The sequence below is a fragment of the Comamonas aquatilis genome (genome assembly GCF_965139575.1).
Lineage (GTDB): Bacteria > Pseudomonadota > Gammaproteobacteria > Burkholderiales > Burkholderiaceae_C > Comamonas > Comamonas aquatilis.
Genome location: NZ_CBCSIW010000001.1, coordinates 229,466 through 285,600, shown reverse-complemented (window position 1 = coordinate 285,600; position 56,135 = coordinate 229,466). Strand labels below are relative to the sequence as shown.

Below are 56,135 nucleotides of genomic sequence, written 5' to 3'. Positions count from 1 at the left end.
TCCGCTCACCCAAATTACCCACAGCGGCAAAGTTGCCGCTGCAGTCTCTATTCGCCGCGGAAAATATGACCGCATCTTCAGCTTTATCGAGCAATTCGACAGCCAGTCGATTGCCAACAAATATGCCCTGACAGAAGGGCGTAGCATGGTTCTGTGCAACCAGCTCAACTGATCACATCACACTTACCAACCTTATTCGAAGGGAGCCCCATTGGCCAAAGAAGAACTGATTGAAATGCAAGGCAGAGTGGATGAAGTGCTGCCCGATGCCCGCTTTCGCGTCACCCTGGAAAACGGTCATCAACTGATCGCCTATTCGGGCGGCAAGATGCGCAAGCACCGTATTCGCGTACTGGCTGGCGACAAGGTCACTCTGGAGATGTCTCCTTACGACCTGAACAAAGGTCGTCTGACTTTCCGTCACATCGAACGTTCGGGCTCCGCCCCTACAGGTGCACCTCAGCACCGCCGCCACTAAGACGGCAACCATGGCACATGGCGTGCCAAAGTAAAAAGGAGCGCTTCAAGCGCTCCTTTTTTATGCCTCAAGCCTCGCTGCTCACGAGCGAGCTTGCCAGCCCTTGCAGGCCAAGGGCCAGAAGCCCATGGCCACACCCAGAACACCCATGGCCGCCACATAGTGGGCCGGGGCCATCACATCCACCTGCTGCCATACCGATACCAGCATGGGCGTCAGTCCGCCGAACACGGCATAGGCCATGTTGTAGGAGAAGGAAAGACCGGTAAAGCGTACTTCGGCCGGGAAGGCACGCACGCCCACCACGGGCAGCAGAGAAATGGCACCCACAAAAAAGCCCACGGTGGCATAGGTGCAGATCAGCGAAGCCTCGGTACCCGGCAGGTTCATATAGAACAGATAGGTGGTGGCCGTCATGCCGCCCCAGCCCAGAACCATGGCCGCGCGTGTGCCCAGCTTGTCGGACAGCCAGCCCCAGAACACGCAGCCTATGGTCAGCGTCACGGTCGCCACGGCATTGGCCTTGAGCGCCATGGCCGGTGCGATATGAAAGACTTTTTGCAGATAAGCTGGGGTGAACAGAATCACCACCACGATGGCCGTGGACAGCACCCAGGTCATCAGCGCCACCACCACGCAGGCCTGGCGGTGCTCGCGCAAGATAGTCTTGATGGGCAGCTCGCGGTCAACCGCCTTGCGGGCCTGCAGCTCCTGAAAGATGGGCGTCTCGTGCAGAAACTTGCGCAGGTACACCGACACCAGACCAAACACGCCGCCCAAAATAAAGGGCAGGCGCCAGGCCCAGTCATGAATCTCGGCTTGGCTGTACACGCTGTTGAGCCAGACACCGAAGATGGAGCCCAGGAAAATGCCGCCGGTAATGCCGGAAGTCAGCGTGCCAATGGCCAGGCCGTAGTTCTTGACCGGCGAATGCTCGGCCACAAAAACCCAGGCACCGGGCATTTCGCCGCCAATCGCAGCGCCTTGCAGCACGCGCATGGCCAGCAGCAGCAGCGGTGCAGCGATGCCAATGGCTTCATAAGTGGGCAGCAGGCCGATGACCAGAGTAGGCACGGCCATCAGAAAAATGGACAGGCTGAACATCTTCTTGCGACCGATCTTGTCACCATAGTGGGCAATGATGATGCCCCCCAGAGGCCGGGCCAGATAGCCGGCCGCAAAAATACCCAGCGTCTGCAGCTGGCGCATCCAATCAGGCAGATCGGCCGGGAAGAACAGCGAGCCAATCACATTGGCGAAAAAGACGAACACCACGAAGTCGTAAAACTCCAGCGTTCCGCCCAGAGCCGATAAGCCCAGGGTCTTGTAATCCTCTCGGTTCAGAGGACGATTAGACGCAACAGCCGGCGTGGTGGCCGGCTGCGCGAGATCAAGCGTAGTCATGGTGTTTCCCAAATCAAACAACAGGACAGCGCGGATAAGCCAGCTGCAACGGGTCAACGTGCAGCGGCAGACCGGGTTTTGCAAGGCCAAGCTGTAGGGCCTTGAACAACTGATGGCACAAGCCGGGTGAGCCCGTACCTCAGAAAACGGCGGCATAAGCGCAGTCGATAAACCATTCTAGGGTTTGCACTCATTACTGAATGGCGCGCAAAACTTTAGATGCCAGCATTCCTATGCCTTGCCGGCCTGCAGCCGCCGCCGGTTTGCGCTAAGTAAAGCCACCCTGGCAAGCAAGTGCTGCAGACGCGCCAGCGCCCATGCCTCACAATGCGGGCTTGTCTCTCACCTTCTTCATACGCATTACATGAAACGCACCTGGTTGCTGTTTTCTCAGGTAGTCACCGCTCTGGTCGCTATCTATTTCGTAGTGGCAACCCTACAGCCTAGTTGGCTTGGGAGCCGAAACATTCGCAGCAATGCCGGCATCTCGCTGCTGCAGGCACCGCCTACGCCTGCCGGTGAAGTGGCCCCGGGCAGCTTTGCCCCGGCCGCACGCAAAGCCGCGCCTGCCGTGGTCAGCATCAACACCAGCAAGGAGGTACGCCACCCGCGCGCCAACGATCCCTGGTTCCAGTTCTTCTTTGGCGAGCAAGGTCCACAAGAGCAATCTGGTTTGGGTAGCGGCGTCATCATCAGCCAAGATGGCTACATACTCACCAACAACCATGTGGTCGAGGGTGCAGACGATATCGAAGTTACGCTGACCGACAGCCGCCAGGCCAAGGCCAAGGTGATCGGCACGGACCCGGAGACCGATCTGGCCATTTTGAAGATCGAACTGGAAAAGCTGCCCGTCATCGTGCTGGGCAATTCCGACCAGGTCGCCGTGGGCGACCGCGTGCTGGCCATTGGCAACCCCTTCGGCGTAGGCCAGACGGTGACCAGCGGCATCATCAGCGCCCTGGGCCGCAGCCAGCTGGGCATCAACACCTTCGAAAACTTCATCCAGACCGATGCAGCCATCAATCCCGGCAACTCCGGCGGCGCACTGGTGGATGCCGAAGGCAATCTGCTGGGCATCAACACCGCCATCTACTCGCGCTCCGGCGGCAGCATGGGCATTGGCTTTGCCATTCCGGTCTCCACCGCCAAGATGGTGCTGGACGGCATCGTCAAGGACGGCAAGGTCACCCGCGGCTGGATTGGCGTGGAGCCCAACGAACTCTCGCCCGAGCTGGCCGAGACCTTTGGCGTAAAGGCCAGCGCTGGCGTCATCATCACCGGTGTGCTGCAGGCCGGCCCTGCCGCCCAGGCCGGCATGCGCCCCGGTGATGTGATCGTTAAGGTGGGCGAGTTGCCCACGCGCAATGTCTCCGAACTGCTCACCGCCGTGGCCTCGCTCAAGCCTGGCGAAGTCTCCAAGTTCGATGTGCGCCGAGGCGATAGCGAAGTCATGCTCGACATCACCCCCGGCATACGCCCGCCGGCCAACCGGCAAACGCAAGGCCCGCGCCGCTGAGCGCCACAACGCCGCCCCCGAATCAGCCAGTGCCACGTCACTGGCTTTTTTACGGCAGCACTGCCTCAAAGCTATCAAATTTCATAGCCATAAGCGCATGCATTCAATCCATTTCAGATCACTATTGATTTGAAAGCCATTCAGGAAAAGCACAAACAGCTATCAAAACAAAAGCCCCAGGATTGCTCCTGGGGCTTGGCGTGAAAGTGAAGCGCTGGATCAGCTGCCGTCTGCAGGCTTGTCCGCAGGTTTATCCATTGCCGCGTCTGACGCTTCCGCCTCGTCTGGCGCTTTGGAGATGCGGCTGAACCAGCCTGCGCCCAGAATACCCACTTCGTACAGCAGGCACATGGGAATGGCCAGCGCCAGCTGCGAGATCACATCCGGAGGCGTGATCACGGCCGCAATGACAAAGGCCAGCACCACAAAGTAACCGCGGAAGGACTTAAGTTTATCGATCTCCACCAGGCCAAAACGCACCAGCAGCATCACCACAATCGGCACCTGGAATGCGGCGGCAAAAGCGATGTAGAGCGACAAAATCGCCTCCACATACGAGGCGATGTCGGGCGTCGCCGCCACGCTCGAGGGCGTGAAGTGCTGGATGAACTTGAACATATTGCCAAGCACAAAAAATTGCACAAAAGCAATGCCGGCATAGGCCAGCAGGCTGCCGAACAGGATCAGCGGCAGCGCAAACTTCTTTTCATGGCTGTACAGACCCGGCGCCACAAAAGCCCATACCTGGTACATCAGCCAAGGCAGGGCCAGCAGCACCGCCACCATCATCAGCACCTTGAGCGGCACGAAGAAAGGCGAGAAAACGCCCACCGCAATCAGCTTGGCACCGGGCGGCATGTGCTCTTTGATCGGCATCGCGATGAAGTCGATCAAGCCGTCCGGACCGGGCCAGAACATCAGCACGGCAATACCTACGCCAATACCGTAAATGCAGTACAGCAAGCGGTCGCGCAGCTCCATCAGGTGCTGCACAAACGGCTGCTCGGTGCCGGCAAGTTCGTCGTCTTTAGGAGAGGATTCGGACATGGTGCAAAACAGCGCCGGAGCCGCTGCGGCTCTGTACGCTTGAAACAGAAAGCAAAACGCCCGTAGTCACGGGCACTGAGGCATGAAGATGCCTGAACGTGGCAGCATGCGCTGCCCTACTCACAGCCACATGGCTGCGCATCTTCATGTCTAACGCAACTTTTGCGGGCGAAAACGCGCCACGCGCGCCGCACCTGACTGAACCCTGGCGCGCACGCCCGAGCGCGCCTTGTACCACTGGGGCACGGCAGCACGCTTCACGCGCCAGTTCTTGCGCGGGTGATGGTAGGTGGGCACCACCGCACTGTGCGTATCGGAACCGTAGCCGTAATCGGCACCGGAATCAAAAGACGATGCCGAGGTCATGGGCGCATCGTCGCGCAAATCCCGGGTCGCATCGCTCAAGCCTTTTTCAAGGTCGGACGTGTGGCTGTGAATGCTTTGTTCCACATCGCGGGCCGCGCCCTCCACCGAGTCCTTCATCTTGCGAAGCTCGTCGAGCTCCATGGAACGATTGACCTCGGCCTTGACATCGGACACATAGCGCTGCGCCCTTCCAAGCATCGTGCCCACCATGCGGGCAACGCGCGGCAGCTTCTCGGGGCCGATGACCACCAGGGCCACGGCTCCTATGAGCGCCATTTTGGACAGGCCAATATCAAACATGTATCAGCGTGCCAGATCAGCTTTTTTGCTTGGCTTGAACGTCAATGGTGTTCTTGTCGGCAGCAGCCTGGTTGGCCACCTGACCCGCAGCCGCGTCGGTATTCTCAGGCGCGCCGCCTTCCTTGATACCGTCCTTGAAACCCTTGACGGCACCGCCCAGGTCGCTACCGATGTTCTTGAGCTTCTTGGTGCCAAACACCAGAACCACGATGGCCAGCACGATCAGCCAGTGCCAGATAGAAAAAGAGCCCATGAGAATCTCCTAAGAAATGCAAACCATTTTAGACGTGGCTTATGTCAGACAGACGGCAATAGCCCAAAAAGCCTGCTGCGCACGGCTTTATGCAGGCTTGTCAGACATCCGCGCGAGTGTGGGCTGGGGCTCAGCCTTTGAGCCAGGGGCGGGGGCCGCCCATGACGTGCAGATGCAGGTGATGCACTTCCTGCCCGCCTTCCGTGCCGGTGTTGACCACCACGCGGTAACCCCCTTCGGGGTAAGGGTTGCAGCCCTGCTCCAGCGCCAGCTTGGGGGCCAGAGCCAGCATGCGACCCAGCAAAGGGGCGTCCTCGGCTGAAACCTGAGCCAGCGAGGCCACGTGCTTCTTGGGAATCATCAAGAAATGCACGGGTGCGCCGGGATGGATATCGTGAAAGGCAAAGACCTCTTCGTCTTCATAAACCTTGCGGGAAGGAATCTCACCCTTGGCAATACGGCAAAACAGGCAGTTGGGATCGTGCATAGCCTCAAGAATACAAAAGTTCTACCCGGCATTGTCGTTGAAACTCAGTGTCTGCCTGACGCCTATATGCTGACGGTTGTCATGCAGCCAGCGTTCGCCCTGCTCCCGTCCCAGGGCAAACATCTCGCGCACCATGCCCATGTCGGCGCGGATCTTGCTCGAAGCACCAAAGCGTTTGAGCACGGCCCCGCCATCAATGCTGTGCATCAGCATATGTTTGTAGAGTGCGGGATCCAGGCGTTTTTGCTCCAGCATGCGCACCACGAACTCGATGGCCCGCAACTCGGCCAGCAAGCTGGCGTTGAAAGTAACCTCGTTCATGCGATCCATGATGTCGCTGGCCGTGGCCGGCAGCTCGTCCGAGTTCCTGGGGTTGATCTGCACCAGCAGAATGTCCCGGGTCTCGGTGCCGTAAATCAGCGGGTACAGGGCCGGGTTGCCTGAAAAACCACCGTCCCAATAGTGCTCGCCCTCGATCTCCACCGCCTTGAACAGCTGGGGCAGGCAGGCCGAAGCCATGATGGCATCGGCCGTCACCTGCTCGCCCGAGAAAATCTTGCCGCGCCCCGTGCGTACATTGGTGGCGCAGATGAACAGCTTGGGCACCACGGCCTGGTTGGCCGGATGCGTGAGCTGCTCGAAATCCACCACCCGCATCAGCAACTGGCGCAGCGGGTTGATATTGAGCGGATTGGTCTGGTAAGGCGACAGGAACTGGTTGAGCACGCCGCCTATCATTTGCACGCCGGGCAAAGGCACGCCCCAGAGCAGGCTGCCCATGCTGCCCACTCCCTCCCACAGCTCAGCCAGCGCCTGGCGCGCCAGAACACGCCCCAAGCGACGCGCATCTTCCACACGGCTTTCCTGTGCTGCCGCCTGGGCAAAGCCATGGGCCAGCACCACGGCATTCATGGCGCCGGCACTGGTGCCGCTGATGCCGTCCAGCACCAGCTCGTCGTCCTCGAGCAAAGCATCCAGCACGCCCCAGGTCAGGGCGCCGTGAGAGCCTCCGCCTTGCAAGGCGAGATTGAGGACGGTTTGCGAAGACGCTGATGCCATGGTGGTTTCCTCTGCACAAAGCTGTAACCCAACGGCACAAGCATGGCACAGCTGGCGGCGGCATGTGCGACTGCAGCAGTCGAGGGTTGCTGCGCTGCAACCAAAACAAAAAAGCCTTTGCGTCAAAACGCAAAGGCTTTGTCAGAAACGCGGGGTGCAGTTCAGGACACGATGGCGCGATTCTTGTTCATGGCCACCATGCCGCGCACGATGCGGTAGAGGAACCAGATGGAGATCAGCACCCATGCAGGGTTGAACAGGAACAACCCCAGCAGGAAGAAGGGGAAGGTCACCACATACAGCACCACCGCCCAGATCACGCTGCGGATACGCCACGAGAAATGGCTTTCCTGCCAGGTACCGCGCGCATCGTCACGCTTGACCAGATCGATGACCAGCGCAACCACCAGCAACAACACGCTGACCTGCGCACCCGGCAGCACGGCGGCCACGGCCACGATCAGATGCAGAACGTAACTCACCCAACCCCAGGCTTTCAGACCTTCGATCTCGGTCGATGTGCTGCTGTTCACATCCACGACGTCACGGTCATTCATCAGCTGCTTCCTTTCTCCTGCTCGGCACGATCCACTGCCTTGCGCAGGGCTTTTTCTTCCAGGCCACTGAGACCTTCGCGGCGCTCCAGCTCGGCAATCACCTGGGCCGGCGTCAGTCCGAAGTGGGACAGTGCAATCATGGAGTGAAACCACAAATCCGCAACTTCATAGAGGATTTTGCTGGCATCGCCGCCATGCTCTGCATCCTTGGCCGCCATGACGACCTCGGTTGCCTCTTCGCCCACCTTCTTGAGGAAAGCGTCAGGGCCTTTGTGCAGCAGACGGGCCACATAGCTTTTTTCCGGGTCGCCGCCGTTGGCAGGCTTGCGGCTTTCGATCACCGCAGCCAGACGGGCCAGGGAGTCTTGCGATGTGGGGCGGTTGTTATCAGATTGCATGATGCTTATTTATAGATGGAGTCCGGATCTTTCAAGACCGGCTCGACAGAAGTCCATTGGCCATCGCGCAGCACGCTGTAAAAGCAGCTGTGGCGGCCGGTGTGGCAGGCAATGCCGGGCTCGTGGCCGGTCTGCGTGACCTTCAGAAGAATGACATCGTTGTCGCAGTCGATGCGCAGCTCGTGCACGGTCTGGACATGGCCCGACTCTTCGCCCTTGAACCACAGCTTGCCGCGCGAACGCGAAAAATACACGGCGCGGCCCAGCTCGACGGTTTTTTCCAGCGCCTCGCGGTTCATCCAGGCGAACATCAGCACATCGCCGCTGGCTTTTTCCTGCGCGATGACGGGAACCAGCCCCTTGTCATCCCATTTGACCTGATCGAGCCAATTCATGAGCACATCCTGATTTCAGAGCTGCCTGCGCTTTCATCCATTGGATTTCAGGCCTAAAGAGCCTTGAAGTCCAAGAAACGCATGCGCATTCAGCTATGGTTTTAAAAATATCAAAGCCGCACCGGAATGCCGCGCGCGCGCATGCACTCCTTGGCCTGCTGCACCGTGTATTCACCGTAGTGAAAAATGCTGGCCGCCAGCACGGCATCGGCGCCGCCCAGCGTCACGCCGTCGGCCAGATCTTCCAGATTGCCCACGCCACCCGAGGCGATCACGGGCACGGCCACGGCATCGGCCACGGCACGGGTGAGCTTCAGATCGAACCCGCTCTTGGTGCCGTCGCGATCCATGCTGGTCAGCAGGATTTCGCCAGCGCCGCGACGCGCCATCTCGGCGGCCCACTGCACCACATCCAGCCCGGTGTTCTTGCGCCCGCCGTGGCTGTACACATCCCAGCCCTCGCCCACGGGCTGGCCGTTGGCACCCACGCGCAGCAGATCGTCGCCCTTGCGGCGCTTGGCGTCTATGGCCACCACAATGCATTGCGCGCCGTACTTGTCGCTGGCGGCGTTGATCACCTCGGGGTTGGCAATGGCCGCAGAGTTGAAGCTGGTCTTGTCCGCACCGGCGTTGAGCAGGCGGCGCACATCTTCCACCGTGCGCACGCCACCGCCCACGGTCAGCGGAATGAAGACTTGCGAGGCCACGGCTTCGATGATGGGCAAGATGAGATCGCGGCCGTCGCTGGTGGCGGTGATGTCCAGAAAGGTCAGCTCGTCTGCCCCCTGGGCGTTGTAGCGCGCGGCGATTTCCACCGGATCGCCCGCATCGCGCAACTCTAAAAAGTTAACGCCTTTGACGACACGACCTCCGGTGACGTCAAGACAGGGAATGATGCGTTTGGCAAGCATGAACAGACTCTCGGCGTAGCTAAAAGGCAAAGGCCAAAAGATACCACGCCCTCGCAGACCCACATTTCAAGTAACAGGTTCAAGCGATATGAGGCACAACGCAGGTCACGCAGGCTAGCCTGTTCAAGGGAGGCTGCCGACTCCTAGACGAAGACTCTGATGGCAAGCAGGCCTTCGCATGTGCAGACCTTTTTGAAAAGATTCCGACCAAGATCGAGCGGATGCGTGGGCAAAAAACTTCACCGCATTCGGCATGCCGATGTAGCCGCTATGCGATTATGCAGCAGTTCCTTGAAGTTTTTTCCTGATTGACCAGGACTCCCCTCATGACCCGCACAGCAATGCGACCTACATCTTCATGTCAAAAAACATGACGAAACAAATAACAAAACTATCACCAAATTGTAATGTTCGATTTTAAGAAAATAGCTAGGATGAAACAATAAAAGTACTCGATAGATTAACCCTATCAAGGAGGATGCTCTGTGAAAGCCTTGCTGCGAAGCTGCCTGATCTGCTGCGCCTTACTCGCCGCCATGTGGGCTCAAGCGGCCACACCTTCGGTAGCGGTTTACTACGGCAAGGACGCCACCATGAGCGAACTGGCCTTGTACGACATCGCCGTGGTCGAGCCAGAGCATGGCTACGACCCCGTCAAATTCAAGCAGACTTGGCCCAACAGCGAGCTGTATGCTTATGCATCGGTCGCAGAAGCAGGTGATGATCGCGCCTATCTTTCCAAGATTCCTGCCGCCTGGAAGATGGCGCGAAATGGTGTCTGGCAGTCGACCGTCATCGACCAGACTCCCGAGCAATGGCCTGCATTCTTTGCAGACGAAGTCATTGGTCCACTGTGGCAGAAAGGCTTTCGCGGCTTCTTTCTGGACACCATGGATTCTTACCGTTTGGCCGAAAAGTTTGACGAAGCCGCCCAGCAAGACGGTCTGGTACGTGTCATCAAGACGCTCAATGAGCGCTTTCCCGGCATCAAGCTGATTCTCAACCGTGGCTTCGAAATCGTTCCACGCGTCAAAGGTCTGATCCAGATGGTGGCCGCAGAGTCGCTGTTTCGCGGCTGGGATGCCAACCTCAAGCGCTATATCGATGTTCCCGCCAAAGACCGCGAGTGGCTGCTGTCACAGCTGCAAACCATCCGTGAGCGGGATAAGCTGCCTGTTCTGGCCATTGACTATGTGCCACCCCATGACCGCGATGCCACGCGTGCAACCGCCAAAAAAATTGCCGAACTGGGCATCATCCCCTGGGTTGCCGACTCAGTCTTGTACACACTGGGCATTGGTACGGTAGAGGCGCAGGCGCGCCATGTTCTGATTCTCTATAACAGTTCCGACTACCCAACTTTGAATGAGACAGCGGCACATCGTTTTGCGGAGATGCCACTCAATTACATGGGCTACATCGCCGATTACGCCGATGTGCGGAAAGCACTGCCCCAGAACATTACACGCGATCGATACGCCGGCATCATTACCTGGTTTGGCGGCTCTATTCCTGATCAGCGTGTCAAGGATGTACGCCAATGGCTGGCAAACCAGTCACAACAGAAAATGCCGATCCTGGTGTTGAACACTCCTGGTTTTGCTGTTGATCGCACCCTGCCCTTTGGGGTTCGCAGCTCAGAAGGAGCAGCCACGCAGCCGCTCAAGAAAGCAGCGCAAGCCAGCATCTATGGCTTTGAAATGCAGCCGTTGCCGCCGTCCTTCGACTACGAAGGTTGGACACTGGCTCCAGAGACTTTGCAAAAAAGCCAGCAATTACTGTCTTTTGATGATGCCAAGGGCAAGCGTTTTGTCTCTGCTGCCATCACCCCCTGGGGCGGCTTTGTGTTGATGCCTTACCTGATTGAGGAAGTACCAGGCACCAACCAGTCACGCTGGGTCGTCAATCCTTTTGCCTTGCTACAGCAGACACTGCGTCTGGCTGATTTCCCTATACCCGATGTGACCACGGAGAATGGCCGCCGTTTGTTGCTCGCACACGTGGATGGGGACTCTTTTCCCTCCAAGGCAGAAGTGCCCGGCTCGCCTTTTGCTGGCGAAATGCTGCGCCGTGAAATCCTGGAGCTCTATCGCATTCCCCACACTATCTCCGTCATTGAAGCGGAGATCTCACCTCAAGGACTGTATCCCCAGTGGAGCAAGCAGCTGGAGAGCATAGCCCAGCGCATTTTCGCCATGCCGCACGTCGAAATTGCCAGTCACTCCTACTCTCACCCCTTTTTGTGGGATCACGCTCCTCCCAGAGTTGGGAAAGAAGACAAAGAAGTTAATTTGAACCTCCACATCCCTGGCTACGTCATGGATTTGCATCGCGAAATCAAGGGTTCTGTTGACTACATCCAGAAAAACCTGGCGCCTCCGGGCAAACCTGTTGGGGTTTTTCTTTGGTCGGGTGACACCGCTCCCAGCGCCGAGGCTCTGGCTATTTCGGATGCAGCAGGACTTCTCAACCTCAATGGCGGCGACACATCAATCACCCGCAACAAGCCCTCGCTGACCGAAGTCATGAGCTGGGGCATCCGCAAAGGCGGGCACTTGCAGGTTTACGCTCCCATCACCAACGAGAACATCTACACCAATCTCTGGCATGGCCCGTTCTACGGGTTTGAAAAAGTCACCGAAACCTTTGAGATGACCGACTCGCCTCGTCGCCTCAAGGCCATCGATATTTACTACCACTTCTACTCTGTCAGCAAAGTCGCCAGCATCAAGGCCCTGCATTCTGCTTACAAGTGGGCTCTGAGCCGTGCTGTCAATCCGGTATTCGCTTCTGAGTACATACGCAAAGTACAGGACTTTTATGAGTTCTCCGTGGGCAAGGATGAGCACGGCTGGCGCATGCGTGGCCCCGGCCAATTGCGTACGGTGCGCCTGCCAGACTCGCTAGGCACTCCCGTCATGAAGGGCAGCATCAATGTTGCCGGTTATCAAAAAGGCCCCGATGGCTACTACGCACACCTGACTTCAAGCTCTGCACAAATGCAGACCCAGACCGTGGTAACGCCGCCCAAGCAAGCTTACCTCGTAGATGCAAATGCACGACTCAGCTCTTGGCAACCTCAAGCCGATGGCAGCGTCAGCTTCTCACTTCAAGGACATGTCCCCCTGGAATGGCGCATGTATCTCCCTCAGGGGTGCAGCTTGACCACGGCCCAGAACGCAGCGCCTAGCAGCGCCTCAAGCGATAGCCTCTTCATCCGCTCTTTCAGAAGTACTCAAACCAGTGCAAAACTCAAAGTCCAATGTCGTGCGCTCTGATCGCCCAACGACTGTCCTTCTGTGGTTGATCGCATTGCTTGCGGTGCTGATCGGCGGCGCACTCTGGTTGCTTTTCCCCAAAGCAGACCTGGAGCGTCAGCTCGCCAATACACAAGATGACTCTGAGCTGTCACTGAACTATCTGACGAACTTGCTGGAAAGCGACCCTGACAATGAACACCTCCTGTCATTGCTCAAAGCCAAACAACGGCGCCAGATAGAAATCAAGCGTGCGGCGGAAGTAGCCAGCACACAGTTGCTGCCCGACGCCTCTGCAGCGGCATGGAGCCACTGGGGAGGTCTTTATTCCCGCTACCAGGAGGTGGAAAAATACAGCTCCAAATCCACGCGTCAAATTGAGCAGCTTCGCCTTGAAGTGCTGGGGGCGATCCGCGCCATTCCGAGACAAGGCCTGAGCAAAGAGCAAACGTTTTATCTCGCCTCATCATCCTTGGCATTGCGTGATATTCCATTGGCCATGTCGCTGTATCAAGAGCTGGCCAGCATCAGTCCCGATACAGAGCAAAAGTCCAAGGTGTACGCCGACGCCTCTCGTCAGTTACTGGGTTTTTCACGGTACGAAGAAGCCTCACAACTGCTGCAAAGCGCCAGCAAGGCGACACAAGACCCCAGACAAGCCCGCAGCTATCTGCTTGAAGCCATGCGAGTGCTGCAATCCGCCAACCGAGCCAAAGATGCCATGGCTTTGGCTGAATCCAATGCCGAGACGCTGGGCAACGATCCAGAAACGCTGCGCACACTGATTGATCTGGCCCGCGCTGCCGGCAAGCCCGCTGCAGCCGAAAAGTACGTCAAGCAATTGCTCAAAATCACGCTTTTGCAGCAGTGGAATGCTCAGCAAACCATTGCCATAGCTCAGAACGATAACTCCCGACAGGTGTTTGATGATGGTGCTTGGTCCCTGCAATCAGCCATGTGGCAGGGTGCAGGGTGGAGCATGCAACACACAGCTGCGACAAGCAGTATCAAGTCCCCTCCCGGTACACCTGCTTTGCCTTTCGACGACAAGACATATCAGCTGGGTTATGACGTTTTCCTGGAAAACAGAAATCTGGAAAACGCGTGGCACGTTGCCCAAGCAGCTGTCAAACAAGCACCTCAAGATATTGCTTGGCGGGAGCGCCTGGCCAAAGTTTCTGAGTGGCTGGGGCGCCCCCAGGTCGCTCTGGACAATTGGCTGTTTATTGCCCAGACAACTCAACGCGAAGATGCTTGGCAAGCGGTCATGCGTTTGGCTCCTGGCTTGTTTGATGATCGCGCATTGATAGCAGGCATCAAACATCAGCTTTCACAACGCCCCAACGACCACGCCCTGCTGCGGTCTCTCATTCAGACTTATGAGCGACAAGGCAATCCTCAGCTGGCCATTGACTATCTGCAACACCATGCTCCCTCACCACAGACGCTGGAAGCGTTAGCACAATTGGCACAACGGGCAGGCCAGAACAAGCTCGCCCTGGCCACCTGGAAACGCTTGCTGCAAGATCCTGAACAGCGCATCCCTGCCAATGTCATGCCCGCAGCGGCCATTGCCCTGCTTGAAGGAGAGCCTGATCTGGGTCTCAAATGGTTGGAGGATGCCCAGTCGCGCGTACCCAAAAAAATGATTGATGAGGCCGATTACTGGCGCTTCATGGGCAGTCTTGCGCTGCAACAACGTGATGAGCGAGTCGCAACGCAGGCTTATCGCAAACTGTTGAGCGCCCAAAATGCAGACGTCAGTGACTATGACGCGCTGATCAATGTCATGCTGCGCAACAACCGGGATGAAGCTGCTCAGCTATCTCTGCGAGCATGGGAAAAATTTCATGACCTGCGGCACCTGACCCAAGCCTTCTATCTGTTGGAAGACAAGGAGGACTGGTCCCAGCTTGGCAAGCAATTGGAACAGGCGCTTGCCACTCCTGAAATTGCCGAACGCCTGCAAAAGCAAGCTGCGTTCTTCCATGTACTGGGTATGTACTACGAACGAACCAACCGTGCGGTTCAGGCACGTGATGCTTTCTTAAGCGGCTTGGCCCTGACGCCAGACTCTGTGCAGTTGCGACAAGCGCTGCTGTGGCTGCTCATTGATACCCGAGACGCCACCTCGCTGAAATCATTGCTGGCACGTGTCGAGTCATCTTGGGCCCAAGACTCCAGCATGCACAACGCACTGGCCGCCGCCAATCAAAGCCTGTCCAGGCCCACGGTGGCATTGCAACGTTATCTGCAACCACATCGTGCCGACAACAGCGACGATTTCCTGTGGATGATGAGTTACGCAGATGCACTGGAACAGGACCAGCAAGCCGATCTGGCCTGGCGACTGCGCCGTGAACTCTGGCTTCAGCAGCTGCAAAGAACACCTGCACCCAAGGGTAAAAATCCAACGCGTGAGTGGCTAACTCCTGAAGGCCTCAGCAAAGTACAGCAACAAGCCCGCAGCCGACTGCTGCTGAACCAGTCTCACGGCGATGACGAATTGACTCTCATGCGGGAACTTCTGCGTCAAGACCTTGTGTCTTCAAACCGCAAGGAATACTCAGCTGCAGCCACGGAACTGGCTATCGCCTGGTTACAAGACAGGGGCGAATACGCCGCAGAGCGAGGCTACCTGTGGCAACAATATGCACGTAGCCGCAGCAAGCAGGCCAACGCACCACTGTGGGCCCAGATCACAACGGCTCTGGCGGAAAAAGACACGGCTGAAGTAGGCGCACTGCTGGAACGCCATGGCGAAAACCTGCCTCGTAATGAATACATGAATGCCGCCGTAATGGTGGGAGACCTGCGTTTGGCCCAATCTGCAGGCTTTGAAGTCCTGGTAGATCAGCCCAACTCGGATGAAGCACATACCAGCCTGACCGAACAGTTGCTGGCGGTCAGCCACTTTGCCGAATATGGCATCACCCAGCGCCACCTTAATGGCATCAATGAGACGGCACAGTCATTGCGCTGGCATCAGCCCATCAACTCACGCTGGGCGCTGGAAGTGGAAGGCGATCATGTCCGGCGTTCCGTCAACAACAGCGACTTCGTGCAACGCCCCTCCTCTGAGCGAGGGGTCGGCCTGCAATTGCGCCGTGTCACGCAGTTTGCCAGCACCGATTTTCTGCTGGGTGAGCGCCGTAGCCTAGCCACCTACCACCCTCTGCAAGTCACGCATAGCCAGTCCTTTGGCAATCGCTGGACGATTCAGGGATCACTTGGCAAGAATCTGTCCATGCAAGACACGCTGGCCATGCGCATGGGAGGCATGAAGGACAGGGTGTCTACAGGCGCAACGTATCAATTCTCACGCCAGGATCGTGTGGGTCTGGAGTTTGCCGCTGAGCGCTACTTTGTTCAAGGCGGTGCGCGTGTTGGCTCAGGTCAGCACACCACGTTGCAATACACCCATACCTATCGCAGCGAAGCCCCAACCATTGAGTTCGGCGCCTTCACCTCATGGCACAGCTACAGCCGCACAGACCCCGCCACACTCACCGGTCGCGACTCCAATATTCTTCGTTACCTGCCAATTGGAAGCACAGCAGGCATGGATTACTTGCTGCCCAACAACTTCCGCTTTTCGGGCATTCAAGTTTCCACCAACATGCGTTACTCACAAGAGTACACACGTGCGCTACGTCCTTTTGCCAGCCTGGCTTTGACGAATCACAGCGTCAGCGGCTCCGGCTATGAAGTGCGCCTGGGCTTTGCAGGCAGCGTCCTGGGTGCGGATCACCTCATGGTCGGCCTCAACCTTTCCAAATCCGGCCTCAACAATACCGGTACCACCCGTGAACTGCAGCTCATCTACCGACTTCACTATTGAGATTTCAAGGAGCCAATCATGAACTTCACCCCTGCCATCGCATCTCGTATCCGCATGCTCGCTGGCATCAGTCTCCTGAGCCTCCTCGCAGCCTGCTCCACCATTGACCGCGGCAATTCACCCAATCTGGTCAAGGATGCCTCCTGGGCAGTTCTGCCCTTTGAAAATCACACTGAAACACCTATGGCAGGCAGCCGTGCCGAAAGTATTGCAACGGCCTTGCTGCAAGCGCGCGGCGTCAATTCTGTCAAACGTTACACGGGCAATGCCCAACAGGAAACGCTGTTTGACGCTCAGAACAGCAAGCGCCGCGAAGATGCCCTGGCCTGGGCCCGCAGTGAAGGTGTTCGCTATGCGCTGCTGGGTTCCGTGGAGGAGTGGCGTTACAAGGTAGGCGTTGATGGTGAGCCGGCCGTTGGCGTGGCTTTGGAAATTGTGGATACCAACGAAGGCAAGACCATCTGGAGCGGTACAGGTGGCAAGAGCGGCTGGAGTCGCGAAGCTTTGGCAGCTGTCGGTCAAAAATTGATCCGCGACCTGCTCGGCACCGGTATCGCTAACGCACGTTAAGCAACAGAATCCATCAGGACAGCAAGCTATGCCTTCCCAAGAACTGCCCATGCTCTCTTACGCACCGAACCCGGTGCAACGCGATGGCGTCTCCGGAGAGCTCAAAAGCTCTCCGCTTGGCAAACTCACGGTGACTAGCGAACGGCCTTGGATCATTGCTGCAGAAACCGTCCTGATTCCCGCCCTGGCCATACTGATTGGTTACTTTAGCAATCGCGCCGATCCTCTGTGGGTGCTTGCCGAATTTCCCTGGGCCTGGCTTGCTCCCATGGTGATCGCCTTGCGCTATGGTCCTATCGCCGGCGTTTGTGCTGCAGGCGTTTTACTCGCCGGCTGGGCTGGATTCAATCAACAAGACCTCGGCAACTTTCCTCAGCAGTACTTTCTCGGCGGCCTGATCATGGTCATGACCGTCGGTGAAGTCTCCAGTATCTGGCGCGCCCAGTTGCGCAGAGAAAAGACCACGCAGTACTACCACGACCAACGCATGGAGCAGCTGGTTCGTCAGCACTATTTGCTTCGTCTTTCACATGAACAGTTGGAGCAACAGCTGATAGGCCAGCCAGTTTCCATGCGCGATGCGCTACACCAGTTGCGTGACCTGAAGGGGGCCACCGGAGACGCTCAAACTCTGTTGAACCTGCTCTCTCAGTTCTGCCAGATCAGTGTTGCCAGCATTGTTCCAGTCAGGAACCTCCACATTGAAAATAAAGCCGTGGCGCAAATTGGCGGCGCCAGTGAATTGACACTAGGTGATGCGCTGGTGCAGCAAGCACTATCCACCCATGCGCTGTGCCACATATCACAGAGCCTGAGAGAAGCCCAAAACACTCGTTATGTGGTCGCGGCGCCCCTGCTAGATCTGGCAGGCGAGATGTACGGCATGTTGATCGTGGAAGAAATGCCGTTCTTCGCCCTGCAAGAGGAGACGTTGCAGATCATCAACCTCCTGCTTGGCTATTACACCGACAGCATCGCAGCCAACGACCTATCCCAACCATTGATCCAAGCTCATCCGCAATGCCCGCCGGCTTTTGCATTTGAGCTGCAACGCATGGGACATATGTATCAGTCCAGCCAACTATCCAGCATAGTTATGGCTCTGGAATTCACGCCCGGCGCCATCTCATCGCAAATGCCGCAGTTCCTCATGCGCCTGGAGCGCATGCTGGACCAATCGTGGTTGATTGAAGGTCCGAAAAAGCAGGTACTGGCTATTTTGATGCCACTGGGAACACAAGCGACCAGCGAAGGCTTTCTGCATCGAATCGAAGCGAGCTTGCAGCAGCGCGATATCAAATCGCTTAACGATGCAGGCATTTTCCCTCACACCCTCGCCATCCAGGGGCGCTCGTCCATGAGCATCCTTGACGAGCTTGCAAAAATCGCCCATGGCTAATATCAAGCTCGCCATTTCAGCGCTGCTGACTGAAATTGCCGCGTGGAGCAGTTTGCGAATGCTCCACGAGCATGCGGACAACGCGTTGCTGACCTATCTCGTGGCACATGCCCTGGCCAGCACCCTGTTTGCCTTTTGCCTGATGCCTTTGATCTCCGTACCTCGTGGTTTATCTCAACAGCGGCTGACTTTGGTAGCCCTCATCGCCCTGGTGTCGTTCGCGATTCCTATCGTCGGAATGCTTGGCTGCGTCGCGGCCCTCCTCGCCCTGCGCCGTTCTCACGGCAGGGACATGGGCCGCAAGTTTCCGTCCATGCAGCTTCCGGAGTTCGACCAGCACCAACTTAACAGCAACAGCCGCAGACAAACCGGCCTGAGAACCTTTTTATCCAACCCTGCGGCGCCAGTGGCATCACGCATGCGAGCCATGGTGGCCTTGAACAATGTGTCAGGACGCATTGCGTCTCCCATGCTGCGCACTGCACTCACCGATTCCAGCGATGACCTGCGCCTGCTTGCCTACAGCATGCTTGACAGCAAAGAGCAGCAGATCAGCCAGACCATTCACAGCGAACAACAAGCGCTTCAGCAAGCCATCGAAGCTGAAGGCCCGTCGCCACTGGGCCCTCGCGGCGTACAGGCTGCTTGGGCTTTGTCGGATCTTTACTGGGAAATGATCTACCAAGGTATCGCGCAAAGCGACGTGCGGGAACACGCCATCTTCCAATCACTGCACTACTGCCTCATGGCTTTGGAACAGCGCCCAAAAAACGCCTTGCTTCATTTGCGCAAAGGTCGCCTGATGCAGCTGACTCAAGACTATACGCAAGCCCAGAATGCTTACGAAATGGCCTTGGCGCTGGGTCTAGCTCCCACCCGCGTGATCCCCTATCAAGCCGAAATTCATTTCCTGCAGCACAACTATTCACAAGTCCAAAAACTCATGCACACGCTTGACGCCACGCAAGCACAGCCACGACTACGGCCTAGTATTCAATACTGGAGTGCAGCATGAGCGATACCCATCCCAAAGCCGAGCGGGCCGATATCGCGCTGCTGCTGGAAGGCACATACCCATATATCAGCGGAGGTGTCTCCAGCTGGGTGCATCAAATCCTCGCGGCCTATCCGCAGCACACATTTGCCATTGTGTTCCTGGGCAGTCGCCGCGAAGACTATGGCAATTTCCGCTACACCCTACCCGACAACGTAGTGCATTTCGAAGAGCACTACCTCTACGACAGCCTCAATAGCAAGCAGCAGCCTGAACCCACCAAAGGCAGCGCAAAGGACTTTGAGAAAGTCAAAGAACTTCTGCAGTCCTTTGAAACCTTTAACGACAGCAAGGAAGCACGACAGAAAATTTTGGCTGAAATCCAAGCCATCACACAGGAAATTCGCCCGCAGGGCGGCCTGCCCCTGAATGACTTCATGCACAGTGAGCAAGCATGGAATCTGATCCGCGACAGCTACCATCGCTACTGCACTGACCCGTCCTTCGTAGACTTTTTCTGGACGGTGCGCATCATGTTCAAGCCTCTGTGGCTGCTCTCGGAGATAGCCGAGAATCTGATCCCGGTGCGCGTGCTGCACACCGTCTCCACCGGTTACGCAGGCTTCCTGGGAGGTTTGTTGCACCACCAGCGCCAGTTGCCGCTGATTCTTTCCGAACATGGCATCTATACCAAAGAGCGCCAGATCGACCTGCTCAAAAGCTCATGGATTCGGGACAACCGCAACCTCTTTCAGCGCGATCCCATGGAGGTCTCGTTCTTCAGGCAGTTGTGGATTCATTTTTTTGAATGGATGGGTCGGTTTTGCTACGACGCCGCCAACCCCATCATTGCGCTTTATGAAACCAATCGCCTGCGACAGATCAGCGATGGTGCAGACCCCGAACGCACGCGCAACATACCCAACGGCATACGTATTGAGCGCTTTGCCCCGCTGCGCAGCATGCGCCCGCCGAACATTCCGCCCGTGTTGTGCTTGATCGGTCGTGTCGTGCCCATCAAGGACATCAAGACCTTTATCCGCTCCATGCGTCGCGTGGTAAACAGATTGCCTCGGGCGCAGGCATGGATTGCTGGCCCCATGGAAGAAGATCCGGCCTATGTGCAGGAGTGCCGCAACCTGGTATCGAGCCTGGATTTGCAGGAGCAGGTCAAATTTCTGGGCATGCAGCGTCTCGAAGAGCTCATGCCGCAAATTGGCCTGGTGGTTCTGTCCTCGGTAAGCGAGGCTCTACCCCTGGTCATTCTGGAAGCCCAGGCTGCGGGTGTTCCCATCGTCAGCACCGACGTAGGATCTTGCCGTCAATTGATCAACGGCCTCGACCTTGCAGACCAGGCACTTGGCAGCTGCGGCCGGATTGTAGGTATTGCCAACCCCGAAGCCCTGGCCGATGCATCACTGGAGCTACTAAGCAATCCGCATCAATGGCAGCAGGCCAGCGCTGCCGGTATTGCTCGTGTGGAGCGTTACTACACCGACACCTTGCTGTTTGAGCGCTATCGTCAAATTTACGATAACGCTCTTGAGCACTCCAGGGAGCCACGCTAATGGCAGGCATTGGATTTGAGCTGCGGCACATGCTGCGGAAAAACACGCTGACCAGCGTTTTTCAGGCCTACGCCTATGCCGGCGTCATTGGCTCCGGCCCCTGGGTTTTCTCCATCATCGGCATCTTGCTGGTAGGTGTTTTCAGCATAGGCGTGGTAGAGCCACCATTGCTGATCACGCAATTCCAGACATCCATCACCTATCTGGTTGCCTTCAGCCTGATTTTGACGGGTACCGCCCAGTTGACCTTCACACGCTTTGTCTCGGACCGCATCTTCCTCAAGCAGGACGAAGCCATACTACCCAACCTCCACGGCTTGCTGTTGATCGTGGTGGCTTTGGCATCCGTGCTCGGGTGCATCGCCCTGTTCTTCATACTGCCCGGTCAAAGCCTGATCTACCGCATCCTGATGCTGGCAGGTTTTGCACTCATGTGTATTGTTTGGATCATGGCCGTGCTGCTGTCCGGCCTCAAGCAGTACCGCGCCATCACCGCGCTGTTTGGCATCAGCTATGCCTTGATCGTGATTCTGGCCCTGCCGCTGCGTCACTGGGGTCTGGAAGGTCTGCTGGCCAGCTTTGTGACCGGGCACATCCTTCTGGTTGCAGGCATGTGGTCGTTGGTACTGAACAGCTTTCCTCTGGGTAAACGCTGGATCGCTTTTGACTTCACCAAACGCTCCATGATCTTCTCTTCGCTGATTGTTGTAGGCCTGTTCTACAACATGGCGATCTGGGCCGACAAGATCATGTTCTGGTACTTCCCGCCCACCTCCCAGCAAATCATTGGCGGCTTGCGTGCCTCGCTGATTTACGACATCCCGGTGTTCCTTTCCTACCTGTCGATCATTCCGGGAATGGCCGTATTTCTGGTGCGTATCGAAACCGACTTTGTCGAGTACTACGAAAAATTCTTCAATGCCGTGCGTGGAGGCGGCTCCCTGGAATACATAGAATCCATGCGCGACGAAATGGTCTATGCCATCCAAGCAGGCCTGGGCGAAATTGCCAAGGTGCAGACCATTGCCATCCTGATCACCTTTGTCGCCGGACCTTGGGTGTTGCAACTGCTGGGTATTTCTCAGCTGTATCTGCCGCTGCTGCATGTGCAAGTGGTTGGAGCAGGTCTGCAAGTGGCCGTGATGGCGGTGCTCAACATCTTCTTCTACCTCAATGAACGCCGCATCGTGCTCATGCTGTGCACCTTGATGCTGGTGCTCAACATCACCTTTACCGCCCTATCTCTGGCACTTGGCGCTGCCTTCTATGGCTACGGTTTCTGTATCGCCATGCTGATTACTCTGTGCGTGGGTCTGGTGTGCCTGACACGCTCCATGGACCGGCTGGAATACAAGACCTTCATGCTGCAATAATCCCAGCCGATTCATATCGACTTGCACAAACAACAAAGCACCAGAAATGGTGCTTTGTTGTTATGGATAAGAGCGTCAAAGGCATCTAAGTGTCTGCGCAGACTGCCAGCGCTGGCCGGGCGCCAGCACCACGGGCGTATCAATGGCTGCAGCCTCCACGCACAGCATTTGCCGGTAACCCTCGGGCTCCATATCGGCCAGCTGGGCACACAAGGTGGGGCCAGGGTTCCAGACCACGGTTTCGCTCCAGTCAGCATCCTGGGCAATCTCCAGCCAAGGCGTACCCGTCGTGCTCTGCAATTGCAGAGCCTGTGGCGGGCGTGGATAGACGCGGTCGGTTTCCACGCCAAAACTCAGCGGGCCTTGCTGCACAGGATGGGTGTCTGCCACCGCATCCCAAAACTGCAGTCCATCCAGTCCTTGCAGCTGCATCTGCTCCACCGGCAACGGCATTTGCAGATAGCTGTGCAAGGCGGCCGTGAACGGCAACGCCTGCCGGCCCAGGTTGTGCACCCTCAGCCGCACCGCCAATGCACCAGGGCGCAGTTGCACGCACAGTTGCGCTTCAAACTCGCGGGGCCAGACGGCACGGGTGGCCTCGCTGTCCTGCAGCGTCAGCACTAGCTCCAGAGCGCCATCGGCCAGCACCTTGACGTTCTGCGCCTCGGCGCTCCAGGCCATGCTGCGCGCAAAGCCATGCTTGACCAGCGGGCCGCGCTGGTTGAATTGGGGAAAGCAGACCGGAATGCCGCCGCGAATCGGCGTGTGCCCATCGTGTGCAGCCCTGGGGCTGAGAAACAGGCGCTGCTGTCCACCCGCATGCCAGGACAGCACTTGCGCGCCCTGCAGCGCAATCAATGCACTGTCGCCACCCGGCAATTGCAGCGCAATCGCGGGCAGCCCCTGCCAAGTGGTAGCTGTAGCAGTGGCGGCAGCCATTGCCACCGCCTGAGCAGCCGAATCAGACACCGGAGAGCTCGTCCGCGCGCTCCTGGCCTGTCGCAAAGTCCAGATCGCCGGTATAGATGGCACGACCGCAGATCACGCCTTCAACGCCTTCGTCTTCCACCTTGCAAAGGGCTTCGATGTCGGCGATACCGGCCAGACCGCCCGAGGCAATGACGGGAATCTTCAGCGCCTGGGCCAGCTTGACGGTAGCGTCCACATTGATGCCGGTCAGCATGCCGTCGCGGCCGATGTCGGTATAGATGATGGATTCCACGCCCCAGCCTTCAAAACGCTTGGCGGTTTCGATCACGTCCTGGCCGGTGAGCTTGCTCCAGCCGTCGATAGCAACCTTGCCGTCCTTGGCGTCCAGGCCCACGATGATGTGGCCGGGAAAGGCGGTGCAGGCATCCTGCAGAAAGCCGGGATTCTTCACCGCCGCCGTACCGATGATCAGGTATTCGATACCCAGATCGATGTAGCGCTCGATAGTGTCCAGATCACGGATTCCGCCACCCAGTTGCACGGGGATTTCACCGTTCACTTCCTTGAGGATGCTCTTGATGGCGCCCAGATTCTTGGGCTGACCCGCAAAAGCGCCGTTGAGATCCACCAGATGCAGTCGGCGTGCACCGGCATCCAGCCACTTGGCGGCCATGGCTGCGGGGTCTTCCCCGAAAGTGGTGGACTGATCCATATCACCCTGGATGAGGCGTACGCAGTGGCCGTCCTTGAGGTCGATGGCGGGAATAAGCAACATGATGGTGATGGGCTAGCAAAAAAGGCCTGGATAAACGGCCCGTGCACTGAGAAAAAACTTCAGGGCTTCCAGCCCAGGAAGTTGCGGAACAACGCCAGTCCCTGGTCCGAGCTTTTCTCGGGGTGGAACTGAGTTGCGAAAATATTATCGCGTGCGACTGCACATGCAAAGAGGCCGCCGTAGTCAGTCTGCGCCGCGCAATGCTGTGGCTGTTGCACCTGCGCATAAAAGCTGTGCACGAAATAGTAGAAGCTGTTGTCAGGAATCCCGCTCCACAGTGCATGGGGCTTGCCGCCCTGCGGCGTCTGCAGCACCTGATTCCAGCCCATTTGCGGCACTTTGAAGCGGCTGCCGTCGGCCTGGATGCGACCTTGCAGATCGAATTTGCGCACCCGGCCAGGGATCAAACCCAGGCCCGGCACATCGCCTTCGTCGCTGTGATCGAGCAGCATCTGCATGCCCACGCAGACGCCGAACAGCGGCTTGTTGGCCGCCGCATCCAGCACCGCTTCTTGCAGGCCGGATTCGCGCAGCTCTCGCATGCAATCGGGCATGGCACCCTGACCCGGCAGCACCACGCGATTGGCGGCGAACACGACTTCGGGATCGGCGGTGACCACCACCTCCCAGCCCGACGCGGCAGCGGCCGTGCGCACGGCCTGGGAGACTGAACGCAGATTGCCCATGCCGTAATCGACCACGGCCACGGTGTTGTTCTTCAAACTCATAGCAGCTACCGCTTATGGATGTTGGACTTGAAGGCTAAAACACTCAAAAATCAAAGCGCACCCTTGGTGGAGGGAATCACGCCGGCCATGCGCTCGTCACGCTCCAGCGCAAAGCGCAGAGCACGGGCAAAAGCCTTGAAGATGGTCTCGCACTGGTGATGAGCGTTGAAGCCTTTGAGATTATCGATATGCAGCGTGACGCCCGCATGGTTCGAAAAGCCCTGGAAGAACTCGTACACCAGTTGCGTGTCGAGCTGGCCCAAGCGGCCCGAAGTGAACTTCACATCCATGTGCAGACCGGGGCGGCCCGAGAAATCGATGACGACGCGGCTCAGCGCCTCGTCCAGCGGCACATAGGCGTGGCCGTAGCGGCGTATGCCTTTTTTGTCACCTACGGCCTTGGCAAAAGCCTGGCCCAGGGTGATGCCTATGTCTTCCACCGTGTGGTGGCCGTCGATGTGCAGATCGCCTGCACATTCGATGTCCATGTCGATCAGGCCATGGCGGGCAATCTGGTCGAGCATGTGATCCAGAAAGCCAATGCCCGAGTTCAGCTGCGCCTTGCCACTGCCGTCAAGGTTGATGCGCACGGCCACGCGGGTTTCGGCCGTGTTGCGCGTCACTTCAGCGGTGCGCGGCAAGTCATGCGGGATCGAGGGGACGATGTTGTTCATAGGGATTCCTTCAACGCCGCCAGCATCTGGGCGTTTTCTTCGCGAGTGCCCACGGTCAGGCGCAGGCAGTTGACCAGCAGCGGATGCATGGCCGAGACATTCTTCACCAGCACCCCACGCGCCTTCATGGCGATCTGGGCCTGGCCTGCATCTTTGACGCGCAGCAACACCATATTGGCTTCGGAGGGCCAGACTTTTTCCACACCGTTGATGGCCTTCAAGGCATCCACCAGAGGCTGGCGCTCGGCACGGATGGCGGCCGCCTGCTCGGCATAGAGCGACTCGTGCTCGAGCGCAAAAATCGCCGTCTCGCAGTTGAGCACGCTGATGTTGTAAGGCGGGCGCACCTTGTCGATTTCGTTGACGATGGCTGCCGGGCCGATCAGATAGCCCAGGCGGGCACCGGCCAGACCGAATTTGCTCAGGGTGCGCATCAGCAGCACATGGGCGTTGCGCGCCGGCTCGGCCTGCATGCGGGTGATCCAGCTGCGGCTGGCAAAAGGCTGGTAAGCCTCATCCATCACCACCAGACCGCCCACATCAGCTACGGCGTCAATGATGGCCTGCACCTTGTCCTCGGCCCACAGCGTAGCCGTGGGATTGTTGGGATAGGCGATATAGGTGATGGCCGGCTTTTGCGCGGCGATGGCGGCTTTCATGGCCGGCACGTCGAGGTCGAAGTCGGCCGTCAGATTGACGCCCACAAAGTCCAGTCCCTGCAGCTTGGCGCTCAAGGGATACATCACAAAGCCCGGCATGGGCGCCAGCATCTTGGCGCGGCCGCCTTCGGAGGGCTGAGCCGTGGCCAGCGCCAGCAAGGTGATGATTTCGTCCGAGCCATTGCCCAGCAGCACGGCCGTGCCCGCCGGTGCGCCGGCATAGTCGGCCAGCATCTGCTTAAGCACTTCCAGCCGTTCGCCCGGATAGCGGTTGATCTCCAGACCGCCCAGATGCGCCCCCAGTTTTTGCTGCAGCGCTACAGGCAGACGGTAGGGGTTCTCCATGGTGTCCATCTTGAGCAGGCCTTGAGAAGCTTGCACATGGTAGGCCTGCATGGCGCGCACATCGGCGCGAATGCGTTGCAGGGCCTTGGATTGGGGGTCTTGAGAAGTCATGGGTTTCACTCTTTCACGCGGGGCAGGAGTTGGCCTTTGTCGGTCACTCAGGTCTCATTGTCTGCGGGAGCTGCCTGCTGCAGCGGATGCACCATCGTCACGCCGCCAAACTCGGCCCCATGGGGCAGGTGCAGACTCAGCATATGGCTGCAGCCGCTGTGCTGGGCACAGGCCACCGCCAGGCAATCGCCAAAAGCCAGCTGGTGGCGGGCCTGCACGGCCCAGGCGGTCTCCAGCGTGGCGGCATCGGTCTTCCACGGCGTCCAGGTCTGGTAACGGCGGATGGCAGCGCGCGCATCGCCCTGAGGCATGGGGGCGGCGGCGGTGGTCACCTGGTCGTAGAACTCCACCAGCGCCTGATTGCCGGTGCGGCCGCTACGCGTGCGCCACAGCGCATCCAGCCAGCCCAGGCTGGCCTCATACAGCGCACCTGCGGCCACGTCCTCGGCGGCTATCAGCACCGAGGTATCGACAAACACCATGCTCATGGCCGTCATGCCGACACTCCAGACTTTGGCTGTTTGGGGTCTGCAGCCCTTTGAACACTTGCGCTACGCGCTACGGAACTGGAAGCAGCAGCCGATGCTGCCGACGCCTTCCAGCTGCGCTCATCCGTGCGCCAGGCCAGATAGGCGCGCTCGTAGGAATCCTCGCGGCGCTGCATCTCGGCCATAAAGTCACCCAGCATGCGCGAAACACTGGTGCCGCGCCGCGCCGCTTCGACCCGCGCCCACTCGAGCACGCTGTCTTCCACAGTGATGGTGACGTTTTTCATGCTTTGCATAGTACACGAAATTCGTGCAACACGAAATTCGTGTTGATTGATAAATCACCACGGCCAGCGTCTGATTTCAGACTTTGTAGCCTAAAAGCCATGCAAAAAGGCCCGGATGCTCCGGGCCTTGGCTCCAACCATCTTGCGCCTTTAGCGGCGGTACTGCGGCGCTGGCGCAAAAGGACCTGGATCGGCCGGAAAAGCCCGCGGATCGCGCGGCTCCACCTCGGGTGCACGGCGACGCGGCGGCAGATCGGGGTCTCGCTCGTCCAGGCGCACCTCGAACAGCGCCGTGCCGATCACCCCCACATTGCGGGCATCGCCGGCCGGCGTGTTGTTGGCATAGGCCCGGCCCTTGGCCGAGAAACGAAAGGCCGCCACTTCCCTGTCGTTCTTGCGAAAACCGTCGATCACCAGTCTCTCGCCGGGGCGCAGCAGATAGCCGTCATTTTTCACGCTACCCGGCTTGCCGGAGAGCACATCCAGGCCGTCAACCGTGGCCACCACCTCGTAATAGCGCGTGCTGCGGTTGTGATAAACCAGCTCATAGCGCTCGCCGCTGCGCCCTGCCACCTGGTAGTTGCTGCCGCCGCGCGTGCTGAAAATCGGCAGGGCCGGACCACTGCCGCTGGAAACCATCCACTCCACATCACCATCGACCAGCAGCACATTGGTCTGGCGATCGGCTGCACGCCCCAGTGCCCGGCGGATGCTGTCCTCGTCGCTGTAGCGCATCTGGGCCACGGCCCGCGCATGATCGGGTGTGAGCCGCGATGCCTGCACAACCTTGGTGGCGGATTCACGCCCCTCACCCCATTGGGTACCCAATGTGGACTCGGCCTTGGCCGCGCGCGGAGCCGCCATGCTGGCAGTTGCACTGGCGGAACCCAGGGCCGGTGCCGGAGCACTGGCTTCCTGAGCCACCGTCACGGCCATGGGCGGCTGCGTGGTGCAGGCGGCCAGACCGGCCGCCACCAGCAAGCCCAGCAAAAAAGACCCGTAACGCGTGCGCCAGGATGCAGCCGCAGAATTCATGGATTGACTCCTCAAAACAGGGGATGGCTGCCAGTGTGACGAAAAACATGCGGACGCACGAGCACAAAAAACATCTTGAAAGCATTCTTTGCAGTCACGCCCGGCAAGACAAGAAAAAAGCCGCGCTTGAATGGCGCGGCTTTTTTGGGGGGCGAGGTGAGAAAAGTGCTTTTACGGCTTTACTTCAAACGCATCTCTGCCGCACGGGCATGGCCCTGCAGGCCTTCGCCATGGGCCAGCACCGAGGCGATCTGCCCCAGGGTCTGGGCACCGGCTTCGCTGACTTCGATCAGGCTGGAGCGCTTCTGGAAGTCATAGACACCCAGCGGCGAGGAAAAGCGCGCCGTGCCGCTGGTGGGCAGCACGTGGTTGGGGCCGGCGCAGTAGTCGCCCAGGCTTTCCGATGTGTACGCACCCAGGAAGATGGCGCCAGCGTGCTTGAGCAGCGGCTCCCAGCGGTGCGGGTCGCGGCTGGAGACTTCCAGGTGCTCGGGCGCAATGCGGTTGCTGATGGCGCAGGCCTCTTCCATATCCTTGGTCAGAATCAGCGCACCGCGGTCGCTCAGGCTTTTGGCAATGATGGCCTTGCGCGGCATCTCGGGCAGCAGGCGGTCGATTTCGCGCTGCACGGCGGCGATGTAGTCGGCATCGGGACACAGCAAGATGGACTGGGCCAGTTCGTCGTGCTCGGCCTGGCTGAACAGGTCCATGGCCACCCAATCGGGCGGCGTCGTGCCGTCGGCCAGCACCAGAATTTCGCTGGGGCCGGCAATCATGTCGATACCCACCAAGCCAAACACGCGCTTTTTGGCGCTGGCCACATAGGCATTGCCGGGGCCGGTGATCTTGTCCACCTTCGGAATCGTCGCCGTGCCATAGGCCAGAGCTGCCACGGCCTGGGCGCCGCCAATGGTGAAGGCGCGTGTCACGCCTGCAACATAGGCTGCGGCCAGCACCAGCGCGTTTTTCTCACCCTTGGGGGTGGGCACGACCATGATGATTTCGGGCACGCCGGCCACATGGGCGGGAATGGCGTTCATCAGCACGCTGCTGGGATAGGCGGCCTTGCCGCCGGGCACGTAAATGCCCACGCGATCCAGCGGCGTGACCTTCTGGCCCAGCAAGCTGCCGTCTTCGTCGCGGTAGCTCCAGCTTTCGCCATTGGCCTTCTTCTGGGCCTCGTGGTAGCTCTTGACGCGGCGGGCCGCCGATTCCAGCGCCTGGCGCTGTTCGTCGGGCAGGCCGTCGAAAGCGGCTTTGAGCTCGGCCTGGGTCAGCTCCAGCGCCGCCATGCTCTCGGCGCTCAAGCCGTCAAAACGGGCCGTGTACTCGAGCACTGCCGCATCGCCACGCGCCTGCACATCGGCCAGGATGTCGGCCACGCGCTGCTCGATGGCGGCGTCCGTGTCGGCCGACCAATGCAGACGCTGCGCAAAATCATGCTCGAAAGTGGCATCAGCGGTTGACAGACGGGCGGGAGCAGCTACGAATTCCATAGTAATTACCGGCAGAGAGATCAGAGGGTTTAACTTTGATTCTTGGCGGCAACAGCCGCCGCAAACGAGTCAATGATGTGGCGCAGCGGCTCTTGCTTGAGCTTGAGCGAAGCCTGGTTGACGACCAGTCGCGAGCTGATGTCCATGATGGGCTCGACCTCGACCAGATCATTGGCCTTGAGCGTGTTGCCCGTGGAGACCAGATCGACGATGGCGTCGGCCATGCCGGTCAGCGGCGCCAGCTCCATGGAACCGTAGAGCTTGACCATGTCCACGTGCACGCCTTTGCGCGCGAAGAAATCGCGGGCAATTTCAGGGTACTTGGTGGCAATGCGCAGACGCGCGCCCTGCTTGACCGCATGCGCATAGTCAAAGCCGTTGCGCACGGCCACGCTGACGCGGCACTTGGCGATCTGCAGATCCAGCGGCTGGTACAGGCCCTGGCCGCCATGCTCGATCAGCGAATCCAGACCGGATACGCCCAGATCGGCGCCGCCGTACTGCACATACACCGGCACATCGGAGGCGCGTACCAGCACCACGCGCACATGGCTTTGGGTGGTTTCGAAAATCAGCTTGCGCGATTTTTCTATATCTTCCGTCACCTCGATGCCGGCTGCGGCCAGCAGGGGCACGGTTTCTTCGTAGATACGGCCCTTGGAGAGGGCGATAGTGATGCTCATGCCGAAACTCTCTCAATATCTGCACCCAGGGTGCGCAGCTTCTCTTCCATGCGGTCGTAGCCACGGTCCAGGTGATAAATGCGATCCACCAGGGTTTCGCCTTCGGCCACCAGACCGGCGATGACCAGACTGGCCGAAGCGCGCAGATCGGTGGCCATCACGGTAGCGCCCGTCAGGCGCTTGCCGCCCTCGATGCTGGCCACGCGGCCGTCGGTGGTGATGGCCGCGCCCAAACGCAGCATCTCGTTGACGTGCATGAAGCGGTTTTCAAAAATCGTCTCGGTCACCACGCTGGTGCCTTCGGCCACCAGATTCAGCGCCATGAACTGGGCCTGCATATCGGTCGGGAAACCGGGGTACTCGGTGGTTCTGAAGCTTTGGGCTTTGAGCTTGCCAGCCGAGCGCACACGGATGCCGCCGGCCGAGCTTTCGCACTCCACGCCCGCGTCCTTGAGTTTGTCCAGCACGGCGCCCAGATGCTCGGCACGCGCATGGTGCAACATGGCCTCGCCGCCAGCAGCTGCCACGGCACACAAAAAGGTGCCGGCTTCGATACGGTCGGCCACCACCTGGTGTTCGCAGCCGTGCAGCTTGTCCACACCCTGGATCACGATGCGGCTGGTGCCGTGACCGCTGATCTTGGCGCCCATCTTGATCAGCATTTCGGCCAGATCGGGAATCTCGGGCTCCATGGCGGCGTTTTCCAGCACGGTCTCGCCGTCCGCCAGGGCCGCAGCCATGAGGAAGTTCTCGGTGCCGGTCACCGTCACCATGTCGGTGGTGATGTGGGCTCCCTTCAGGCGCGTCCAGCCTTCGGGCAGGCTGGCATGCATATAACCGTTTTCCACGGTGATGATGGCACCCATGGCCTGCAGGCCCTTGATGTGCTGATCCACCGGGCGCGAGCCAATCGCACAGCCGCCGGGCAGAGAGACCTTGGCGCGGCCGAAGCGTGCCAGCAGCGGGCCCAGGGCCAGCACCGAGGCGCGCATGGTCTTGACCAGCTCGTAAGGCGCTTCGGGCGTCAGGCTGTCGGGGGCGACAAAGCTGATGCCGCCGCGCTCGCCATGGCTTTCGGTGACGACACCCATGTTGTCCAGCAGACGGCGCATGGTGGCCACATCGTGCAGACGGGGCATGTTGTACAGATGCACAGGCTCATTGGTGAGCAGGGCGGCGCACATCTCGGGCAAAGCGGCATTTTTGGCGCCGGAGATGATCACTTCGCCATGCAGGCTGCGTCCACCGCGAATCAGGAGTTTGTCCATGGCATCAAGCCTTGAATCCGTTATATAGATAAAACCGGCCGCCAGCCCTTTTACATAAAGCGCTGGCAGCTATGAAATTTGCTGCGAGCAGACCCTCAGGCCTGCGCGGCTGCCCATTCTGCTGGCGTATAGGTTTTCATGGACAGCGCATGGACTTCATCGGTGGCCATGCGGTTGCCCAGCGTGGCATACACCAGACGCTGGCGACCCAGCAGGCGCTGGCCGTCGAACTGGGCCGACACAATGGTGGCATACCAGTGCCGGCCATCGCCTTCCAGCGCAATGTGCTCGCACGGCAGGCCGGCGGTGATCAGGTCTTTGAGTTGGTCTGCAGTCATGGGTCGAAAAGCCTAAAACGCAAAAGCTTGCGAAACCGTCCATTGTCTCGCAAGCCGTGGTGTATGAGTATTGAAATCAGTTACGGATCTTGTAGCCGGTGCGCAGCAGGTGCACGGCCAGCGCACTGACCAGCAACCACGCCAGACCCACGATGCCCAGGCTTACCCAGGGGGACACATCGCTTTGGCCGAAGAATCCATAGCGGAAACCGTCAATCATGTAGAAAAACGGGTTGATATGGCTGACAGCTTGCCAAAAAGAGGGCAAGGAGTTCACGGAATAGAACACGCCGGAGAGAAAGGTCAGCGGCATGATCAAAAAGTTCTGAAATGCCGCCATCTGGTCGAACTTCTCGGCCCACAGCCCCGCAATCACTCCCAGCGTGCCCATCAGGGCGCAGCCCAGGAAGGCAAACACCACAATCCACAGCGGTGCGGAGAAATCAGGCACGGCAAAGAACAAGGTAACGACGAACACTCCCGCGCCCACCAGCAGGCCGCGCAGCACCGAAGCTCCGACATAGGCCGTGAACCAGGCCCAGTGCGACAACGGTGTGAGCAGCACAAAAATCATATTGCCCATGATCTTGCTCTGCACCAGGCTGGAGGAGCTGTTGGCAAAAGCGTTCTGCAACATGCTCATCATCACCAGACCAGGAATCAGAAACGCGGTATAGGGAATGCTGTCATAGACCTTGACCCGGCCTTCGAGCACGTGGCCGAACACCAGCAGATAGAGCACGGCCGTGAGCACGGGTGCGGCAATGGTCTGAAAGCTCACCTTCCAGAAGCGCAGCACTTCCTTCTTGAGCAGGGTTTGCCAGCCGTTCATGCCGCACCTCCTGCGCCTTGGGCTTGATTCATGACGCTGATGAACACATCTTCCAGATCGGCACGGCGGATCTCCACGTCCTCGGGTGTCACGCCGCCTTCGCGCAGCGTGGCCAGCAGTTGTTCCACATCGGTGGCGTTCTGGGCGGGAATCTGCACGATTCGGCCGGTAATACGGGCCCGCTCAGCCACAGACAAGGGCAAGGTGCTATCTGTTTTGAACTGCAGCACATTGCTGGAAGCGGATTTGAGCAGCTCGCTCATGGACGAGAGCTTGATGATCTCGCCGTGCTTGAGCATGGCCACGCGGCTGCACAAAGCCTCGGCCTCTTCCAGGTAGTGGGTGGTCAGCAAGACGGTATGGCCTTGCTTGTTGAGCTTGGCGATGAAATGCCACAGCGTCTGGCGCAGCTCCACATCCACACCGGCGGTGGGTTCGTCGAGCACGATGATGGGCGGCTTGTGCACCAAAGCCTGGGCCACCAGCACGCGGCGCTTCATGCCGCCCGAGAGCTGGCGCATATTGTGGTGGGCCTTGTCGCTCAGGCCCAGGCTCTCCAGCAGCTCGTCGATCCAGTCGTCGTTGTTCTTGACACCGAAATAGCCCGATTGAAAGCGCAGCGCTTCGCGCACATTGAAGAAGGGATCGAACACCAGTTCCTGGGGCACGATGCCCAGCTTGCGGCGTGCGTCGGCATAGTTGGCCTGCACATCGCTGCCCTGCACCAGCACGCGGCCGCTGCTCGCCTTGGACAGGCCGGCCAGAATGCTGATGAGCGTGGTCTTGCCCGCGCCATTGGGGCCGAGCAAACCAAAGAATTCGCCTTCCTCAATATCCAGGCTGACCGATTGAAGGGCCTGAAACTCCCCCTTGGGGGTGCGGTAGGTCTTGGAGACGGATTGGAATGAGACTGCTGACATGCGAGGCAGATTCTAGGCCCAAGGCGCCAAACTTGCTGTAGACCCGGGAACTGCACGGCCGCAGCCGCTCAGACAGGGACAGAATCCGCCTTGGCCGGCCTCAAGCGGCCTTAGTCCGCATTGCTGCTGCGCTTGAGCTCACTGTCGCCATCCTCTGCCGGCAGCAGCAACTCCTGAACGCCATAGAGTGCGGCCATGGAGCGCAAACCCTTGGGCAGACCCGTGATCTGCAGCTGCTTGCCCGCTGCCAGTGCGGCGCGGCGGCAGGCCAGCAGCACGGCCAGCGCCGAAGAATCGAACACCTTGACCGCGCTGGCATCCACAGGCACCTGCTGGCCGGCGTACTCGACCACCAGCGGGCGCAAGCTCAGCAGGCACTCGCGCGCCTGACGGTAGGTCAGCTCCCGAGGCAGCTGCAGTGTGGATGACTTGGCTTTTGGCATGACAGGCGCGCCCGGGGTTTACTGCGCCTTGGCAGGCATGGAGCTGCGCGAAGCCAGGGTCTTGATCAGACCGTCAATGCCGTTGGCATTGATTTCCTGAGCAAACTGGTTGCGGTAGGTCTCCACCAGCCACACGCCCAGCACGTTGAAGTTGTAGAGCTTCCAGCCATCGGCCTGCTTTTCCAGGCGGAAATCCAGTTGCACGGGCTCGCCGCGGCCGTTGACCTGGGTGCGCACCAGCACATCGGTATCGCCCGCAGCCATGCGCACCGGCTTGACGGAAATGGTCTGATCGCCCACTTGCGACAGAGCGCCCGCATAGGTGCGAATCAACAAGGATTTGAACTCGTCTTGCAGACGCTGACGCTGCTCGGGCGTGGCCTTGCGCCAGGCCGGACCGACGGCCGCCGAGGTCATGCGGCGAAAGTCCACATAAGGCATGACCTTGTCGTTGACCAGTGCGTTGAGTCTGGAGGTGTCGCCTGTGCGCAGCGTGGCGTCTTTCTTGATGGTTTCCAGCACGTCCGTGGATACGCGCTTGACCAGAAGATCCGGACCCTCGTCAGCGGCATGCACGGCGGCAGGCAAGCCCAGATTCAAAGCCAGCAAGGCGCCAGCTGCCATGCTCCACATTCTACGATTCATCATAAATTTCTCCATTCACCGGCCGGTATCGGGTCGCGGCCTTGCTGATTGACGGTTGGCGGCTACGGCTTATTTGCCGTCATCGGGCGGCAGCTTACCAGCGTCGTCGTCATCATAGTTTTCCAACTTGCCATCCCCGCCGGACACCGCGCCACCGATGCGTGAGCGCAGATACACATCGCGCGTCAGGCTGTACTTGTCCAGAGCCACGGAATCGAGCAACTCCCCGGCCTGCAGATAGTTGGCACGGGTGTTGACCATGCGCAGCCCGAACAGGCTATTGCGCAGGGATACATCGTCAATCGTGTTGGGCGGATAGCCATAGGCATCCACCACCAAGCCTGCAGCATCACGCACCGTGGAAGGGCCCCATAAAGGGATCATCACGTAAGGACCGGTGGGCACGCCCCAGCGCCCCAGGGTCTGGCCGAAATCCTGCTTGTAGCGCTCGATGCCGGCTTCACTGGCCACATCGAACAGGCCGCCAATGCCCAACACGCTGTTGACGGTAAAGCGCACCATGGAGTTGTAAGCCCCCTGGCCCTGACCCTGCAGCACATTGTTCACAAATGACCAGACGTCGCCCAGGTTGTCAAAGACATTGGTCACGCCCTGGCGCGCCACACGCGGGGTCACGTTCTGGTAGGCAGTGGCCACGGGCTTGAAGACGGCGTCGTCCACGCTTTCGTTGAAAGAGTAAATGCTGCGGTTCAGGGACTCCAGCGGATCGGCCGGATTGGCCGCGCCTGTCGTGGTCGCGCAGCCCGTGAGCAAGGCCGCTACCGAAATGCTAGCTACCAGTGCAATACGCTGAATGGCTTGGGCTTTGTTTTGCTTGATTTCTTGCATTACTACAGTCTGTGGGCGTATCGTCATCATTGCTTGCCTCCGCCATTTTCCGCGCCATCGCTGCTGCCGCCTTGTTCGGCCTTGCTGTAGAGGAACTGACCAATCAGGTTCTCCAGCACCACGGCAGACTGGGTGGCCGTCACGCGATCACCGGCCTTGAGGTTGTCCTCGCTGGCGCCCGCTTCAATCCCAATGTACTGGTCGCCCAGCAGGCCGCTTGTCAGAATTTTGAGTGAGCTGTCCTTGGGAAAGGCATAGCGGGTATCCATGCTCAGGGCCACATCGGCCTGGAAGGTCTGGTCGTTGAAACCAATGGACTCCACACGCCCGACGACCACACCTGCGCTCTTGACGGCCGCCTTGGGCTTGAGTCCGCCAATATTGTCAAACCGGGCCGTTACTGCATAGGTCTTGTTGAAATTGAGACTCAGCAGATTGGCGGACTGCAAGGCCAGAAACACCAGAGCCAGCGCGCCGATCAGCACAAACAGACCTACCCAGACATCACTTTTGTTTTGCTGCATGATTTTTTCCTCTTGTACTTCTCTGGGCTCAGATGCTGAACATGGTTGCCGTCAGCAGGAAATCCAGCCCCAGCACGGTGAGCGAAGCCACCACCACGGTACGTGTCGTGGCACGCGAAACCCCTTCGGGCGTGGGTTTGGCCGTATAGCCTTCCAGCAGGGCAATGAAGGTGACGGCAATGCCGAACACCATGCTTTTCAGCACGCCATTACCCAGGTCATTGAGCCAGTCCACGCCTTGCTGCATCTGGCCCCAGAAGGCACCGCCATCCACCCCGATCATCACCACACCCACCAGCCAGCCGCCCATCACGCCCACGGCGCTGAACACGGCGGTCAGCAGCGGCAGCGTAATCAGACCGGCCCAGAAACGCGGCACCAGAATGCGTTTGACGGGGTCAACCGCCATCATTTCCATGGCCGACAACTGTTCACCAGCCTTCATCAGCCCGATTTCTGCCGTCAAAGCCGTACCGGCACGGCCGGCAAACAGCAAGGCCGTGACCACGGGGCCGAGTTCGCGCAGCAGGCTCAGGGCCACCATCAGGCCCACGGCCTCGGCCGAGCCATAGCGCTGCAAGATGTAATAACCCTGCAGTCCCAGGACGAAGCCCACAAAAAGCCCGGAGACACCAATGATGGCCAGCGAGTAATTGCCCAGAAAGTGAATCTGATCGCCAATCAGGCGCGGGCGCTTGAGCGCCGGCCCCATCAGGGCCAGCAGGCGCAAGAACAGCCGCACGCCCATGCCGATATTGCTCAACTGCTTGCGCAGGGCCGCGCCTATGCACGCGGGATGCAGGGGATTCATGCGCGGCGGCGGCTTTCTGATGCTGCGCCAAAATCTTCTTGGGCGCTGACACCGGGATAGTGAAACGGCACGGGGCCTGTAGGTCGGGCATTGATGAACTGCTGCACCAGCGGATCGCTGCTGGCACGCACCTCTTCGGGCGTACCCTGGGCGGCCACACCGCCGCTGCCCAGGATCACCACATGATCGGCAACGCGAAAGGTTTCCTCCAGATCGTGGGAAACCAGAATCGACGTCAGCCCCATGGCGTCATTGAGCTGACGAATCAGCTGGGCCGAGGTACCCAGGGAAATCGGGTCCAGGCCGGCGAAAGGTTCGTCATACATGATGAGCTCGGGGTCCAGCACAATGGCCCGCGCCAATGCCACACGCCGGGCCATGCCGCCGGAAATCTCGCTGGGCATGAGCTTGCGCGCACCGCGCAGGCCCACGGCATGCAGCTTCATGAGCACGATGTCGCGAATCAGCTCTTCGGGCAGATCGGTGTGCTCGCGCAAAGGAAAAGCCACGTTGTCGAAGACGTTCATGTCGGTGAACAAGGCTCCGAACTGGAACAGCATGCCCATGCGACGACGCGCAGCGTACAGATCGGCAGCGCCCATCTGGGTCACATCCTGTCCGTCAAACAGCACCTGGCCGGTTTGCGCATGGTTTTGCCCGCCGATCAGGCGCAGCACCGTGGTCTTGCCGCCGCCAGAAGCGCCCATCAGCGCCGTGACTTTGCCACGCGGCACCTGCAAAGACAGGTCGCGCAGGATGATGCGTTCACCATAGGCAAAGGTGACGTTGCGCAATTCCACAAAAGAGGCGTTGGATGACATGCGTTGAAAGCGGTACGGAAAACAGGCCGAAGGCGTATTGTGCCGAGAAGATCCCCGGAAAGCTCGGGTTCACCCTAGATATACATACACGAATGTATGCTTCTATGGTTTTTCCTATTGTAGACAAGGCCAGAACTCCTGCTTCAGGAGCGGCAAACTCATGCGCAGTCTGGGGATGCTGCAGATTATCTTCAAAGCAAGCAAATCTGCAGCACCTGCTTTTTTACAACATATTGTGCAAGAACGCCTTGGTGCGTTCATGTCGGGGGGCGGCAAAAAACACTTCGGACGGGCCCTGCTCCACCACATGGCCACCATCCATGAAGATCACGCGGCCGGCGACTTCGCGCGCAAAACCCATCTCATGGGTCACCACCAGCATGGTCATATGCTCTTCGGCCAGCTCGCGCATGGTGCGCAGCACTTCGCCTGTCAACTCGGGATCCAGCGCCGAAGTCGGCTCGTCAAACAGCAGGATGTCCGGCTCCATGGCCAGGGCACGGGCAATGGCCACGCGCTGCTTTTGCCCGCCCGACAGATGGTTGGGGTAGGCATCGCGCTTGGCAGACAGGCCTACCTTGGCCAGCAGCACCTCGGCCTTGGGGACAATGTCCGAGCGCTTCAGGCCCTTGACGATCATGGGCGCCTCAATGATGTTCTCCAGCACCGTGAGGTGGGGGAACAGATTGAAGGACTGGAACACCATGCCCATCTTGCGGCCGATCTTGCGGATTTCGGCATCGCCCACGTACTGGGCCTTGGCCTCGCCCTCGGAACGCGCCAGCACCTCACCTTCGATGACGATGGTGCCCCGGTCAATGGTCTCCAGGTGATTGAGACAGCGCAAAAACGTGCTCTTACCCGAGCCAGAGGGGCCGATGATGGCCACCACCTCGCCGCGCGCCAGCTCCAGCGACACGCCACGCAACACGGACACGCTGCCAAAGCTCTTATGGATGCCTTGCGCGGAAATCATTACTTCAGTTGCAACGCTCATCTCAACTCTCCATCACGCTGCAAGTCATACACAGCCGATCAAATAGGCACTGTCCCATCCGCGAGACACCAAGCAAGGGCTGCCCCGCAGCGACGGTGTCGTCCCCCTTCCAAGGGGAAGGCGCGAAGCGACTCAGGGGGTCACGCGTCATACTTCGCATGGCGGTTTTCAAGGTATTGGAAGATCCAGGTCAGCACCAGCGTCATCACCAGATAGAAGCAGCCGGCCACGATGAACGGGGTGAAGGTGAAATCACGCTGCACCACGCCACGCGCCACGCGCAGCAAATCATTCAAAGCCAGCACATAGATCAGGGAGGTGTCCTTGACCAGGGTGATGGTCTCGTTGCTGACGGGCGGCAAGATGCGCGCCCACATCTGGGGCAGCACGATACGGCGCATGGTCTGGCCGTAGCTCATGCCCAGCACCTTGGCACCTTCGTACTGGCCGCGGTCTATGGACTTGATGCCGGCACGGAAGATTTCCGCAAAATAGGCTGCGTAATTGAGCGCAAAAGCCACCACGGCGGCCGGAAAGTCCGGCAGACGCACGCCAATCACCGGCACAAACGGCAGGGCGAAATATACGAACAGCAGCTGCAGCATCAGCGGTGTGCCGCGCATCAGCCAGATATAGGCGCCTACCGCAGAGCTCAGCGCCTTGATGCGGGAGATGCGCATCAGCGCCAGCGCCAGCCCCAGGGGGATGGACAGCGCCAACGTGATGAAAAACAGCTTGAGAGTGACAAGAGCCCCAGCTGACATGGGCCCCAAGAGCGAGATTACATATTCCATCGAATGGCCTTCAGTGTGGCACCACGGCTTTCAAAAGCCCGCCACAGGCTCGGGCGCGCAAAAGTGGGAAGTGTTTGCCAGCTTCCACCAGCACGCATTGTCGTTGCAAAGCAAAAAAAACCGGCAATGCCAGGCATTGCCGGTCAGCACTCATCCAGAAGATCAGTGCTTGATGACGTCGGCGCCAAACCACTTGTTGGCGATTTCCGCAGCCTTGCCGTCCTTCTTCATTTCGGCCAGCACGTCGTTGACCTTGTTGCGGGTGGCTTCGTCATCCTTGCGGAAGCCCACGCCATAGTCTTCAGTGCCGAAATCGTCCGCCAGCACGGTGTAGTTCTCGGGCTTCTTGTTCACGTAGTAACGGCCCACCACTTCGTCGACCACCACGGTGTCCAGACGGCCGGCTTCCAGGTCCATCAGCGCGGCGATGTTGTCACCATAGAGCTTGGTGGCCTTGAACTTGGCATGCAGCTCGGCGTCCTTTTCCATGGCCGTCACGGCGCTGGAGCCTTCCTGGGCGCCCACGATCTTGCCGGCCATGTCAGCCTTGGACTTGATGTCCGAACCGGCCTTCACGATGATGATCTGCTTGTTCACCATATAGGGATCAGAGAACAGAATCTTTTCCTTGCGGGCTTCGAGGATGGTCAGGCCATTCCACAGCGCATCCACGCGCTTGCCCAGCAGCTCGGCTTCCTTGGCGTTCCAGTCGATTGGCTTGAATTCCACTTCGATGCCCGAGCGCTTGGACACTTCCTTGGCCATGTCGATGTCAAAACCCACCAACTCGTTCTTGTCGTCACGGAAACCCATGGGCGGGAAGTTGTCGTCCAGACCCACCACCAGCTTGGTGGCTGCAACCGGTGCGGGTGCAGGCGCTGCAGCGGTATTGGATGCAGGCTCGTTCTTGCCGCAGGCTGCCAGGATTGCAGTCAGGGCCACCGTGGCCAACAGGGTACGTTTTTTCATGGCGTCAAAGCTTGAAGTGGAAAAAAGCGGAAGGTCAGCCAGTGGAGCTGCCCGGCCGCAAAAGACCGAACGCCGCTGGCGCCGAATCCGCTATTGTCGCGCAGACAGACGCCATCGTCACCCGCCCCGCTGCAAAACCATGCACCCGTTTAGAGCTTGGGAGATAGCTCACCCCATGCACCACCATGCCGCCCACCCCAACATCGCTACCTGCCGAACTTCAGCAAGCCTATGAAAATGCGCTCTATCGGGTGTTTGATCCCGCGGGTGCTGTCGTCCACACCTTGCGTGTGGGCCGGTGCGATGCATGGCTGAAGCAGGCCTATCTGGCGCATCAAAGCAGCAGCGCCTGCTACCTCACGGCCTGCAACCCACTGGGTCAGCGCCTGAGCGACGCGGAGAACGCACAGCGCATGCAGCAACTGCGTACCGCGCTGCAGCGGCAGGGCTGGCGGTTTGAAGCGGGCCAGGGGCAAGACCCCGCAGCCCTGTGGCCGGGCGAGGACAGCCTGCTGATCTGGGGCATGGACGAGGCCACAGCCATGGACTGGGGCCGGCAGTGGCAGCAGAACGCTCTGCTGTTTTGCAGCGCCGATGCGGTACCAAGGCTGCTGTGGCTTCGCTGAAAAACAAGCAAAAACACCCTCAAGCCCATTATTTATAAACGCATATAGCTATAAAAACAAAAGCACCCGAGCATGCGGGTGCTTTTGAGGCCGAAAGCCCGGAGCTTTTGAGAATCAGCGTGGCAGCTCGGAAGCGCCCATCAGGAACTCATCCACCGCGCGAGCGGCCTGACGGCCTTCGCGAATCGCCCAGACCACCAGGGACTGGCCGCGGCGGATGTCGCCGGCGGCAAACACCTTGTTCACATTGGTGGCATAGCCGCCAATGAATTCGGTGCCGGCCTTGGCATTGCCGCGAGCGTCCTTGTCCACGCCAAAAGCGTCGAGCACGGTGGCCACGGGATGCACAAAGCCCATGGCCAGCAGCACCATATCGGCTTCCCAGGTCTTTTCGGTACCGGGCACTTCGGTGAGCTTGCCGTTCTTGAACTCGACTTGCACCGTGGTCAGGCTCTTGACCTTGCCTTTTTCGCCGTTGAAGCTCTTGGTCGAGATGGCGAACTCGCGCACGCAGCCTTCGTCATGGCTGGACGAGGTGCGCAGCTTGATCGGCCAGTAAGGCCAGACCAGGGGCTTGTTCTCCTCTTCGGGCGGCATAGGCATGACTTCAAACTGGGTCACGCTCTTGGCGCCGTGGCGGTTGGAGGTGCCCACGCAGTCGGAGCCGGTATCGCCGCCACCGATGACGATCACATGCTTGCCATCGGCACGCAGCTGGTTCTTGAGCTTGTCGCCGGCGTTGACCTTGTTTTGCTGGGGCAGGAACTCCATGGCGTAGTGCACGCCATCCAGCTCGCGGCCGGGCACGGGCAGATCACGCGACTGCTCGGAGCCGCCGGTCAGCAGCACGGCGTCGAATTCCGCCTGTAGCTGTTCGGGGCTGATGGTTTCCTTGGCCCAGTTGGTGACCTTGGAATCCTTGCCCAGACCGTCCTTGCCGGCGATCAGCACGCCGGTGCGCACCTTCAGGCCTTCGGCCACCAGTTGCTCCATGCGGCGGTCGATCAGGCTCTTGTCCAGCTTGAAGTCGGGGATGCCGTAACGCAGCAGGCCACCGACGCGGTCGTTCTTTTCAAACAGGGTCACGTCGTGACCGGCACGCACCAGTTGCTGGGCGGCCGCCATGCCGGCAGGGCCGGCACCGACCACGGCCACTTTTTTGCCGGTCTGGTATTTGGCAGGCAGGGGCTTGACCCAGCCTTCGGCCCAGGCACGGTCGATGATGGAATGCTCGATCGACTTGATGCCGATAGCATCGCCATTGATGTTGGCCACACAGGCAGCTTCGCAAGGCGCGGGGCAGATGCGGCCCGTGAACTCGGGGAAGTTGTTGGTGCTGTGCAGCGTGGCGATGGCGTTCTTCCAGTCGCCCTGGTACACGAGGTCGTTGAAGTCCGGAATGATGTTGTTGACCGGGCAGCCGTTGTTGCAGAAAGGTGTGCCGCAATCCATGCAGCGTGCAGCCTGCACCTTGGCCTGGTCGGTCGTCAAACCGATGACGAATTCCTTGTAGTTCTTCAGACGTTCCGCAACCGGGGCGTAGCCCTCTTCGATGCGTTCGTATTCCAAAAATCCGGTGGTCTTTCCCATGATGTCTATTCCTTGAAATCTGTGTTCGCTCGCAGTGAGGTGGCGCACCCGGCACCACCTCTCTCAGGCCGTCTTACTTGGCCAGGGCTGCTTCTTTTTGGGGAGTGGCTTGCGCTTGCGCAGCTTGCTTTTCCTTTTGTTTGCGTTCATAGATCTCGCCAAGTGCACGCTGGTACTCGGTCGGGAACACCTTGACGAACTTGGCACGCGCAGCGGCCCAGTTATCCAGCAGATCACGGGCACGGGTGGAGCCCGTCCAGCGGCTGTGCGCTTCGATCAGGGCGCGCAATTGCTGGTCGTCGCTCTGGCCGCGATGCCAGATGCCGGGATCGACACGCGAGACAAACTCGTCGTGCGGCAGCACTTTTTCCAGCTTGACCGAGGCCGTGTTGCAACGCTCGGCAAACTTGCCGTCTTCGTCGTACACATAGGCCACGCCGCCGCTCATGCCGGCGGCAAAGTTGCGGCCGGTCTTGCCCAGCACCACGGCCGTACCGCCGGTCATGTATTCGCAGCCGTGGTCGCCCACGCCTTCGACCACCGCCGTGGCGCCGGACAGGCGCACGGCAAAGCGCTCGCCAGCCACACCGGAGAAGAAGGCTTCACCGCTGGTGGCGCCAAACATCACGGTATTGCCCACGATGGTGTTGTTCACGCTGTTGCCACGGAACTCATGGCTGGGGTGCACCACCACACGGCCGCCGGACAAGCCCTTACCCGTGTAGTCATTGGCTTCGCCAGTCAGGTTCAGCGTGATGCCGTTGCACAGGAAGGCACCGAAGGACTGGCCGCCCGTACCTTCAAAGTGGATACGGATGGTGTCGTTGGGCAGACCTTCGGGGTGAGCCTTGGTCACCGCACCGGAGAGCATGGCGCCGACAGAGCGGTTCACGTTGCGCGCCACTTCCATGATGCGCACTTTTTCTCCGTTTTCGATGGCGGGCTTGCAGCGCTCGATGAGCTTGACATCCAACGCCTTGTCCAGCAAGTGATCTTGCACATCGACGTGGTAACGGGCCACTTCGGCAGGTACTTCGGGCTGAGCAAACAGACGGCTGAAGTCCAGACCCTGAGCCTTCCAGTGCGCTATGCCCTTGCGGGTATCCAGCAGGTCGGAGCGGCCGATCAGGTCGTCGAACTTGGCAATACCCAGCTGGGCCATGATCTGGCGCACTTCTTCGGCGATAAAGAAGAAGTAGTTCACCACATGCTCGGGCTTGCCGCTGAACTTGGCGCGCAGCACCGGGTCTTGCGTGGCCACGCCTACGGGGCAGGTGTTCAGATGGCATTTGCGCATCATGATGCAGCCTTCGACCACCAGAGGTGCCGTGGCGAAGCCGAATTCGTCGGCACCCAGCAGCGCGCCGATGATCACGTCGCGCCCGGTCTTCATCTGACCGTCGGCCTGCACGCGCACACGGCCGCGCAGACGGTTCAGCACCAGGGTTTGCTGGGTTTCGGCCAGACCGATTTCCCAGGGACCGCCCGCATGCTTGATGGATGACCAGGGCGAAGCGCCGGTGCCGCCGTCGTGGCCGGCGATCACCAGGTGATCGCTCTTGCACTTGGTCACGCCTGCAGCAATCGTGCCCACACCGACTTCAGACACCAGCTTGGTGCTGATGCTGGCATGAGGCGCCACGTTCTTCAGATCGTGAATCAGCTGAGCCAGATCTTCGATCGAGTAGATGTCGTGGTGGGGAGGAGGCGAAATCAGGCCCACACCCGGCACGGAATGACGCAGCGCACCGATGTACTCGCTCACCTTGCCGCCAGGCAGCTGACCACCTTCACCGGGCTTGGCGCCCTGGGCCATCTTGATCTGGATCTGATCGGCAGAGGCCAGGTATTCGGCCGTTACGCCAAACCGACCGGAAGCCACCTGCTTGATGCGTGAACGCAGCGAGTCGCCATCGAGCAGCTCGATATCAGACTCCACCTTGTCGCCGCCGATGATGGAAGCCAGGGTCTCGCCCTTGGTGATCGGGATGCCCTTGAGCTCATTGCGATATCGCTTGGGATCCTCGCCACCTTCGCCGGTGTTGCTCTTGCCGCCGATGCGGTTCATGGCCACGGCCAGGGTGGCATGGGCTTCGGTGGAGATGGAGCCCAGCGACATGGCACCCGTGGCAAAGCGCTTGACGATTTCCTTGGCCGATTCGACCTGATCCACAGGAATGGCCTTGGCGGGATCGAACTTGAACTCGAACAGGCCGCGCAGCGTCATGTGGCGCTTGCTCTGGTCGTTGATCAGCTGGGCGAATTCCTTGTAGGTGCCGAAGTTGTTGGCGCGGGTGGAGTGCTGCAGCTTGGCAATCACTTCCGGCGTCCACATATGTTCCTCACCACGGGCACGCCAGGCGTACTCACCACCGGCATCCAGCATGGTTTCCAGCACGGGGTCGTCGCTGAAAGCCGCGTTGTGATTGCGGATGGTTTCTTCGGCGATCTCGAACACGCCTATGCCTTCCACGCGGCTGGCCGTGCCGGTGAAGTACTTGTCCACGGTTTCGCTGTTCAGGCCCACGGCTTCGAACAGCTGGGCGCCGCAGTACGACATATAGGTGGACACGCCCATCTTGGACATGATCTTGGACAGACCCTTGCCGATGGCCTTCACATAGTGATAGATGGCCTTGTCGGCAGTGATGGGGGCATCCTGGCGGCTGAAGATGTCTTGCAGCGTCTCGATCGCCAGATAGGGGTGAACGGCTTCCGCGCCGTAACCGGCCAGCACGGCAAAGTGATGCACTTCGCGGGCGGTACCGGTTTCCACCACCAGACCGGCGGTGGTGCGCAGGCCTTCACGCACCAGATGCTGGTGGATGGCCGACAGCGCCAGCAGCGCAGGGATGGCCACCTGTGTAGCGCTCAGGTTGCGGTCGCTGATGATCAGGATGTTGGCGCCACCCTTGATCTCGTCCACGGCATGGGCACACAGCGAAGCCAGCTTGGCTTCCACACCTTGCTTGCCCCAGCTCAGCGGGTAGGTGATGTCGATCGTGGAGCTCTTGAACTTGCCGTTGGTGTGCTTTTCGATTTCGCGCAGCTTGGTCATGCCTTCCACGTCGAGCACGGGCTGCTGCAGCTCCAGGCGCATGGGCGGGTTGACCTGGTTGATGTCCAGCAGGTTGGGCTTGGGGCCCACAAAGGACACCAGGGACATGACGATGGCCTCGCGGATCGGGTCGATCGGCGGGTTCGTCACCTGGGCGAACATCTGGCGGAAGTAGTTGTACAGCGGCTTGTTCTTGTCCGACAGCACAGCCAGCGGGCTGTCGTTGCCCATGGAGCCAATGCCCTCTTCGCCCTTCTCGGCCATGGGCGTCAGCAGGAACTTGATGTCTTCCTGGGTGAAGCCAAAGGCTTGCTGGCGGTCCAGCAGCGGCAGATCCGCGGCCTTGACGGGAGCCACAAAGTCGGCAGGCACTTGCACCTGGTCGAGCTTGATGCGCAGGTTCTCGATCCACTGCTTGTAAGGCTTGGTGTTGACGACGTTGGCCTTGAGCTCTTCGTCTTCGATCATGCGACCTTGTTCCAAGTCGATCAGCAGCATCTTGCCGGGCTGCAGACGCCATTTGCGCACGATCTTGCTGTCGGGCACGGGCAGCACGCCGGCTTCGGAAGCCAGGATGACCAGATCGTCATCGGTGATGCAGTAACGCGAAGGACGCAGGCCGTTGCGGTCCAGCGTGGCGCCGATCTGGCGGCCATCGGTGAACACGATGGAAGCCGGGCCGTCCCAGGGTTCGATCATGGCCGCATGGTATTCATAGAAGGCACGGCGGCGCTCGTCCATGGCCTCGTGCTGCTCCCAGGGCTCGGGAATCATCATCATCACGGCCTGGCTGATGGGGTAGCCAGCCATGGTCAGCAGCTCCAGGCAGTTGTCGAAGGTGGCGGTATCGGACTGGCCGGCAAAGCTGATGGGATAGAGCTTTTGCAGGTCGTCGCCCAGCACGGGCGATGCCATCACACCTTCGCGGGCCAGCATCCAGTTGTAGTTGCCGCGCACGGTGTTGATTTCACCGTTGTGGGCCACATAGCGATAGGGGTGAGCCAGAGGCCACTCGGGGAAAGTGTTGGTGGAGAAGCGCTGGTGCACCAGGCCGATGGCCGAGACGCAACGCTCATCGGACAAGTCCTTGTAGTACACACCGACCTGATCGGCCAGCAGCAGGCCCTTGTACACCACAGTACGGCTGCTCATGCTGGGAACGTAGTATTCCTTGCTGTGCTTGAGGCCCAGGTTCTGAATGGCGGCGCTGGCCGTCTTGCGGATCACGTACAGCTTGCGCTCCAGTGCGTCCTGCACGATCACGTCCGTGCCGCGGCCGATGAAGACCTGGCGCAGGATGGGTTCCTTTTCCTGCACGGTGGGCGACATGGGCATGTCGCGGTTGACCGGCACATCGCGCCAGCCCAGCAGCACCTGGCCTTCGGCCTTGATGGCGCGCTCCATCTCCTGCTGGCATGCGAGGCGGGATGCATGTTCCTTGGGCAGGAAGATCATGCCCACGCCATATTCACCGGCGGGAGGCAGCGTCACACCCTGCTTGACCATTTCTTCGCGGTAGAGCTGGTCGGGAATCTGAATCAGGATGCCTGCGCCGTCGCCCATCAGAGGATCGGCTCCCACGGCGCCGCGGTGGTCGATGTTCTCCAGAATCTTCAGCGCACCCAGAACGATGTCATGGCGCTTCTCGCCCTTGATATGAGCCACAAAGCCCAGACCGCAGGCGTCGTGTTCGTTGCTCTTGGAGTACAGACCGTGGTCTTGGAGATGCTTGATCTCTGCAGCCGTCGTCATGGGGAATCCTCTAATTTATTTCGCAGGGAACGCAAGCGTACGACAGCACATAACCTTATGCAAACAATTTTAATTAGGGTCAGATTCCAATTAAATTCCGACATAAATCATTGGAATTTAATTAGGGACATATTATGTAGAAAAACAGAATTTCAATGAAATCAAATACTTGATCAAAATCATGAAAGCGCTATGACAGCGTCTTGGGAACTTTTGGCGGGCGTCCTGCGCGTTGGCGGCTTATCCGGCGCTCGGTTTTTTGTTGCAATTTTTCAATGAAATCGCTGTCACCCAGCGCCCAGCCACGCATGGCGGCGTGGCTGATCTGCTCTTGCGCATCGCTACTCAGGCCTGCTTCAACCGCAGAAACATAGGCAGCATCGCGCGCAAACGGCGTATTACCCAGCGTCCAGAACATGGCATGCGGGCTGACCAGTGCGTCGTTGCGCAAGCCCGCACTGGCCCCATAGCTGGACCAGGGCCAGTCTCCAGCTTTAGCCACCAGCCCCTCGCGGACAGGATTCAGATCCATGGAAACCATGGTCGGAATCAGCCAGTCCCTGGCCTGCAGCACCGTGCAGCGGTAGCGCCCTTCCCACAGCGTACCGCTGCGGCCATGGCGATTATTGAAATAGCGCACATAGCTGCGCCCCACGGCCTGCATTAACTGGGGCAGGCCCAGCTCTGTTTGGGGCGTGAGCAGCAAATGAAAGTGGTTGGGCATGAGCACATAGGCATGCACATCCACATCGAAGCGTCGGGCCATCTCACGCAGCAAATCCAGCATGGTCTGGCGATCCTGGCCATCCACAAAGATCTCGGCCCCGTTGTTGCCGCGTTGAATGATGTGGTGCGGAAAATCCGCAAGGGTGAGTCGTGGCAGGCGGGCCATGGAGCGAAGCTGGCGTTGCACGCAAGGCAAGCATGATGGAGAAGCTGTGGATTATGAAACCCCGAGCCGGGCTCTGAGGGCTAATCACACTTTCCTAAGAACGTGTTTACGATCTCCTCGGCGCCGCGCCAGTACCTTGGCGGGATGGGGTGCTAGGCGCGATACCGCAGCAATAGCCATGCTATTGCGAGGATTCGCAACGCCGCAGAGCGCCCGCAAAGGCACTGGCCCAAAGGGTTGAAGCGAAATCGGGCGATTTCTTCGCGCTGCGGCTAGCTTGCACCCCGGTGCAAGCTGCTACACATCGCTTCGAACTCATCCCGATTGCGCCTCAACGCGGCTGCGTAGAGATCGTAAACACGTTCTAAGAAGCCCATTGGGCTTCGAACATCAAAGATTCAGACGCGACGATGCCCGCAGCAGCTGACTGATGAGCTGTGTGGATGCCAGCAGACGGGGAAGCAACTGCTCGCGCATCATTTGAGCGCTGTTGCGGTTGGCCTGCCCGCTGATGTTGAGCGCTGCCACGGTGCGCCCGGCTGCATTCTTGATGGGCGCCGCAATCGAGATCAGCCCTTCTTCCAGCTCCTGATCCACCAAAGCCCAGCCTTGCGCACGCACCTGCAGGATGCGCTGTAGCAGCTGCTCGTCATCCTGCTCGGTCAAGGCGGTGAATCGCTGCCGCTCTCTGCCAGCCAGCAAAGCCTGCAGCGATGCATCGCTTTCACCCGCCAGCAGCACGCGCCCCATCGAGGTCCAGAAAGCCGGCAGGCGCGAGCCCACACCCAGGTTGGTGCTCATGATCTTGTGGGTATGCACGCGCAGCACATAGACGATGTCACTGCCATCGAGCACGGCTGCCGAGCAGGATTCCTTGGTTTCGTCCACCAGCCGCTCCATCACGGGCTCGGCCAGATTCCATACCGGGGTCGAACTCAGATAGGCAAAGCCTAGCTCCATGATGCGCGGCGTCAGCTGGAACAGCTTGCCATCGCTTTTCACATAGCCCAGCGTCTGCAGCGTCAGCAAGATTCTTCGAGCGCCAGCGCGCGTCAGACCTGCTTTTGCCGCCACTTCGCTGAGCGTCTGCGCCGGGGCATCGGCGCTGAAGGAGCGAATCACCGCCAGGCCCCGGGCAAATGACTGCACATAGCTATCGCCTGGGCGCGGCACATCGGCGGCAGCGGTGGAATCTGCATCCGATGCAGCAAGCGTGGGGAGACCCTCTTTAGCACCTGTTCCAGAAGCTGCACCTGTGGGTAATACGGAAGCGGGAAGTTTTTCCATAGCTCTATAATTCTTTATGCGAACTTTTGTTCTTTATACGAACATTTTAACGCAGTGCCAAAGGCCTGCGCATGCATGGAGACTATCAAAATGATCAACAAAATCACCGACACCATCGCCCAGGCGCTGGCTAGCGTACAGGACGGAGCCACGGTACTGATCGGGGGCTTTGGCACCTCGGGCAATCCCAACGAGCTCATAGACGGACTGATTGCTCAGGGCGCACGCGAGCTGACAGTGGTCAACAACAATGCCGGCAATGGCGATCAAGGCCTGGCGGCGCTGCTCAAAAGCGGCCAGGTACGCAAGATCATTTGCAGCTTTCCCCGCCAGGTGGACAGCTGGGTCTTTGACGATCTCTACCGCAGCGGCAAGATCGAACTGGAACTGGTCCCCCAGGGCAATCTGGCCGAACGCCTGCGTGCGGCCAGTGCAGGTGTAGGCGCCTTCTTCTGCCCCACGGCCTATGGCACGGAACTGGCAGCTGGCAAGGAAACCCGCGAGATCAACGGCAAGCACTATGTGCTGGAGTACCCCATCCACGGCGATGTGGCCTTGATCAAGGCCGAAAAAGGCGACCGCTGGGGCAACCTCACCTACCGCATGTCGGCCCGCAACTTCGGACCGGTGATGGCATCAGCTGCCAAGCACACGATTGCCACGGTGCACGAACTGGTGGAGCTGGGCGCGCTGGACCCCGAAGCCGTGGTCACGCCCGGCATCTATGTCAGCCAGATCGTCAAGATCGACCGCGTGGCCACCCTGGCCGGTGGTTTCAAGAAATCGGCATGAGCGCCGCAACTGCCGAAAGAAGCACCATGAGCAGCTACCAAAAACGCAGCAAGCAAGAGCTGGCCCAGCGCGTGGCCGAAGATATTTTCGACGGGGCCTACGTCAACCTGGGCATTGGCATGCCAACCCAGGTGGCCAACCACATCCCTGCCGGCCGCGAAGTCATTTTGCAAAGCGAAAACGGCATTCTGGGCATGGGCCCGGCACCGGCCGAAGGCCAGGAAGACTATGACCTGACCAATGCCGGCAAGCAGCCCGTGACGCTGCTGCCTGGCGGCTGCTACTTCCACCATGCCGACAGCTTTGCCATGATGCGCGGCGGCCATCTGGATATCTGCGTGCTGGGCGCCTTCCAGGTCTCGGCCACGGGCGACCTGGCCAACTGGAGCACCGGCGAGCCCGGCGCCATTCCCGCCGTGGGCGGCGCCATGGATCTGGCCGTGGGCGCCAAATCCACCTGGGTGATGATGGATCTGCTCAGCAAGACGGGCGAATGCAAGGTCGTCTCGGCCTGTACCTACCCCCTCACCGGTCTGGCCTGCGTCAAGCGCATCTACACCGACTTGTGCACGCTGGAATGCACGCCCCAGGGCCTGCGTCTGATCGATACCGTCGAGGGCCTGACGCACGAAGCACTGGAGCGCATTGTCGGTCTGCCCATCGCTGCCGCCAGCACCTAAAGCCTCTTTACAAGCAAAAACAGCATCTAGCGCTTATGTAGCAAGCGCTGGTAGCTCTCATTTTTACAACCATGGGCCACGCCCACGATAACCCGGAGACAAAACCATGAGCACTGCATCCCAAGCTTTCATATGCGACGCGATCCGCACACCTTTTGGCCGTTACGGCGGCGCACTCTCCAGCGTGCGTACCGACGATCTGGGCGCCGTGCCCATCAAGGCGCTGATGGAGCGCAACCCCGGCGTGGACTGGACAGCCGTGGCCGATGTGCTGTATGGCTGTGCCAACCAGGCCGGTGAAGACAACCGCAACGTGGCCCGCATGTCCAGTCTGCTGGCCGGCCTGCCGATTGATGTGCCCGGCGCCACCATCAACCGCCTGTGCGGCTCGGGTCTGGATGCCGTGGGTACGGCGGCGCGCGCCATCAAATCAGGTGAAGCCCGCCTGATGATTGCCGGTGGTGTGGAATCCATGAGCCGCGCCCCCTTCGTCATGCCCAAGGCCGAATCGGCCTTCAGCCGCAACAACGCCGTGTACGACACCACCATCGGCTGGCGCTTTGTGAACAAGCTGATGAAGGCCCAGTACGGCGTGGATTCCATGCCGGAAACCGCCGAGAACGTGGCCGACGACTTCAAGATCGAGCGCGAGGCCCAGGACCGCATGGCCTTGGCTTCGCAGCAAAAGGCGGCAGCTGCCATTGCGGCAGGTTACCTGGCCCGGGAAATCGTCCATGTCTCCATCGCCCAGAAAAAGGGCGAGCCCCTCATCGTCAGCCAGGACGAGCATCCCCGCGCCACCACACTGGAAGCGCTGGCCAAGCTCAAAGGCGTGGTCCGCCCTGACGGCAGCGTCACCGCAGGCAACGCCTCGGGCGTGAACGACGGAGCCTGCGCTCTGCTGCTGGCCAATGAAGAAGCCGCCCAGCAATACAGCCTGGTGCCCCGCGCCCGCGTGGTCGGCATGGCTACGGCCGGCGTTGCGCCACGCATCATGGGTTTTGGCCCCGCGCCTGCCGTGCGCAAGGTGCTGGCCCAGACCGGTTTGACTCTTGACCAGATGGATGTGATCGAGCTCAACGAAGCTTTCGCCGCCCAAGGTCTGGCCGTGCTGCGCGATCTGGGCATTGCCGACGACGACGCCCGCGTCAACCAATGGGGCGGCGCGATTGCACTGGGCCACCCACTGGGTGCATCGGGCGCCCGTCTGGCCACCACGGCCGTCAACCAGCTGCACACGCTGGGCGGCCGTTACGCGCTATGCACCATGTGCATTGGCGTGGGCCAAGGCATTGCCGTGATTCTGGAAAAAGTTTAAGACGGCCGCGAGCGTTCGACATGAGCACCACCCCACTGCCTACCGCCACCGGCACCTTCCGTATCGCCTTGCAAGGCCCGGCCGATGCGCCGGTTCTGCTGCTCTCAAACTCCCTGGGCACCACCCTGGAGATGTGGGACGCACAGGCCGCCGCCCTGTCTGCCGATTGGCGCGTGCTGCGTTACGACACCCGCGGCCACGGCGCCAGCGTGTGCAACCCCGGCCCTTACAGCTTTGCGCAGCTGGGCCAGGACGTGCTGGCCATTCTGGATGCACTGCATATAGAGCAGGCCCATTTTTGCGGCATCTCCATGGGCGGCCTCACGGGCCTGTGGCTGGGTGTGAATGCTCCTGCACGCATGCGCAGCATCACGGTGGCCAATAGTGCGGCCAAGATCGGCGTGGAATCTGCCTGGCTGGAGCGCGCGGCCCTGGTGCGCGCCCAAGGTACGGCGGCCATGCAGGCGCTGGCCGCATCTTCGCCCAGCCGCTGGTTCACGGAAAGCTTTGCCGCTGCACAGCCTGAGGTGGTGCAAACCGCCCAAGACTGGATTGCCGGCATCAGCCCCGAAGGCTATGCCAGCTGCTGCGAAGCCCTGGCCAAGGAAGACCTGCGCAGCGCCCTGCCCGGCATCAGCGTGCCCACCTTGCTGATAGCTGGTGAACACGACCCCGTGACCACGGTCGCCGATGCGCAAGCCATGCACACCGCGATTGCGGAGTCGGTACTGGCCACGGTGCCCGCCTCGCACCTGTCCAACCTGGAGGCTCCTGCAGTCTTCGAGCAGGCACTGGCTGACTTTTTGAAGCAGCACTGAACTTTTTGCACACACCGGTCCAGAACAAGACTCCGGCCACAGGCCAAAGAGCAGACCGCGGTATGGGAGACAAGCATGACCGCATCCAATCCGCGCTGGCGACAGCGCCCCGAAGGCTCGACCTGGGGAGACTTTGGCGACCACGACCAACTGGGCCGTCTGAACCTGCTCACCCCTGAAAAAGTGCGCCAGGGCGTGGCCCAGGTGCGTGAAGGCCTGCGCTTTTCCTTGAGCCTGCCGCTGGACTACCCCGGCGGCAGTGCGCTCAACCCCAACCGCAAGCCCCCGGTGCTGCGTCCCTTGCAGCGCAAAGGCCTAGTCAATTTCAACTGCCTGCTACAGACCCTGGAGCCCGGCCGCACCGATGTGCTCTCGGACGATATGGCCATTCTGTCGCTGCAGTACTCCACGCAATGGGACGGACTGGCCCATGTGGGCGCGCTATTTGACGCCAATGGCGACGGCCTGCCCGAAGCGCTGTACTACAACGGCTTTGCGGCCGGTATAGACATCGTCGGCCCAGCCGATGTGAACGGCACCGGCATCCCCGAGCGCCTGGATGAAGCCGCCAGCACCAGCTGCGCCAAGGCCTTGGGCATAGAAGGCATGGCCCGCAACGGCGTACAAGGCCGCGGCGTGATGCTGGACCTGCGTGCCCATTACGGCGATGCCCGCACGCTGATCGGCTATGACGAGTTGCAGCGCGTGATCGATGCCGACCGCGTGGAGATCGAGCCCGGGGACATGTTGTGCCTGCACACCGGTTTCGCCCAGCGCGTGCTGGAGATGCACAAGCAGCCCAACCCCGATGTACTAAACAACAGCTGCGCCGTCCTGAACGGGCGCGACGACAAGCTGCTGCAGTGGATCACCAACAGCCAGATTGCCGCGATTGCTGCCGACAACTATGCCGTAGAGGCCCACCCGGCCCAACCCGGCGCCGCCTGCTGCTCGGCCCTGCCTTTGCACGAGCACTGCCTGTTCAAGCTGGGCGTGCACCTGGGCGAGCTGTGGCATCTGACGCCGCTGGCGCAATGGCTGCGCGCCCACCAGCGCCACCATTTTTTGCTGACGGCGCCTCCCTTGCACCTGCCCGGTGCCATTGCCTCCCCGGTCACGCCCATCGCCACGGTGTAAGCCACACCGCGCCCGCCGTCACTTTCACAGCAGTCACCATGCCTTACATCATCGAAACCTTTGACAAGCCCGACCACCAGGCGGTTCGCCAGGCCCATCGCCCGGCACATCTGGACTTTTTGAGCGCACACCGGCATCTGCTGCTGGCTTGCGGCGCCAAGCTGGACGACGAGGGCAAGGATCTGGGCGGCGGTCTGTATGTCGTGGACCTCGACACCCGACAAGCCGCCCAGGACTTCATCGAGGCCGACCCTTTCTTCCAGGCGGGGCTGTTTGCCAACGTCTGCATCACACGCTGGCGCAAGGCCTATCTGGCCGGTGAATGCTGCCTCTAAACATCTTATTCAAGCCCGCACCATGACTTCTACGCAAACCTCCGTTTCCACCACCCCACGCTCCCGCGTTTTGATCACCGGCGGCGGTGCCGGCATCGGTTCCGCTGCGGCACAGCGTTGCCGCGAGGACGGCTATGAACCCGTCATCATCGACCGCGTGGTGGACCACATCCCCGGAGCCATTCAGGCTGATTTGAGCGATCCGCAAGACACGGCCCGTGCGCTGAACGAGGCCTTGAAGGACGGGCCCATCACCCGCCTGATCAACAACGTGGGCGTGGTGGTGCCCAACGATGCGGCATCGCAAACCCTGGCTGAATTCGATCTGGCCATGTCCCTGAATCTGCGCTGCGCCTTTCAATGCATGCAGGCCCTGCTGCCCGGCATGCAGGCCGCAGGCTTTGGCCGCATCGTGAACATGTCCTCGCGTGCCGCCTTGGGCAAGGACTTGCGCACCGCCTATGCCGCCAGCAAGGCGGGCCTGATCGGCATGACCCGGGTCTGGGCGCTGGAGCTGGGGCAGTACGGCATCACGGCCAATGCCATCGGCCCAGGCCCCATACGCACCGCGCTGTTCGACAAGGCCAATCCACCCGACGCGCCGCGCACGCAAAAAATCATTCAGTCGGTGCCCGTCAAACGCGTGGGCACGCCCGAAGACGTGGCCCATGCCGTGTCCTACATGCTGGACGAGCGCAGCGGTTTCGTCACCGGACAGGTGCTCTACGTCTGCGGCGGCATGACGGTAGGCGTCGCCAGCATCTAAATCTTTCACGGCCTGCGCAGACCCACTTCCGTGGGCCGATGCCCGCCCTTTCTCGCCAAACACCTCATACAACAAGGCCAACCGCCATGTCAAAAATCACCGCGTTCTTCACGGAGCTGATGCGCAAGTATCTGCCCGACCCGTTCGTCTTCGCCATCATGCTCACCCTGCTAACCATGGTGCTGGCCTTTGCCGTGGAAAGCCGCCCCGTGAACCTGGTGGTCGAGGACTGGGGCAAAGGCTTCTGGAGCTTGCTGGGCTTTACCACCCAGATGGCCGTGATTCTGGTCATGGGCTATGTGCTGGCTGCCGCCCCCGTAGTCAACCGCTTCCTGGACAAGATTGCCAACCATGTGCACACCCCAAGGCAAGCCATCATCGTGGCCACCATCGTGGGCTGCGTGGGCAGCTATCTGAACTGGGGCTTTGGTCTGGTGATCGGCGGCATCATGGCCCGCAAGCTAGCGCTGAAGGTCAAGGGAGTGC

Annotated in this window: 56 protein-coding genes (2 of these 56 running past the window's edge); 19 read left to right on the top strand and 37 right to left on the bottom strand. The window is 59.8% G+C overall.

Features of this window, described 5'->3' with window-relative positions; translation table 11 throughout:
• Both ACNAZA_RS01265 and infA read left to right on the top strand, forming a co-directional pair.
• A protein-coding gene (locus tag ACNAZA_RS01265; RefSeq protein ID WP_415794588.1) for a hypothetical protein crosses the window boundary here: on the top strand, positions 1 to 172 show its 3' portion. 200 nt of this gene lie to the left of the window's left edge; only the last 172 of its 372 coding nucleotides appear in the window; its start codon lies beyond the left edge, outside the window; the stop codon is at positions 170 to 172.
• A gap of 39 nt (positions 173 to 211) precedes the next feature.
• Positions 212 to 478 carry a translation initiation factor IF-1 gene (gene infA, locus ACNAZA_RS01260; protein WP_120966375.1) on the top strand — a complete coding sequence of 89 codons (267 nt, stop codon included), beginning with the start codon at positions 212 to 214 and terminating at the stop codon, positions 476 to 478.
• A gap of 81 nt (positions 479 to 559) precedes the next feature.
• On the opposite strand, the gene ACNAZA_RS01255 is transcribed toward infA, so the two are convergent.
• Positions 560 to 1,882, bottom strand: coding sequence for an MFS transporter (locus ACNAZA_RS01255; RefSeq protein ID WP_415794587.1), 1,323 nt, complete (start codon positions 1,880 to 1,882; stop codon positions 560 to 562).
• A gap of 364 nt (positions 1,883 to 2,246) precedes the next feature.
• Between ACNAZA_RS01255 and ACNAZA_RS01250 the strand changes: the two genes are divergently transcribed.
• Entirely contained in the window at positions 2,247 to 3,401 is a 1,155-nt protein-coding gene (locus ACNAZA_RS01250) for a S1C family serine protease (RefSeq protein WP_415794586.1), read from the top strand.
• A 219-nt stretch (positions 3,402 to 3,620) separates the two neighbouring features.
• On the opposite strand, the gene tatC is transcribed toward ACNAZA_RS01250, so the two are convergent.
• The 9 genes from tatC to hisF form a co-directional block, all read right to left on the bottom strand.
• Positions 3,621 to 4,448: a twin-arginine translocase subunit TatC gene (gene tatC / locus ACNAZA_RS01245; protein WP_415794584.1), complete on the bottom strand. Its 828-nt coding sequence runs from the start codon at positions 4,446 to 4,448 to the stop codon at positions 3,621 to 3,623.
• Positions 4,449 to 4,598: 150 nt separating this feature from the next.
• The gene (gene tatB / locus ACNAZA_RS01240; protein ID WP_415794583.1) at positions 4,599 to 5,114 is read right to left on the bottom strand and encodes a Sec-independent protein translocase protein TatB; all 516 of its coding nucleotides are present in this window, start codon (positions 5,112 to 5,114) and stop codon (positions 4,599 to 4,601) included.
• A gap of 16 nt (positions 5,115 to 5,130) precedes the next feature.
• Entirely contained in the window at positions 5,131 to 5,367 is a 237-nt protein-coding gene (gene tatA / locus ACNAZA_RS01235; protein WP_120966370.1) for a Sec-independent protein translocase subunit TatA, read from the bottom strand.
• Positions 5,368 to 5,497: 130 nt separating this feature from the next.
• Positions 5,498 to 5,854, bottom strand: coding sequence for a histidine triad nucleotide-binding protein (locus tag ACNAZA_RS01230; RefSeq protein ID WP_415794582.1), 357 nt, complete (start codon positions 5,852 to 5,854; stop codon positions 5,498 to 5,500).
• A 21-nt stretch (positions 5,855 to 5,875) separates the two neighbouring features.
• Positions 5,876 to 6,913, bottom strand: coding sequence for a patatin-like phospholipase family protein (locus ACNAZA_RS01225; protein ID WP_415794581.1), 1,038 nt, complete (start codon positions 6,911 to 6,913; stop codon positions 5,876 to 5,878).
• Positions 6,914 to 7,074: 161 nt separating this feature from the next.
• Entirely contained in the window at positions 7,075 to 7,470 is a 396-nt protein-coding gene (locus tag ACNAZA_RS01220; protein WP_415794579.1) for a DUF4870 family protein, read from the bottom strand.
• Positions 7,470 to 7,868 (bottom strand): phosphoribosyl-ATP diphosphatase, encoded by a 399-nt coding sequence (locus ACNAZA_RS01215; RefSeq protein WP_120966366.1) that lies wholly within the window; start codon positions 7,866 to 7,868, stop codon positions 7,470 to 7,472. Before ACNAZA_RS01215 ends, ACNAZA_RS01220 begins: the two co-directional genes overlap by 1 nt.
• A 5-nt stretch (positions 7,869 to 7,873) precedes the next feature.
• Positions 7,874 to 8,263, bottom strand: a complete 390-nt coding sequence (hisI, locus tag ACNAZA_RS01210) for a phosphoribosyl-AMP cyclohydrolase (protein ID WP_415794578.1) — start codon at positions 8,261 to 8,263, stop codon at positions 7,874 to 7,876.
• Positions 8,264 to 8,373: 110 nt separating this feature from the next.
• A complete protein-coding gene (gene hisF, locus ACNAZA_RS01205) occupies positions 8,374 to 9,174 on the bottom strand; it encodes an imidazole glycerol phosphate synthase subunit HisF (RefSeq protein WP_415794577.1) in 801 nt (266 codons plus the stop codon).
• 485 nt (positions 9,175 to 9,659) lie between these two features.
• Here hisF and ACNAZA_RS01200 point away from each other — a divergent pair, with 485 nt between their 5' ends.
• Genes ACNAZA_RS01200 through pelG form a run of 7 tightly spaced genes read left to right on the top strand, consistent with a single transcriptional unit; the run spans position 9,660 to position 22,176 of the window.
• Entirely contained in the window at positions 9,660 to 12,452 is a 2,793-nt protein-coding gene (locus ACNAZA_RS01200) for a bifunctional glycoside hydrolase 114/ polysaccharide deacetylase family protein (RefSeq protein ID WP_415794575.1), read from the top strand.
• A complete protein-coding gene (locus ACNAZA_RS01195) occupies positions 12,418 to 16,272 on the top strand; it encodes a tetratricopeptide repeat protein (protein ID WP_415794574.1) in 3,855 nt (1,284 codons plus the stop codon). Before ACNAZA_RS01200 ends, ACNAZA_RS01195 begins: the two co-directional genes overlap by 35 nt.
• Before the next feature lie 18 nt (positions 16,273 to 16,290).
• Positions 16,291 to 16,842: a penicillin-binding protein activator LpoB gene (locus tag ACNAZA_RS01190; protein ID WP_415794573.1), complete on the top strand. Its 552-nt coding sequence runs from the start codon at positions 16,291 to 16,293 to the stop codon at positions 16,840 to 16,842.
• Positions 16,843 to 16,870: 28 nt separating this feature from the next.
• Positions 16,871 to 18,241 (top strand): PelD GGDEF domain-containing protein, encoded by a 1,371-nt coding sequence (locus ACNAZA_RS01185; protein ID WP_415794572.1) that lies wholly within the window; start codon positions 16,871 to 16,873, stop codon positions 18,239 to 18,241.
• On the top strand, positions 18,234 to 19,256 hold the full coding sequence (locus ACNAZA_RS01180) for a hypothetical protein (protein ID WP_415794571.1): 1,023 nt from the start codon (positions 18,234 to 18,236) through the stop codon (positions 19,254 to 19,256). The genes ACNAZA_RS01185 and ACNAZA_RS01180 overlap by 8 nt, the downstream gene beginning before the upstream one ends.
• Positions 19,253 to 20,803 carry a GT4 family glycosyltransferase PelF gene (gene pelF / locus ACNAZA_RS01175; RefSeq protein WP_415794570.1) on the top strand — a complete coding sequence of 517 codons (1,551 nt, stop codon included), beginning with the start codon at positions 19,253 to 19,255 and terminating at the stop codon, positions 20,801 to 20,803. Before ACNAZA_RS01180 ends, pelF begins: the two co-directional genes overlap by 4 nt.
• Positions 20,803 to 22,176 carry an exopolysaccharide Pel transporter PelG gene (gene pelG, locus ACNAZA_RS01170; RefSeq protein WP_415794569.1) on the top strand — a complete coding sequence of 458 codons (1,374 nt, stop codon included), beginning with the start codon at positions 20,803 to 20,805 and terminating at the stop codon, positions 22,174 to 22,176. Before pelF ends, pelG begins: the two co-directional genes overlap by 1 nt.
• A 75-nt stretch (positions 22,177 to 22,251) precedes the next feature.
• On the opposite strand, the gene ACNAZA_RS01165 is transcribed toward pelG, so the two are convergent.
• The 23 genes from ACNAZA_RS01165 to ACNAZA_RS01055 all read right to left on the bottom strand — a co-directional run bounded on the left by ACNAZA_RS01165 (position 22,252) and on the right by ACNAZA_RS01055 (position 40,598).
• On the bottom strand, positions 22,252 to 23,115 hold the full coding sequence (locus ACNAZA_RS01165; protein ID WP_415794568.1) for a D-hexose-6-phosphate mutarotase: 864 nt from the start codon (positions 23,113 to 23,115) through the stop codon (positions 22,252 to 22,254).
• Positions 23,116 to 23,137: 22 nt separating this feature from the next.
• Positions 23,138 to 23,881, bottom strand: a complete 744-nt coding sequence (hisA, locus tag ACNAZA_RS01160) for a 1-(5-phosphoribosyl)-5-[(5-phosphoribosylamino)methylideneamino]imidazole-4-carboxamide isomerase (protein ID WP_415794567.1) — start codon at positions 23,879 to 23,881, stop codon at positions 23,138 to 23,140.
• Between the two features lie 59 nt (positions 23,882 to 23,940).
• Positions 23,941 to 24,609 (bottom strand): imidazole glycerol phosphate synthase subunit HisH, encoded by a 669-nt coding sequence (gene hisH / locus ACNAZA_RS01155; protein WP_120966355.1) that lies wholly within the window; start codon positions 24,607 to 24,609, stop codon positions 23,941 to 23,943.
• A 50-nt stretch (positions 24,610 to 24,659) separates the two neighbouring features.
• The gene (gene hisB, locus ACNAZA_RS01150; RefSeq protein ID WP_120966354.1) at positions 24,660 to 25,283 is read right to left on the bottom strand and encodes an imidazoleglycerol-phosphate dehydratase HisB; all 624 of its coding nucleotides are present in this window, start codon (positions 25,281 to 25,283) and stop codon (positions 24,660 to 24,662) included.
• Positions 25,280 to 26,398 carry a histidinol-phosphate transaminase gene (gene hisC / locus ACNAZA_RS01145; protein WP_415794566.1) on the bottom strand — a complete coding sequence of 373 codons (1,119 nt, stop codon included), beginning with the start codon at positions 26,396 to 26,398 and terminating at the stop codon, positions 25,280 to 25,282. Before hisC ends, hisB begins: the two co-directional genes overlap by 4 nt.
• A 47-nt stretch (positions 26,399 to 26,445) precedes the next feature.
• Positions 26,446 to 26,895 carry a PIN domain-containing protein gene (locus tag ACNAZA_RS01140; RefSeq protein WP_415794565.1) on the bottom strand — a complete coding sequence of 150 codons (450 nt, stop codon included), beginning with the start codon at positions 26,893 to 26,895 and terminating at the stop codon, positions 26,446 to 26,448.
• Complete coding sequence (locus tag ACNAZA_RS01135; protein WP_415794564.1) at positions 26,892 to 27,173, bottom strand: hypothetical protein; 282 nt, start codon at positions 27,171 to 27,173, stop codon at positions 26,892 to 26,894. Before ACNAZA_RS01135 ends, ACNAZA_RS01140 begins: the two co-directional genes overlap by 4 nt.
• Before the next feature lie 150 nt (positions 27,174 to 27,323).
• Complete coding sequence (locus tag ACNAZA_RS01130) at positions 27,324 to 28,208, bottom strand: hypothetical protein (RefSeq protein ID WP_415794563.1); 885 nt, start codon at positions 28,206 to 28,208, stop codon at positions 27,324 to 27,326.
• A 179-nt stretch (positions 28,209 to 28,387) separates the two neighbouring features.
• Positions 28,388 to 29,704: a histidinol dehydrogenase gene (gene hisD / locus ACNAZA_RS01125; RefSeq protein ID WP_415794562.1), complete on the bottom strand. Its 1,317-nt coding sequence runs from the start codon at positions 29,702 to 29,704 to the stop codon at positions 28,388 to 28,390.
• Positions 29,705 to 29,733: 29 nt separating this feature from the next.
• Entirely contained in the window at positions 29,734 to 30,387 is a 654-nt protein-coding gene (gene hisG, locus ACNAZA_RS01120) for an ATP phosphoribosyltransferase (RefSeq protein WP_120966349.1), read from the bottom strand.
• Positions 30,384 to 31,655, bottom strand: coding sequence for a UDP-N-acetylglucosamine 1-carboxyvinyltransferase (gene murA / locus ACNAZA_RS01115; RefSeq protein ID WP_415794561.1), 1,272 nt, complete (start codon positions 31,653 to 31,655; stop codon positions 30,384 to 30,386). Before murA ends, hisG begins: the two co-directional genes overlap by 4 nt.
• Positions 31,656 to 31,750: 95 nt before the next feature.
• Positions 31,751 to 31,993 carry a BolA family protein gene (locus ACNAZA_RS01110; RefSeq protein WP_120966347.1) on the bottom strand — a complete coding sequence of 81 codons (243 nt, stop codon included), beginning with the start codon at positions 31,991 to 31,993 and terminating at the stop codon, positions 31,751 to 31,753.
• 76 nt (positions 31,994 to 32,069) lie between these two features.
• Positions 32,070 to 32,825: an ABC transporter permease gene (locus ACNAZA_RS01105; protein WP_415794560.1), complete on the bottom strand. Its 756-nt coding sequence runs from the start codon at positions 32,823 to 32,825 to the stop codon at positions 32,070 to 32,072.
• Positions 32,822 to 33,745 carry an ABC transporter ATP-binding protein gene (locus ACNAZA_RS01100; protein WP_415794558.1) on the bottom strand — a complete coding sequence of 308 codons (924 nt, stop codon included), beginning with the start codon at positions 33,743 to 33,745 and terminating at the stop codon, positions 32,822 to 32,824. The genes ACNAZA_RS01105 and ACNAZA_RS01100 overlap by 4 nt, the downstream gene beginning before the upstream one ends.
• A gap of 110 nt (positions 33,746 to 33,855) precedes the next feature.
• Positions 33,856 to 34,188: an STAS domain-containing protein gene (locus ACNAZA_RS01095; protein ID WP_415794556.1), complete on the bottom strand. Its 333-nt coding sequence runs from the start codon at positions 34,186 to 34,188 to the stop codon at positions 33,856 to 33,858.
• A gap of 18 nt (positions 34,189 to 34,206) precedes the next feature.
• The gene (locus ACNAZA_RS01090) at positions 34,207 to 34,836 is read right to left on the bottom strand and encodes an MlaC/ttg2D family ABC transporter substrate-binding protein (protein ID WP_415794555.1); all 630 of its coding nucleotides are present in this window, start codon (positions 34,834 to 34,836) and stop codon (positions 34,207 to 34,209) included.
• A 66-nt stretch (positions 34,837 to 34,902) separates the two neighbouring features.
• Positions 34,903 to 35,682 (bottom strand): MlaA family lipoprotein, encoded by a 780-nt coding sequence (locus tag ACNAZA_RS01085; RefSeq protein ID WP_415794554.1) that lies wholly within the window; start codon positions 35,680 to 35,682, stop codon positions 34,903 to 34,905.
• A gap of 26 nt (positions 35,683 to 35,708) precedes the next feature.
• The gene (gene mlaD / locus ACNAZA_RS01080; RefSeq protein ID WP_415794552.1) at positions 35,709 to 36,206 is read right to left on the bottom strand and encodes an outer membrane lipid asymmetry maintenance protein MlaD; all 498 of its coding nucleotides are present in this window, start codon (positions 36,204 to 36,206) and stop codon (positions 35,709 to 35,711) included.
• 28 nt (positions 36,207 to 36,234) lie between these two features.
• Complete coding sequence (mlaE, locus tag ACNAZA_RS01075) at positions 36,235 to 37,017, bottom strand: lipid asymmetry maintenance ABC transporter permease subunit MlaE (protein ID WP_120966340.1); 783 nt, start codon at positions 37,015 to 37,017, stop codon at positions 36,235 to 36,237.
• On the bottom strand, positions 37,014 to 37,838 hold the full coding sequence (locus ACNAZA_RS01070) for an ABC transporter ATP-binding protein (protein ID WP_415794551.1): 825 nt from the start codon (positions 37,836 to 37,838) through the stop codon (positions 37,014 to 37,016). The genes mlaE and ACNAZA_RS01070 overlap by 4 nt, the downstream gene beginning before the upstream one ends.
• A gap of 223 nt (positions 37,839 to 38,061) precedes the next feature.
• Entirely contained in the window at positions 38,062 to 38,814 is a 753-nt protein-coding gene (locus ACNAZA_RS01065) for an amino acid ABC transporter ATP-binding protein (protein ID WP_415794909.1), read from the bottom strand.
• Between the two features lie 161 nt (positions 38,815 to 38,975).
• Entirely contained in the window at positions 38,976 to 39,629 is a 654-nt protein-coding gene (locus ACNAZA_RS01060) for an amino acid ABC transporter permease (RefSeq protein ID WP_415794550.1), read from the bottom strand.
• A gap of 162 nt (positions 39,630 to 39,791) precedes the next feature.
• On the bottom strand, positions 39,792 to 40,598 hold the full coding sequence (locus ACNAZA_RS01055; RefSeq protein WP_415794549.1) for an amino acid ABC transporter substrate-binding protein: 807 nt from the start codon (positions 40,596 to 40,598) through the stop codon (positions 39,792 to 39,794).
• A gap of 185 nt (positions 40,599 to 40,783) precedes the next feature.
• Here ACNAZA_RS01055 and ACNAZA_RS01050 point away from each other — a divergent pair, with 185 nt between their 5' ends.
• A complete protein-coding gene (locus tag ACNAZA_RS01050; protein ID WP_415794548.1) occupies positions 40,784 to 41,224 on the top strand; it encodes a DUF3293 domain-containing protein in 441 nt (146 codons plus the stop codon).
• A gap of 114 nt (positions 41,225 to 41,338) precedes the next feature.
• Here ACNAZA_RS01050 and ACNAZA_RS01045 read toward each other — a convergent pair whose 3' ends face one another.
• From ACNAZA_RS01045 to ACNAZA_RS01030, 4 genes are all read right to left on the bottom strand, one after another.
• The gene (locus ACNAZA_RS01045) at positions 41,339 to 42,814 is read right to left on the bottom strand and encodes a glutamate synthase subunit beta (protein ID WP_415794547.1); all 1,476 of its coding nucleotides are present in this window, start codon (positions 42,812 to 42,814) and stop codon (positions 41,339 to 41,341) included.
• A gap of 73 nt (positions 42,815 to 42,887) precedes the next feature.
• Complete coding sequence (locus tag ACNAZA_RS01040) at positions 42,888 to 47,624, bottom strand: glutamate synthase-related protein (RefSeq protein WP_415794546.1); 4,737 nt, start codon at positions 47,622 to 47,624, stop codon at positions 42,888 to 42,890.
• Between the two features lie 190 nt (positions 47,625 to 47,814).
• Positions 47,815 to 48,516: a transposase gene (locus tag ACNAZA_RS01035; protein ID WP_415794908.1), complete on the bottom strand. Its 702-nt coding sequence runs from the start codon at positions 48,514 to 48,516 to the stop codon at positions 47,815 to 47,817.
• A 390-nt stretch (positions 48,517 to 48,906) separates the two neighbouring features.
• Positions 48,907 to 49,803: an IclR family transcriptional regulator domain-containing protein gene (locus tag ACNAZA_RS01030; protein WP_415794545.1), complete on the bottom strand. Its 897-nt coding sequence runs from the start codon at positions 49,801 to 49,803 to the stop codon at positions 48,907 to 48,909.
• 90 nt (positions 49,804 to 49,893) lie between these two features.
• On the opposite strand from ACNAZA_RS01030, the gene ACNAZA_RS01025 reads away from it, so the two are divergent.
• The 8 genes from ACNAZA_RS01025 to ACNAZA_RS00990 all read left to right on the top strand — a co-directional run.
• A complete protein-coding gene (locus ACNAZA_RS01025) occupies positions 49,894 to 50,595 on the top strand; it encodes a 3-oxoacid CoA-transferase subunit A (protein WP_415794544.1) in 702 nt (233 codons plus the stop codon).
• 26 nt (positions 50,596 to 50,621) lie between these two features.
• On the top strand, positions 50,622 to 51,275 hold the full coding sequence (locus tag ACNAZA_RS01020; protein WP_415794907.1) for a 3-oxoacid CoA-transferase subunit B: 654 nt from the start codon (positions 50,622 to 50,624) through the stop codon (positions 51,273 to 51,275).
• Positions 51,276 to 51,381: 106 nt separating this feature from the next.
• Entirely contained in the window at positions 51,382 to 52,593 is a 1,212-nt protein-coding gene (gene pcaF / locus ACNAZA_RS01015) for a 3-oxoadipyl-CoA thiolase (protein WP_415794543.1), read from the top strand.
• A 20-nt stretch (positions 52,594 to 52,613) separates the two neighbouring features.
• Positions 52,614 to 53,411, top strand: coding sequence for a 3-oxoadipate enol-lactonase (gene pcaD, locus ACNAZA_RS01010; protein ID WP_415794542.1), 798 nt, complete (start codon positions 52,614 to 52,616; stop codon positions 53,409 to 53,411).
• Positions 53,412 to 53,486: 75 nt separating this feature from the next.
• Positions 53,487 to 54,548 carry a cyclase family protein gene (locus tag ACNAZA_RS01005; protein ID WP_415794541.1) on the top strand — a complete coding sequence of 354 codons (1,062 nt, stop codon included), beginning with the start codon at positions 53,487 to 53,489 and terminating at the stop codon, positions 54,546 to 54,548.
• A gap of 38 nt (positions 54,549 to 54,586) precedes the next feature.
• Positions 54,587 to 54,883, top strand: a complete 297-nt coding sequence (locus ACNAZA_RS01000) for a YciI family protein (protein WP_415794539.1) — start codon at positions 54,587 to 54,589, stop codon at positions 54,881 to 54,883.
• A gap of 22 nt (positions 54,884 to 54,905) precedes the next feature.
• Positions 54,906 to 55,649 carry an SDR family oxidoreductase gene (locus tag ACNAZA_RS00995; RefSeq protein ID WP_415794538.1) on the top strand — a complete coding sequence of 248 codons (744 nt, stop codon included), beginning with the start codon at positions 54,906 to 54,908 and terminating at the stop codon, positions 55,647 to 55,649.
• Between the two features lie 86 nt (positions 55,650 to 55,735).
• On the top strand, positions 55,736 to 56,135 hold the start of the coding sequence (locus ACNAZA_RS00990) for a short-chain fatty acid transporter (protein ID WP_415794537.1). It continues 941 nt past the right edge of the window; the window shows 400 of its 1,341 coding nt (coding positions 1-400); the start codon lies at positions 55,736 to 55,738; its stop codon lies beyond the right edge, outside the window.

Bases quoted from the DNA above. Each gene is read 5' to 3' on its own strand.
- pcaD (WP_415794542.1), top strand. From the start codon at position 52,614: ATGAGCACCACCCCACTGCCTACCGCCACCGGCACCTTCCGTATCGCC.
- hisA (WP_415794567.1), bottom strand. From the start codon at position 23,881: ATGTTGCTTATTCCCGCCATCGACCTCAAGGACGGCCACTGCGTACGC.
- hisF (WP_415794577.1), bottom strand. From the start codon at position 9,174: ATGCTTGCCAAACGCATCATTCCCTGTCTTGACGTCACCGGAGGTCGT.
- tatB (WP_415794583.1), bottom strand. From the start codon at position 5,114: ATGTTTGATATTGGCCTGTCCAAAATGGCGCTCATAGGAGCCGTGGCC.
- ACNAZA_RS01110 (WP_120966347.1), bottom strand. From the start codon at position 31,993: ATGACTGCAGACCAACTCAAAGACCTGATCACCGCCGGCCTGCCGTGC.
- ACNAZA_RS01225 (WP_415794581.1), bottom strand. From the start codon at position 6,913: ATGGCATCAGCGTCTTCGCAAACCGTCCTCAATCTCGCCTTGCAAGGC.
- ACNAZA_RS01020 (WP_415794907.1), top strand. From the start codon at position 50,622: ATGAGCAGCTACCAAAAACGCAGCAAGCAAGAGCTGGCCCAGCGCGTG.
- ACNAZA_RS01100 (WP_415794558.1), bottom strand. From the start codon at position 33,745: ATGTCAGCAGTCTCATTCCAATCCGTCTCCAAGACCTACCGCACCCCC.
- murA (WP_415794561.1), bottom strand. From the start codon at position 31,655: ATGGACAAACTCCTGATTCGCGGTGGACGCAGCCTGCATGGCGAAGTG.
- ACNAZA_RS01130 (WP_415794563.1), bottom strand. From the start codon at position 28,208: ATGAATTCTGCGGCTGCATCCTGGCGCACGCGTTACGGGTCTTTTTTG.
- ACNAZA_RS01040 (WP_415794546.1), bottom strand. From the start codon at position 47,624: ATGACGACGGCTGCAGAGATCAAGCATCTCCAAGACCACGGTCTGTAC.
- pcaF (WP_415794543.1), top strand. From the start codon at position 51,382: ATGAGCACTGCATCCCAAGCTTTCATATGCGACGCGATCCGCACACCT.
- ACNAZA_RS01065 (WP_415794909.1), bottom strand. From the start codon at position 38,814: ATGATTTCCGCGCAAGGCATCCATAAGAGCTTTGGCAGCGTGTCCGTG.
- ACNAZA_RS01250 (WP_415794586.1), top strand. From the start codon at position 2,247: ATGAAACGCACCTGGTTGCTGTTTTCTCAGGTAGTCACCGCTCTGGTC.
- ACNAZA_RS01000 (WP_415794539.1), top strand. From the start codon at position 54,587: ATGCCTTACATCATCGAAACCTTTGACAAGCCCGACCACCAGGCGGTT.
- ACNAZA_RS01185 (WP_415794572.1), top strand. From the start codon at position 16,871: ATGCCTTCCCAAGAACTGCCCATGCTCTCTTACGCACCGAACCCGGTG.
- ACNAZA_RS00995 (WP_415794538.1), top strand. From the start codon at position 54,906: ATGACTTCTACGCAAACCTCCGTTTCCACCACCCCACGCTCCCGCGTT.
- hisB (WP_120966354.1), bottom strand. From the start codon at position 25,283: ATGAACAACATCGTCCCCTCGATCCCGCATGACTTGCCGCGCACCGCT.
- ACNAZA_RS01180 (WP_415794571.1), top strand. From the start codon at position 18,234: ATGGCTAATATCAAGCTCGCCATTTCAGCGCTGCTGACTGAAATTGCC.
- ACNAZA_RS01190 (WP_415794573.1), top strand. From the start codon at position 16,291: ATGAACTTCACCCCTGCCATCGCATCTCGTATCCGCATGCTCGCTGGC.
- ACNAZA_RS01030 (WP_415794545.1), bottom strand. From the start codon at position 49,803: ATGGAAAAACTTCCCGCTTCCGTATTACCCACAGGTGCAGCTTCTGGA.
- ACNAZA_RS01215 (WP_120966366.1), bottom strand. From the start codon at position 7,868: ATGCAATCTGATAACAACCGCCCCACATCGCAAGACTCCCTGGCCCGT.
- hisI (WP_415794578.1), bottom strand. From the start codon at position 8,263: ATGAATTGGCTCGATCAGGTCAAATGGGATGACAAGGGGCTGGTTCCC.
- pelG (WP_415794569.1), top strand. From the start codon at position 20,803: ATGGCAGGCATTGGATTTGAGCTGCGGCACATGCTGCGGAAAAACACG.
- ACNAZA_RS01025 (WP_415794544.1), top strand. From the start codon at position 49,894: ATGATCAACAAAATCACCGACACCATCGCCCAGGCGCTGGCTAGCGTA.
- pelF (WP_415794570.1), top strand. From the start codon at position 19,253: ATGAGCGATACCCATCCCAAAGCCGAGCGGGCCGATATCGCGCTGCTG.
- hisC (WP_415794566.1), bottom strand. From the start codon at position 26,398: ATGACTTCTCAAGACCCCCAATCCAAGGCCCTGCAACGCATTCGCGCC.
- ACNAZA_RS01005 (WP_415794541.1), top strand. From the start codon at position 53,487: ATGACCGCATCCAATCCGCGCTGGCGACAGCGCCCCGAAGGCTCGACC.
- ACNAZA_RS01070 (WP_415794551.1), bottom strand. From the start codon at position 37,838: ATGTCATCCAACGCCTCTTTTGTGGAATTGCGCAACGTCACCTTTGCC.
- ACNAZA_RS01165 (WP_415794568.1), bottom strand. From the start codon at position 23,115: ATGGCTGCCGCCACTGCTACAGCTACCACTTGGCAGGGGCTGCCCGCG.
- ACNAZA_RS01055 (WP_415794549.1), bottom strand. From the start codon at position 40,598: ATGAAAAAACGTACCCTGTTGGCCACGGTGGCCCTGACTGCAATCCTG.
- ACNAZA_RS01045 (WP_415794547.1), bottom strand. From the start codon at position 42,814: ATGGGAAAGACCACCGGATTTTTGGAATACGAACGCATCGAAGAGGGC.
- mlaD (WP_415794552.1), bottom strand. From the start codon at position 36,206: ATGCAGCAAAACAAAAGTGATGTCTGGGTAGGTCTGTTTGTGCTGATC.
- hisG (WP_120966349.1), bottom strand. From the start codon at position 30,387: ATGAGCATCACTATCGCCCTCTCCAAGGGCCGTATCTACGAAGAAACC.
- ACNAZA_RS01050 (WP_415794548.1), top strand. From the start codon at position 40,784: ATGCCGCCCACCCCAACATCGCTACCTGCCGAACTTCAGCAAGCCTAT.
- hisD (WP_415794562.1), bottom strand. From the start codon at position 29,704: ATGGAATTCGTAGCTGCTCCCGCCCGTCTGTCAACCGCTGATGCCACT.
- ACNAZA_RS01135 (WP_415794564.1), bottom strand. From the start codon at position 27,173: ATGAAAAACGTCACCATCACTGTGGAAGACAGCGTGCTCGAGTGGGCG.
- ACNAZA_RS01140 (WP_415794565.1), bottom strand. From the start codon at position 26,895: ATGACGGCCATGAGCATGGTGTTTGTCGATACCTCGGTGCTGATAGCC.
- ACNAZA_RS01095 (WP_415794556.1), bottom strand. From the start codon at position 34,188: ATGCCAAAAGCCAAGTCATCCACACTGCAGCTGCCTCGGGAGCTGACC.
- tatC (WP_415794584.1), bottom strand. From the start codon at position 4,448: ATGTCCGAATCCTCTCCTAAAGACGACGAACTTGCCGGCACCGAGCAG.
- tatA (WP_120966370.1), bottom strand. From the start codon at position 5,367: ATGGGCTCTTTTTCTATCTGGCACTGGCTGATCGTGCTGGCCATCGTG.
- ACNAZA_RS01230 (WP_415794582.1), bottom strand. From the start codon at position 5,854: ATGCACGATCCCAACTGCCTGTTTTGCCGTATTGCCAAGGGTGAGATT.
- ACNAZA_RS01035 (WP_415794908.1), bottom strand. From the start codon at position 48,516: ATGGCCCGCCTGCCACGACTCACCCTTGCGGATTTTCCGCACCACATC.
- ACNAZA_RS01085 (WP_415794554.1), bottom strand. From the start codon at position 35,682: ATGCAAGAAATCAAGCAAAACAAAGCCCAAGCCATTCAGCGTATTGCA.
- ACNAZA_RS01060 (WP_415794550.1), bottom strand. From the start codon at position 39,629: ATGGAATATGTAATCTCGCTCTTGGGGCCCATGTCAGCTGGGGCTCTT.
- ACNAZA_RS01220 (WP_415794579.1), bottom strand. From the start codon at position 7,470: ATGAATGACCGTGACGTCGTGGATGTGAACAGCAGCACATCGACCGAG.
- ACNAZA_RS01090 (WP_415794555.1), bottom strand. From the start codon at position 34,836: ATGATGAATCGTAGAATGTGGAGCATGGCAGCTGGCGCCTTGCTGGCT.
- ACNAZA_RS01105 (WP_415794560.1), bottom strand. From the start codon at position 32,825: ATGAACGGCTGGCAAACCCTGCTCAAGAAGGAAGTGCTGCGCTTCTGG.
- hisH (WP_120966355.1), bottom strand. From the start codon at position 24,609: ATGAGTTTGAAGAACAACACCGTGGCCGTGGTCGATTACGGCATGGGC.
- mlaE (WP_120966340.1), bottom strand. From the start codon at position 37,017: ATGAATCCCCTGCATCCCGCGTGCATAGGCGCGGCCCTGCGCAAGCAG.
- ACNAZA_RS01255 (WP_415794587.1), bottom strand. From the start codon at position 1,882: ATGACTACGCTTGATCTCGCGCAGCCGGCCACCACGCCGGCTGTTGCG.